Genomic DNA, 41,763 nt, shown 5'->3' on the forward strand with positions numbered 1-41,763 from the left:
GGGATTTATAAGCTAATTTGTTCCCATAAAAACAAAGCAAGGGATTGATTTGAGCTGACACGTAACCCTTAAAAAAACAGAGCACTGGGATTTATAAGCTAATTTGTTCCCATAAAAACAAAGCAAGGGATTGATTTGAGCTGACACGTAACCCTTAAAAAAAACAGAGCACCGGGATTGATAAAGCTAGTTTGTTCCCATAAAAGACAAAGCAAAGTGGTTAATTCCACTAAAATCTTTAAAATGGAACTGATTCTTGGGGAAAGAATTCTCAGGAATCACCATTTTAAAATCTAATTTAAGAATAATGGGGAATTCTTAAATACAAAAAAAGAGTCTACATTTAATTGCAGGCTCTTTTTTGTATTTATAAAAATCTTGAATACTTCTTATCCATTTAAAGCTTCAGCACCACCAACAATCTCTAAGATCTCGTTCGTAATAGCAGCCTGTCTTGCTTTGTTGTATGTCAATTTCAATTGGTTTCTTAATTCAGTTGCGTTGTCAGTTGCTTTGTGCATAGCTGTCATACGTGCTCCGTGCTCTGAAGCAAATGAATCACGAATACCTTTGTATAATTGTGTTTTTAATGATTTAGGAATCAAGGTTAACACAATTTCTTCTTTTGAAGGTTCGAAAATATAATCTCCAGCAGTAACCGGTACCTCTGATTTAATTGGAGCTAACGGTAAAAACTGTTCTGTCTGAACAATTTGAGTAGCAGCATTTTTAAACTGATTGTAGATCAATTCAATTCTGTCATATTCTCCAGATAAGAATTTTTCAGTTAAATTATCAGCAATTCCGGCAACATTTTCAAAAGTCAGATGATCAAAAATTGCATTATGATGACCGTGAACTTTAAAAGTTTTACATAGTACATCATTTCCTTTTTTACCTATTGGAAAAACATCAACTTGTTTTCCAGCATAAAAAGCAGCACGATTCTTAATCTCTTTAATTATGTTAGAATTGAATGCACCACATAACCCTCTGTTAGAAGTTATAGCCACAAGCAATACTTTTTTTACTTCACGTTGTGTGGTGTAATCTCCTCCAACTTCACCATCAAGTGTAGCAGAAAGATTTTGCAGTAACTCCGTTAATTTCTCGGCATAAGGGCGCATTGCAGTGATTGCATCTTGTGCTTTCTTAAGCTTTGCAGCAGAAACCATTTTCATAGCCGATGTAATCTGCATCGTCGATGAAACGGAAGTAATTCTATTACGGATTTCCTTTAAATTTGCCATTTTATTAAAGTTGTTGGTTGTTGGTTGTTGGTTGACCGTTTCCTGGATAATTCCAACAAAAATCAACCAACAACGATCAACTAAATTTAGATATATTTTGCTGAAATTTCTTTTGCTGCCTTTTCGATAACATCAGTAATATTATCATCTAACTTACCAGCTTTCAACGCATTAAGCGTGTCTTTATGTTTGCTGTTCAAGTAAGCTAAGAAATCAGCTTCGAATTCTTTTACTTTATTTACAGGAACATTTCTTAATAAGTTTTTAGAACCAGCGTAAATAATAGCTACTTGATTTTCAACTGTATAAGGATCATTCAAGCCTTGTTTCAAGATTTCAACGTTTCTTTTACCTTTTTCGATTACATTTAAAGTAACTGAATCAAGATCAGAACCAAATTTAGCAAACGCTTCTAATTCACGAAATTGAGCCTGGTCTAATTTTAAAGTTCCGGAAACTTTTTTCATTGATTTAATCTGAGCATTACCTCCAACACGAGAAACAGAGATACCAACGTTGATCGCAGGACGCACTCCAGAGTTGAACAAATCTCCATCAAGGAAAATCTGACCATCTGTAATCGAGATTACGTTTGTTGGGATATATGCAGAAACGTCACCAGCCTGAGTTTCGATAATTGGTAAAGCAGTCAATGAACCGCCACCTTTTACGATAGACTTGATAGAATCTGGTAAATCGTTCATGTTTTTAGCAATTCCATCATCTGCAATTACTTTACAAGCACGCTCTAACAAACGAGAGTGTAAGTAAAAAACGTCTCCAGGGTATGCCTCACGTCCCGGTGGCCTTCTTAATAAAAGAGAAACCTCACGGTAAGCAACAGCTTGTTTAGATAAATCATCATACACAATAAGTGCAGGACGACCTGAATCTCTAAAATATTCTCCAATTGCAGCACCTGCGAAAGGAGCATAAACTTGCATTGGAGCTGGGTCAGAAGCATTTGCAGCAACAATAACCGTATAAGCCATTGCACCTTTTTCTTCTAACATTTTAGCAATTCCTGCCACAGTAGAAGCTTTTTGTCCAATTGCAACATATATACAAAATACAGGCTTTCCTGCATCGTAAAATTCTTTTTGATTTAAGATGGTATCGATACAAACAGTTGATTTACCTGTTTGACGGTCACCAATAACAAGCTCACGTTGTCCACGACCAACCGGGATCATAGCATCAACTGCTTTTACTCCTGTTTGTAATGGCTCAGTAACTGGCTGACGGAAGATAACTCCTGGAGCTTTTCTTTCCAGAGGCATTTCGTATAAGTCTCCACCAATTGGTCCTTTTCCATCAATTGGAAAACCAAGAGTGTTTACTACACGTCCTACCATTTGCTCACCTACTTTAAGAGAAGCGATACGTTGTGTTCTTTTTGCTGTTGAACCTTCTTTGATTCCTGTTGATGGTCCTAAAAGTACCACACCAACATTGTCTTCTTCAAGGTTCAATACAATAGCTTCAAGTCCATTGTCAAATTCAACTAACTCACCATATTGTACATTCGATAACCCGTAAATACGAGCAATACCATCTCCAACCTGAAGTACTGTTCCTACTTCCTCTAGCGTAGCACCAGATTCAAAACCTTCTACTTGCTTTCTTAATATTGCTGAAATTTCAGCAGGTTTGATTTCCGCCATCTTAATTTATAATTTAGACACTTTATGTGTAATAAAACTAATTACTTAACTCTCTTTTTAATACCTGCAATCTGTTTGCTACAGAAGCATTGTATTGTTGATCACCTATTCTTAAAATAAATCCTCCAATGATAGATGGATCTACTATATTTTCTAATGTTATCTTTTTATCTGATAATGTAGCCACTTTTGCCAAAACTTTCGCTTCTAAAGCTGCATCCATCGGAATGGCAGTTGTAACCTTAGCTACCTCAACACCATTACTTTCATCAAATAATTTTTTATATTCTAAAGCTATTGCTTGAAGAATTTCAAATCTTTTGTTTTCGAATAATAAATGAAACAAACCTTTGGTTACGCCATTTACATTTGCAAAAACTTCTAAAAGAGCACTTTCTTTAATCTCAACAGTTGTTGTTGGGTTTTCAATAAAGGTACTCAATTCTGCATTGCTTTCAATAGTTGAAGCAATCAGTTTCATATCGTTGTTTACAGCTTCGGCAACACCTTTAGAGTTTGCTAAGTCTAGAATTGCTTTTGCATAACGAATTGCTGCTCTTGTACTTGCCATAATATTAGTTTAACTTTACGTCACCTAACATTTTCTCAACCAATTTAGTTTGAGAGTCTTTGTTAGATAATTCTTCTTTCAACAATTTTTCAGCGATGCTTAATGATAAAGTTGCAACTTGCGATTTCAATTCAGCCATTGCAGCATTTTTTTCACTTTCGATAGCAGCCTTAGCTTGTTCGATCATTTTTTGACCTTGCTCTTGCGCTTCGTTTTTAGAATCAGCAATCATTTTCTCTTTCATTTCGCGAGCTTCTTTTAGCATCGCATCACGTTCAGCACGAGCTTCATTCAAAACTCTTAAATTGTCAGCTTGTAAATTTTGCATTTCTCTCTTTGCATTCTCAGCAGAAAGTAAAGCATCTTTAATACCTTCTTCTCTTGCTGTGATAGACTCCATAATTGGTTTCCATGCAAATTTTACTAAAAGTAAAATTAAAACCAACAAGATTAAAGCTTGCCAAAAGAATAAACCGAATGAAAAATCGTTAATTAACTTATCCATTTTATAACTATATTAAAATATTTAATTTCTTTTTAAAAGGTAACAACACCTTTAACCAACCGTTAAAGATGTTGTTAGTTTTTTCTTTATTATTTTCCTAAGATCAAAGCAGCAAATGCTAAACCTTCTAATAAAGCCGCGATAATAATCATCGCAGTTTGAATTTTACCTGCAGCTTCTGGCTGACGAGCAATCGCGTCCATAGCAGATCCACCGATTTTACCTAAACCTAAACCTGCACCGATTACTACTAAACCTGCACCTACTAAAGTTGGAATTGTTCCCATAACTATTTATATATATAAAATTAAACTTCTAAATTAAATAATCACATTTTCTTCTTCATGTCCATGACCGTGATCATGATCCTGAACGGCCATACCAATAAACAATGATGATAACATTGTAAAAATAAACGCCTGCAAAAATGCAACTAAAACTTCAATAACAGAAATAAACAATGTTAATCCCATTGAGATCGGTAAATCTGCTGCTAAGTTTTTACCTACGAAAATCATTGCAATCAAACTCATAATTACAACGTGACCTGCTGTAATGTTTGCATATAAACGAATCAACAAAGCAAAAGGTTTTGTGAATATACCTAACACCTCAATTGGTGCTAAAATAATTTTCATTGGAACAGGAACTCCCGGCATCCAGAAAATGTGTCCCCAGTATTCTTTGTTAGCGCTAAATTGTGTAATTATAAAAGTAAAGGCTGCTAAACAAATTGTAATCGCAATATTTCCTGTAACATTAATTCCAAGTGGAGTCATTCCCAAAAGGTTTAACAACCAAACAAAGAAAAACACGGTTAATAAATAACCCATATATTTTCTATATTTTTTCTCGCCAATATTTGGAACAGCGATCTCGTCTCTGATAAAAATAATTAGTGGTTCTAATACTCTTCCAAAACCAGTTGGAATAGGTCCTTTTTTATATGATTTTGCCAGACCTGTAAACATTAATAATAATAGTAATGAAACCAAAAACATGGAAACAACATTTTTAGTAATAGAAAAATCTAATGGTTTTTCGTTTTCCGGATGTCCGTGCTCATTAAAGTTAATGGTACCAGCAGCATCAGTTTTATAAATTTTACCGTGGACTAATTTGTAAAAGTTTCCGTCAACTTCAGCAACTGTTTCTCCGTGGTGCAATTTTGATGATGAGAAGATTTTCAAACCGCCATCAATAAGAATAACAGGTAAAGAAAAACCATAATGTTTATTTTCCTTTTCATCTGAAAAGAAGACAAAATCATGAGAATCTTGTAAGTGATGGTCGATAAATGCATTCACTTTTTCCTTTGGATCCAAAGCCTGATGCTCTTCTGCCATAGCGGAATCATGTGAAATTACTTTCTCTTCGTGAACAACTTCTGATTGCAATTGTAAGGAGTCATTCTCAGAATTTGCAAAACTAATTACTGGAAGACAAGCTACTAAAGCTACAAGAATAAAATGGAGTGGTTTGTTTGAAATCACCATATCTGTTAAAAATCTTATTTTTTTTACGTTTCTAAAATTTGGTGCAAAGGTACATTTTTTATTAATATTCAAAAGGATATGAAAAATTATTTTTGAACCTTGTTTTACAGAATCGTTATTTTAACGCTTTTCATTTAATAATCGGACAGTTAAAAGCGTTTCAAATAACAAAAATAAAATAAATGTTATAAAAAAATTGATTTTTTCAATGACCACCACTTCGGATTTATCTTCCAAAACAGGTCTCAAAATTAAATATCCTAATAACATTTGCGTAAAGGTTCCGAACAGAAAAACCATTCCAACAATTTCAAAATTCTTCTTTTTTACTATTAATAATATAAGGTACAACAATGCGGAAATTCCGAAAAAAATTAAATACAAAAATTCTATACTATAATAAAAGTTATTGGGGTTAACTTCTAAAAGTAAAAATGCTGCTTTATGCAAAATGTAGGATGCCAAAGCTAATAAGAATAATTGTAAAATAGGCCTGTAAATTTTTAAAAACATGTGAAATAATTTTATGCAAATATGCAACATTTATTTAAAGCTGTTTTTTAAACAAAAAATTTACTTTATTTATTGATGTCATTTACTTGCCTGATAACATTATATAAGGCAAGTCCAACACCAAGCATGACGAAAATAGTATTATAATAAAATTTTGGGCTTGGATGATTTTCATCTAACCAGGTTCCAAAATAGGAAAACAAGAAAATAATAATTCCCATTTGAACAGGAATATTAATAAGTGGTAACCATTTATTCCTTCTGTTTTTCTTCGGCTCCTTTTCCATCTTTAATAGTTACTTCGTTGTTTTTTAACATTTTACAAGTAGCTGCAAAATCTGCTCCTGGTTCAATAGACAATTTTCCAACGGCAACTTCTCCATGAATATGTGCCGATGATTTTATATTAAGGACCTCGAGTACTTTTATTTTTCCGTGAAATTCTCCTTCAATGTCGGCATTGTTACAAATAATTTCTCCTTTAATAATACCTGATGGTCCGATAACTAATTTTCCTTGTGAAGTAAAATTTCCTATCAATTCTCCATCGATTCTAAAATCGGCTTTAGAAACAATATCTCCTATAATAGAAGTTCCTTCAACAATTCTGTTGGTTTTACCTAAAAGCTCTGTGCTGCTTTTTTTTGCTTTTTCAAACATGATTATGGGGTTTTTGGCAATAAATAAGTCTGAAGATTTTTCTTCATCTGAACTACTTTATAATTATCACTTGAAATAATAATGGCAGGATGTGAGATTTTGTATTTTGCATCATCCCTTAAAACTCCTGCAACATCATTAGCATATGCTTCTGATTTTATACCGTGAATTACAAAAAAGCTTTCCGTTTTATTATATCTGTCAAAAGAAGTAGTTAGTCTTTCAAAATTTTCAACCAATAAAAAAACCTTAATTGCTTCTTCAATTTTTTTAGCTGTTTTAGTATCGTTTTTACCAACTAAATATAAAATTTTCCAGTTTTTCCCATCTGTAGTAAAATCAAGTTTTTCTAAACTTGGAATTTGTTTTTCTAAAATTTCACGTGCACTTTTTCCTTCTTCACTATTTGGATAATTATCCGCAACTTCTTCCATGCTTTTTTTATAGGAAGCCAAACCATTAACTTTTCCTAAAGTATTGGCTTTTAACAACTCAAATTTAGAAACTATCTCATCTCCTGAAAATTGATTTATCAAATTATCAATATTATCCAGTACAACATCAAACTGTTCTTCCTGAAATAATTTATACCATTTTTCATACTCTTTTTCAGGCGATAAATTTGTGCCGTTTTCGGGATTTGTATTGTTTAAAATCTGGGCATATCTCGAATTTGGGTAATTAGCTGTTATATCAAATTTTATCCTTTCAGCTCTTGCAGGATTTGTAATTTGGTATATTTTATACAGATTATACATCGATGGTAAGATCCATTTTTCTTCCGGATTGTTAAGAAGCAATTGCTCAAATTTACTACTGGCTAAATCGTATTCCTTAAATTTCTCTTTGTAAATTAATCCTAATTGATAGTATGCAAAATTGCGTTCTTTACCAATGCTATCCATAGCAACCTGAGTTGTTGGAAGTTGTTTTTCGTAAAACTCTGTCGTATACTTTTCAATAACAATTAAGTCTTTCAAAGCGTTTAATGAATCCTGTTTCATAGATATCGAATCAGTCAAAGCCGTATTTATATTAGCTTTTGAAGCAGATAACCTCCAGTTTCCACTTAATGCCCTGTTGCCCCACATTTTTCTAAACTGTAATTTTCCGTAAGCAACTGTTGATGGATTATAAAAATAGAAAACACTTGCCACATCATTTCCGGTTGGCGGATTGAAACCTCCTGGCATAACGATAGGTGATTTATTTCCTGTTGACTGAGGATTTACCGCCTCTGACGCATTGCTTGAATTTGTATTTTGTTCAATATTCGCTAATCGTTCTTTCTCTTTTTCTTCTAAGATTCGTTTAGCTTCATCTTTCTTTTTTAATTCTGCAATATAATTTTCAAAATACGTTTTTCTTTCAATTTCAGGTAAAGCTTTTACCATAATAATACTGTCATTGCGTTTTGCAATTCCTTCGTATTTGATAACATTGTCTAAGTTCTTTCGGTTTTTTTCGATAGAAGCAAACTCCCTGCTTTTCGGATCTAATTTAACCAATGTACTATCATAATATTTAGCAGCCATTGTATAATCAGTATTCTTAAAATACATATTCCCAATGTTTCTGTAAGTAGAAGCTATCAGATAAGAATCTTTAGATTTTCTTGCTAAGGATTTATTATAAAATTCAAGTGCATTTTGCTTGTCTTTATATTTATCGAAGAAAACTCCCATTTCGAAAAAGAGAATGTCATAATAAGGTCTGTTTTCGCGATCTTCAACCAATTTATTATAGGTTTCAATAAACAAATCCTGATCTCCATTTTCATAATCAAAAATTTGCGCTTTTTTCGCATAAGCCTGCATCATATATTTTCGATCGGCTTTACGATTCATATCGATTACGCTATTGTAAAAATAAATGGCGCTGTCTCTTTTTTCAGCTTCCTGATACATCTGACCCAAAATAAAACGGTAACGGGCTTTGTCTTCATTTATTCTTGAAAACTTTTCAGCAATCTTAAGTTTGGTAACAGCACTGTCTTTTTCTTCGAGATTTAAAAATGCCTCTGCCAGCAATGCATTTGCATCTGAAAATGTTTGTTTGTCTAAATCCGTGTTTTTTAATAATAGTTTGGTGTTTTTTATCACAATTGCATCATTTCCCAGACGCATGTTGGTTTTTTCACGCCAAATTTTAGCTGTATAAATATTACTGCTGTTTGGGTATTTGTATAAAATATAATTGAATGCTTCGAGCGCAGGAATAAAACGCTGGTCATAATATCGTGCTTTTCCAAGCATTAAATAGGCTTCATCAATTTGAGTGTTTTTCTCTCTGCCGCCTATGTTCATTGAATGCTTCTGAATGGCTTTTGTTGCTTTGGTTTCGGCCAGTTCAAAATCGGGATTTTTGGTTTTCTCCTGTTCCGAAATATTGTCATCTATTTGCATTTTTTCGATTGGCAGCATCTTCCAAAAATTATCCTGATTATTGCCTTTTATGGCAGTTAACCCTTTATCTAAAGCAATTCCGCCATTATACAAAATATTATATTTTGTACTCAAAGCATGTGAATTTCTAGCCAAAAAAGTATCTCTTTTGGTAGAACAGGCTATCAAAAAAAATAAAAAAATAAATGGAAAACTATATTTCAGAGCATTCTTTTTCAATAGAAAAGAGTTTAAATCAATTAACTTCTAAAAAGGATTTTTAGTATAATGACTGGTAAAAATACGCTTCTTTTTGAAATATGGAAATTTATACTGCAAAAAACGATTCCAGCTCCTGCAAGGTCTCTTTTGAGGTTTGAATATCTTTTACAATTTCGCCTTTATTCAAAGCTACAATTCTATCACAAACTTCAACAGTATGCTGCAAATCATGACTGGAAACAAGAACAGTAACATTTGGATTTTCTGCCAATTCTTTAATGATTTTTTTTAATCGGCTTACTGTTGTTGGATCTAAATTGGCAAACGGTTCATCCAATATAATTACTTCAGGATTGCCAATAAGTGTGGCAATTATCCCTACTTTCTTCTGGTTTCCTTTGGATAAATCCCGCAAATATTTCTTGTTTTTCAGAATCTCTCCATTAAAAAACTCTTCGTGCTTCACTAATAAAGCGTCAACATCTGCTTTATTCTGATGGCGTAAATCTCCAATAAAATAAAAATATTCTTCCGGGGTCAAATAGCCAATCAGGAAACTTTCATCCAAAAAGGAACCGGTAAACGATTTCCAGTTTTCGTTTGTATTAACCTGAATAGTATTGCTCGTAATGTTTCCTGTTGAAGGCTGAATTAAATCTAACAGCAAACTAAAAAAAGTAGTTTTACCTGCTCCGTTATTTCCCACTAATCCGAAACTTTGTCCCTTTGGAATTTCAAGATTGTTTATGTTTAAAACTGTTGTTCCGTTATATATTTTTGAAAGTTGATTTACTTGTATCATTTTTTATCGTTTAATTGTTGATTTGGTTAATCGTTAATTTGTTTTTCAATTGGATAAAAATTATCTGATTATCAAATTGGCACATTTTCTAATTACGTTAATTCTTCTGTTTGTAAGCCTGAATCGTACTGTATTTTTCGATTTTGTATCTTTTCTCAATAAGTGAAAACACTTTATTTCTAAAGATAAAACCCAGAACCCCGGCTCCGGCAACAAAAGACAAGGCAAGTAATTTATCCCCTAAATAAAGTCCGAGCCCATACAGTGCCAAAGGCAATAATAATTTTGGCAAAGTCAGCAGCATGGCGCTTACATTAAATGCTTTTTTGTCTCCAAATGCGCCGCTTGATGAGCTTAAATCAATTGGCGTTTTGGTAAAAGCACCGCCAAGAAGTACCAAATGGGAGTTGACTCCGATATTGTAAACAGCACCAACTACGATAGTCAGATAAATTTCTAATCCATAGAAAAGGTAAAACGATGCTAAGATTGTCGAGATAAAAGTGGCAATTACAACAAGCCACCATTTTGAAGTGATATATCCACGATACGGGATATTTTGTGTCATCATTAATTGATAATAGGAACTGTCCCAACTTGGTACAAATTGTCCGAAGACAAATAAAAATCCACCCGAAACAAAAATCCCTGCAAAAATATGCATGATGGCAGGCTGATGTGAGTTTCCAAAAAAGATCAATCCGTAAAACAAAAAGAAAAAACTCATTAGCAGTGTTGTTTTAGATCTTTTATTTCTTCGGATTAGTTTAATGTCATTTTTAAGAAACGTTCCTAAAGTTCCAAATTGATTCAGCCAAACAAGATTTTCAGTCGTTGCGATATCTTCTTTTTTAGAAAGTCCAGCATCTAAAAATAAATTGTTTTTAAAATATTTGAATGTAAAAGCATAAAGACCGATGAGAACCAGTATCGGAATCAAAAACAACCATTTTGTTTCATAAAATCCCTGAAAAAAAGGCGTTGTAAAAACAGTAATGTCAAATAACTTATAATATTGTGCAGCTCCTAAAGCCAAAGCGATTCCAATGAAAACAATAAATAATTTATCAATATTACTCAAAATAATATTTAAAAAATTATTGAGATATATTAAGGAGAAAATCGCCAAAAGCCAAAAAAGGATTCCTAAAATATCATATCCTTCTACTGCCATGATAATAGAAAAAGGAAGAAAGAAAAGAGCATGTACCCAGTTAAAAAAAGATAAGGCTGTTTTACCTAAAGAAAAATGAACAATAGTAGGTTTTTTAAAAGGTAAAACCAATAATGGTTTAATATTTAATACCGGAATTGCCTGCATTAATAAGCGAACAACCAAATCGAATAAAAAATAATAAATCAAAAATTTGTTGATGGTTACCAGCGGTTCAAGGTTCATTTTCTTTAGTATATAAAATGCTCCCACTCCCATTCCGATAAAAATGATGGAAAAATAGACCATCAAAAAACCTATCAAAATTTTCATTGCCAGATTTGCACCAAACGATGCCGATCTGGTAAAAGCTTTCCATTCGAGATAAATAAATTTTTTAATCATGGTTCTTTGGTTTTGAGTTTTATAGTAAGAGACCAAATTTAGGCAAACGTTACAAAAAAAGTTAAAAAAAATACTTTAGTGCCTTTCAATTAGTTGCTGTTTGCTACTTTTGCATAAAATATCATATCATGCCTTCATTCTTAAAACTCATAATTAAAGAGGTAAGACGCGAAACTTCTGATTCGGTTTCGATTCTTTTTAATGTTCCTGAAGAACTAAAACCAGACTATAAATTTATAGCCGGACAATATATTAATTTGAAATTAACTCTTGATAATCAGGAAATTCGCCGTGCTTATTCTATTTGTTCTGCACCCGAAAGCGGTGAATTAAGAATTGCTGTAAAAGCTGTTAAAAATGGTTTGTTTTCGCAATTTGCCAATACCAGACTTAAAGCCGGAGATGTATTAGAAGTAGGTCACCCAGAAGGAAAATTTACTTTTGAACCGGATGCCGAAAGACAAAAAAACTATGCCGCTTTTGTTGCCGGAAGCGGAATTACGCCTGTACTTTCTATTATAAAATCGGTTTTGAAAAGTGAGCCAAAAAGTACTTTTGTATTGGTTTACGGAAACAAAACTCCCGATGAAACTATTTTTCATCAGGAACTGCACGATTTACAATTGCAATATGTAGGACGTCTTTTCGTGCATTATGTCTTTAGTCAGGCTAAAGCCGAAAATGCTTTATTTGGAAGGATTGATAAATCGGCGGTGAATTTTGTTTTGAACAACAAACACAAAGAATTACAGTTTGATAAATTCTATTTGTGTGGTCCTGAAGAAATGATCGATAGAGTTTCCGGAATTTTGAAAGAGAAAAATGTAAAAGACTCGGCTATTAAGTTCGAACTTTTTACCTCTTCTTCTCAGGAAAATCAAATTCAGACTTCATTAGAAGGGCATTCAAAAATTACAGTTTTAGTTGATGATGACGAAGTTTCTTTTGAAATGTCTCAAAAACAGACTATTCTGGACGCTGCTTTAAAACAAGGAATTGATGCACCTTATTCCTGCCAGGGTGGAATTTGCAGCAGCTGTTTAGCCCGTATCACTTCCGGAACTGCAGAGATGACAAAAAATTCTATTTTGACTGATAAAGAAATTGCTTCTGGCTTAGTTTTAACCTGTCAGGCGCACCCAACTTCAGAATCTATTTATGTAGATTATGATGATGTTTAGACATTAAATCTCAAAAGTTAAAATCCCAAATCTCAACTTTAAAATTGAGATTTGGGATTTTTTTTGAACTCATTTTACCAAAAGTTAAACATTTGTAAAATTCAATACAAATTTCTTTCTCTTCAAAAATACAATTTAACTTAAACAGCATAAACAATCACAAAAAACATAATTAATTTTAAGAATTTTTAAAAAAAATACACTTAAAAATTTAGTATATTAAGGTGTAATTATAACTGATATTACTTTTTTATCTTAATTTTAAGTTTAAAAGTTATCTAATTGTCAACACGGTTTAACATTAAATATTATGGCAATGCATCACTACCTTCGTCTGTCTTTTATATTTCTTTTTTAATAACATCTTATTTTGTATCTATTTTATAATGAATTACCCCGAGGCAGAGCCTCGAGGTAATTCCATTGTTCTTTAAATTTACAAAAGTTTCTGGATTTTCCCGATTATTTCATCCGGAGAAATACTTCTCATCACATCCTCATAACCTTCCACAATTTTATTGCCATAAACAGAAGATGGCAATTTTGGATATTGATTTCGATCTGATGTTAAAGCATTTTCTAAACTTTGATTAAAAGGCAAAAATCCTGCGTATGGATGCGTTGCACCCCAAAGCGTAACCACTTTTACTCCCAGCATTGCAGCAATATGTGCGTTACCGGAATCCATAGAAAGTATAACATCAAGATTGCTAATGAGTTGTAATTCCTGCTGAAATTTAATTTTTCCAGCCATATTAATTACATTTTCGAATGGTTTTGAAAGTGAATCTAAAATTTCGATTTCTTTTTTTCCTCCTCCAAAAAGAAGGATTTTATAATTTGGATTTTGTGCCAATGAAGAAATAACTTCAGTCATTAAATCCAAAGGATAAACCTTGGAATCATACTGTGCAAAAGGCGCAATTCCGATTAACTTTTTATTTTGATTGCCAATGATTTCCAAAACAGCTGAGTCCAATTCTGCCTTTTCAGGAAATTCAGGATTCGATAAATCTAATGGAAAACCAAGTTCTTCAAACACTTTGGCATGTCTTTCGAACATGGTTGGCAATTGTTTTAAAATTTTATTTTCCGCACGAGTCAGTTCTTTCTTCCCCTCTCTTCCTTTATCAACTGTGGCTCTTTTTTTTCCGCTTAAAGTGAAAAGCAAACTCACAATTTTGGATCTTAAAACATTATGAAGATCTGCAAAAGCGTCAATTTTAAACTTTTTAACGTCTTTAAATAATCTTACAAGTCCTGGAAAACCTTTGTGTCTTTCTTTCTCATCAAAAGCAAAAAATTCCAAATTCGGAATTCCGTCAAAAAAAGGTTTAAAAAAAGGACGTGAAATCACTGTCAGTTTTACGGTTGGATACTGTTTTACAAAGGCTCTTAAAACAGGAACCGTCATGGCGACATCTCCCATTGCGGATAGTCTCATGACGGCTATATGCTTAATTTTATTTGACAATTTTTTGACTTTTAAAAATTAAATTGTGAACCACTTATGTTATTCCAACTTATTAAAAACACTTTTTTAATCAAATTCTGGTCCTTTTCTTTTTAGCCCAGATTAAAATGAAAATCCCGGAGCAAAAAAAATAAAGTTTCCTGTCTAAAAAAAGCGACCAACGGAAGCTCTTTTTTGAACATTATAAACTCTTTTCTTTTGTGAGGAATTGAAATGGAAAACTGGAAATAGACCCAAAAATTATTTCTTATTTTGATACAAAACCGGATTCAATTCATCGTCATTGTACATTTTCATTTGTTTGTACACTTTCATGAATTTATCTCCATTTTCGATGTCAGTCAATAAATCTTCAATTGCTGTAGATAAATCGCTTCTCTGCTCTAAAAGAATATTTAATTTTTCCTGACATTTATCTCTGTGTTCTTGTGAAGCTTCAGCACGACTAGCTTCTTCCTGCATATGATAAATTTTTAAAGCTAAAATTGACAATCTGTCAAAAGCCCATGCAGGACTTTCTGAGTTGATTTTTGCACCGTCTTTTGCTTTTACATGACTGTATTTTTGCAAAAAATAACTGTCAATATATTCCACCATATCAGTACGTTCCTGATTCGAAGCGTCAATTTTTCTTTTTAAAGTCAAAGCTGCAACTGGGTCAATTTGCGGATCACGAATAATATCTTCATAATGCCATTGAACAGTGTCAATCCAGTTTTTTAAATATAATAAATGTTCGAATTTATCTTTTGGGAAAGGATTATTTATGGGCTGGTCAACATTATCAAACTCATGATAATCTTTGATACTTTGTTCGAAAACTGAATACGCTAATTTTGAAAACATGTATTTATTTTTTAGAGATACAAAGATACTTTTTATACTTTTATAGTACGTAAAAAACCTTTAATTTTTCATTTCGTATCATACGCAACTGATAATTCTAAAAATTCATTATGGAAATTCATTACATCTCTGAAAATAACAGCATACTAAATCATTTTTTAGCACAAATCAGAAACGTAAATATTCAGAACGACAGTATGCGCTTTCGCAGAAATATCGAACGAATTGGCGAAATTATGGCTTATGAGCTGAGCAAGAATTTGACCTACAAAGAAATAGAAATCCAAACACCTCTTGGAATAAAAAAAACGACAGAAATTGAAAGTGATTTAGTTTTATGTCCAATTTTAAGAGCAGGATTACCGCTTCACAACGGATTTTTAAATTATTTTGACCATGCAGAAAATAGTTTTGTATCGGCTTGCAGACATCATCCAAATAATGCTGATGAGTTTGAAATTTTAGTTGAATATCAGGCAATTTCAGACTTAAATAATAAAACGGTTTTACTTCTTGATCCTATGCTAGCAACAGGACAATCGATAGTAGCGGTTTTTAAAAAATTGCTTGAAAATGCCACTCCAAATGAGATTCATATTGTAGTCGTTATCGCTGCCCCAGAAGGAGTTGCGTATCTTGAAAAAAATCTACCGGACAACTGTCATTTATGGGTTGCGGCTTTAGACGAAAAATTAAACGAAAAAAACTACATCGTTCCCGGCCTTGGTGACGCAGGAGATCTTGCTTACGGAAGCAAATTATAGTTGTGAGTAAAATGTAAATAAACCGCAGCAGATTAGTACATATAACACAATTTCCCTATTTAGTTTTTGCTGTGTAAATTCAATATGGCTAGATGCCATAATGGCCAAAGGTGTAATGCTAAACAACAATAAGTCATTGCTTTTGTTTGGTGAAAGAATAAAAACAAAAACTGCAATAAAAAAACTAGCTATTACCTTTTTGTATGAAGTATGAACAATTTGTGGTCTGTTTGATAGGGTTGTTAACATTGAAACTACAAAAAATAAAGCTACCGCAACATAAATTGAAAATGCTCCGTTTTCGTAATTATTTTTAAAATATTCAATTCTTAAATCAATAACTGCCCTATCCTGAATAAATTTTATAGCATCGAAATTGAAAATTAATGATGTTGTTAAAAATAATAATGTTACAGCCAATAGAGCAATAAATGGTAAAATCCAATTTCTATAATCTCTGGATACGTGAAAAATTATAGATATAAAGACTAATATCAGGAAAAGAATACACCAAAATTGAAATAACGTAGCCACTAAAATCCAAAAAGAAGCATCAAATATCTTTTCTTTTGAAGCCTTAAGTGATTGTAAAGAAATTAATCTTCGCAACGCTAATAACAGAAAAAAATTGGCATATATAGCATTTGGATTATTGAATATTGTCGGGAAAAACAATAGAAACAATAAATAAAAAAGTATTGCGTATCCATTGTCTTTACTTAGCCCGTTCTTTTTAACGATGAAATTTATCAGAAAAAAAGAAGCAAAAATAAAGCACAACAAACTTACCTTTTGAAATACCAAAAAATAAGAACTCATCCATGATGGTTCCTGAATTTGAAATAGAAAAAAGAAAACCAGTATTAAAATTACGACCAAAGAATAATTTAATGGTGTAGATTTTTTAAAAACACTTGTTATCATAAGGATATTTTATACTTTTGTGAATGTAAATATAATACTTGTTTAAAAAGGAAAACCAACAAGTTGAAAAAAGATTCTATTACCGGAATAACTTCAATGCGTTACACAACAATAAATAACATATAATTTTATAAATTATGACAGCTTTTTTTGAAGGAATACAATACTTATTTGTTAACATTTTGTTCGCTCCACTTGACTTTTTACGTCATTTAGAACTTATTACGTGGTTTGGTGCAAATACAATTAACTGGATTTTTATGATCATCTGTGCATGCGCAATCGTTTATTGGATTAAACAACTACGCATTTTTGATGACGCCGGAACAGAAAACCAAGATACTACGGCTCATTCATTTTTAAAATAAAAAAACCTAACCCTTTTATGAGGGTTAAAATTATTTTATATTAAATCGAAACCAATATCTTTTCTAAAATACATCTTATCAAAACTTAGTTTATCTATGTTTTGGTAAGATTTTTTTATGGCTTGTTGGAAATCGTCTCCGTAAGATGTTATTGTTAACACACGTCCTCCGTTAGTAACGACATTTTCGTTATCTAATTTTGTTCCTGCATGAAAAACAATAGAATCTGTAATACTTTCTAAACCTGTAATTACTTTTCCTTTTTCAAATTCTTCAGGATATCCACCAGAAACGACCATAATTGTAGTGGCACTTCTTGGATCAACTTGCAATTCGAAAGCGCCTAATTCCTGATCTGCAACAGCTTGAAATAATGCTACCAAATCAGATTTTAATCTTGGAACAACAACCTCAGTTTCCGGATCTCCCATTCTTACATTGTATTCTATAACGATTGGTTCATTTTTTACATTAATCAAACCAATAAATACAAATCCTTTGTATTCGATTCCGTCTTTTTGAAAACCTTCTATGGTTGGTTTAACAATACGTGTTTCAATTTTTTCCATCAAAACAGCATCAACATAAGGAACTGGAGAAACTGCTCCCATTCCGCCTGTATTTAGTCCTGTATCGCCTTCGCCAATACGTTTGTAATCTTTTGCTGTTGGAAGAATTTTATAGCTTTTCCCGTCTGTCAAAACAAAACAGCTTAATTCTATTCCGTCCAAAAATTCCTCGATAACTACTTTTGAACTCGCAGATCCAAATTTTTCGTGAACCAGCATGTTTCTTAATTCTGTTTTGGCTTCTTCAAGATCCTGAATAATCAAAACTCCTTTTCCGGCAGCTAATCCATCTGCTTTTAAAACATATGGTGGTTGTAAAGTTTCTAAGAAAGCACATCCATTTTCAACCGTTTCGGCAGTAAAACTATCGTAAGCTGCAGTAGGGATGTTGTGTTTAATCAGGAATTCTTTAGCAAATTCCTTGCTTCCTTCTAATTGAGCACCTAATTTTGATGGACCAATAACCGGAATATGGTTTAAACTTTCGTCCTTTTTAAAATAATCGTAAATGCCTTTTACCAACGGATCTTCAGGTCCAACGACTACCATTTTTACATTTTCTTTAAGGACAAATGTTTTTATGGCATCAAAATCGGTTGGAGACATGTCAACATTTGTAGCAATTCCAGCCGTTCCTGCATTTCCCGGTGCAACAAAAAGTTTTTCGCAAAGCGGACTCTGAATCATTTTCCACGCAAAAGCATGTTCTCTTCCGCCTGATCCCAATAGTAAAATTGTCATGGTATAGTTGTATTTAGTTGTGGTGCAAAAATAATTGCTTTTGTACGTAAAAAATAATTAAATCTTAAAAAGTTGTTGATTCTTCTCTATTAGTAATTGGAGAATATTATTTTTGATGAAAAATACGGTTCCAAATGATTTCTCTTTTCGATATTTCGCTTCAATTAAATGGTTTTCCAATAGAGAAAGCCAAGGCTGAATTAGACCAAATTGTGAATTTATCCGAAGAAGATTATATTGTTTTTCTTCAAAATAAAAAAGAGGAAATTGTTGCTTTTCATTTGCAAAACAACACTTTTTATCAGGAATTAGTTGGAAGCAAAATTACTCCAAATTGGGAAAATTTACCCATTTTAAATAAACAGAATCTACAGAAACCTCTTGAGGAAAGACTCTCAAAAGGATATACTTTAAAAAATATTTACCTCAACAAAACATCCGGATCGAGTGGAACACCTTTTGTTTTTGCGAAAGATAAATATGCTCACGCCTTAACCTGGGCATCAAACATTATGCGTTTCGGCTGGTTTAACATTGATTTTAATCATTCGTACCAGGCTCGTTTTTATGGCATTCCGATGGATTTTGCTGGATACCAAAAAGAACGTTTTAAGGATTTTTTGAGTCGCCGTTTTCGTTTTCCGGTTTTTGATTTATCAGATGAAGTTTTAGGAAAATTTCTGGGAAAATTCAAATCGAAAAAATTCGATTATGTTAATGGTTACACAAGTTCGATTGTTTTATTTGCTAAATATTTAGAAAAGAAAAATATCATTCTAAAAAAAATCTGTCCAACTTTAAAAGCTTGTTTTGTTACTTCGGAAATGCTTTTTGAATCGGATAAAACATTGTTACAAAAGCAATTCGGCATTCCGATAATCAATGAATACGGAGCTTCAGAATTGGATTTGATTGCTTTTGAAAATCCAAAAGGCGAATGGCAGGTAAATGCTGAAACCCTGTTTGTCGAAATTTTAGATGAAAACAATAATGTTCTGCCTTACGGTCAAGAAGGCCGAATTGTGATTACTTCTTTGTTCAATAAAGCAAATCCTTTTATCAGATATGAAATTGGCGACATCGGAATTTTAGATGAAAAAAGTACGCCGAAAAAACCAATTCTGAAAAAATTAATTGGAAGAACAAACGACATTGCAATTTTGCCAAGCGGAAAAAAATCACCGGGACTAACTTTCTATTATGTAACCAAAAGCATTATTGAAGATGATGGAAATGTCAAAGAATTTATCATCAAACAAACCAAATTAGATACTTTCGAAATTGAATATGTTTCTGAAAAAGAATTGAATGGTGAACAAATTCAAAAAATTGAAGAAGCGATTTCCTTATATCTTGAACCAAATTTAAACTTCACTTTTACCCGAAGAAATGTTTTAGAAAGAACCAATCGAGGAAAATTAAAGCAATTTAAATCTTTTTTATGATATAAATAAAATCTTACAATTTTTTTTGCTAATTAAAAACTTATGAACGATCAATCTTTACTTTCCGAAGAAACAATTTCTAAAAAATATACTTTATTCGCGGACATAAAGTGATGCTGGATAGCGATTTGGCTTCTCTTTATGATGTCGAAACTAAAAGACTAAATGAACAGGTAAAAGAAATTCATCTCGATTTCCTGAAGATTTCATGTTTCAACTAACTGAAAATGAATACAATTCTTCAAGGTCGCAATTTGCGACCTTGAAGAATGGAAGAGGTTCAAATTTAAAATATCTTCCTTATGCCTTTACCGAACATGGAATATTAATGCTTTCAAGTGTATTAAAAAGCGATAAAGCCATTCAAACCAATATACAAATCATGAGAATTTTTACAAAAGTGAGACAAATGCTTTTGGACACAACCGAAATTAAAGTTGACATACTCCAGATTCAAAAGAAGCTTGAGAATCATGATAAAAACATAGAATTGGTCTTTTCTTATCTGGATGAATTGACAGAGAAAAAGGAAAATGAAAAGGAAAGAGTGAAAATTGGATATAAAAAATAATTGGAGGTTATAAATTATGACTTTAAAATCCTAAATTTTCTTTATATATACAGGTTTTATAATCAACTGTGTAAATAAAAATAGGATCATCAAAAAAACAGAAAACACAAAATTAAAGCCATGGAATTGGCTGTAAACACCAAAATTGTGTTTGATTAATTTGAATTTTGATGATGAAATAGAATCTTTTCTGATTCTGTAAAAGGCTAAAGATTCAGGGACTGGTTTTGTAACCTTAATTTGCTTTAAAATAGTAAGCCAGATACGCCAATCTTGTCTTTTTTGAGTAGCTTCTAAAGTAATTTTTCCAAAATAATCAGCGTCATAAATTGCCGTTAAATTGCCAACATAATTGCAAAAAAACAATTTTTCGTACGTTAAATTTGCAGGCGCTTCAACTCGTCTGTTTAGCAAGTTTCCTTCTTCATCAATACAATCATAAAAACTAAAAGTGAAAGATAAATTATTTGCTTTTAAAAACTGTATTTGCTTTTCTAATTTCGAAAGAAACCATATATCATCTGCATCTAGAAAAGCGATATATTTTCCGGCTGCTTTTTCTAAAGCGACATTTCGGGCAAAACCATTTCCGGAATTTTTTGATAATCTAGACAATTTAAACCTAACATCTTTTTCGGCAAATTCATTTATGATTTTTACAGTTTCATCAGTTGAAGCATCATCTACCAAAATCATTTCCCAGTTTTGATAACTTTGATGCAGTACAGACTGCAAGGTGTCCCTAATATATTTTTCGGCATTAAAAGTTGGCGTTATGATAGAAACTAAATCACTCATTAATACGCTTTTTTATCACCCTTAATAATATGGTAAATCGTGATTAAAATAATTTTCAGATCTAACAAAATGGACCAGTTCTCAATATAAAAAATATCATATTTTACCCGGTTTATAATATCATAATCCGATTCAATTTCGCCTCGAAAACCTTTCACCTGTGCTAAACCAGTGATTCCCGGTTTTATAAAATGGCGTACCATGAATTTATCTACTTTCAAGATATATTCCTGATTATAGCTTACCATGTGTGGTCTTGGTCCCACAACCGACATATCTCCAAGTAAAACATTATAAAACTGTGGCAACTCATCAATACTGGTTTTTCGAATAAATTTTCCGATTTTTGTAACTCTCGAATCATTTTTAGAAACCTGGTTTGGATAGGTTTCATTTGTCATTTCCATTGATCTAAACTTATAACAATTGAATTCCTTGTTATTAAGTCCATTCCGTTTTTGCTTCAGTAAGACAGGTCCTTTTGATTCCAATTTTATTAAAATTGCCAAAATTGGAAGAATCCAGGAAAGAACTCCAATAATAATTACTATTGAAAAAATAACATCAAAAGTCTGCTTCATTATTTTATACAAATTTTCATCGAGACGGATACTTCTAAGTGCAATTACAGGAATATAATCATAATATTCTAAGATAAAATTTCTAAAAAACATTTGATTCCCATCCGGTATAAATTTCAAAGTCTTTAGATTACTATCTGCAAAATCAATAATTTCGTCAATTTGATTCTGAGATAATCCTATAGTAGAACAATACATTTCGTCCATTTGTTTATTTAAAACAAACTCAAACATTTCTTCAATATGTTCGTTTTTTACTTCTTCAAATTCAAAAACATGAATCAGTTCATATCCATAGTCCGGATTCTCAGTAAAGAAATGTTTTAAAGGTGAAATACTGGCTTGATTCCCTAACAATACAACTCTTCTGTGATTTCCGCCAAATACTACCCGATACGTCTGAAGAAAATAATAGATTGAAAACTTAATGAATAAAATAAGAATAAATACAAACCATAAATAAAACAGTAACGTTTTAAAACTGGTTTGATTAGCATAAAAAAATGCTAATGCAAAAACTACGAAACCAAATAAACAGGCTTGTTTTAATGCACAGTTTAAAATGGCAATAACTTTAGTATATCGATAAACTTCATAAAAACCTAAATCAGAAGCAATACCAATCCAACCGATATTTAGTACAACTAAAAATAAAATTTGATCTACAGGAAAATGCGCGATATAAACCGCAAAAAAATTGATAATAAGCAAATCAATCAAATAGGAGAATGGGCGGATGTAGCCTGAGTATTTTCCTGTTTTTGTCCGCATTTATTTTATATAATTTGAAAAATCCTTATGTTCTTCTTTTGAAAGTTCTTCTTTTGAAAGTGATTTAAAATAATCATAGGTGATTTTCATTCCTTCGGCACGGTTTACTGTAGCTTCCCAACCTAATAGTTCTTTTGCTTTTGTAGTATCGGGCTGGCGTTGCAAAGGATCGTTTACCGGTAATGGATGGTACACTACTTTTTGATTAGTTCCGGTAAGTTTTATAATTTCTTCAGCAAAATCCTTAATCGTGATTTCATCCGGATTTCCAATATTTACCGGATACACATAATCTGAATGTAACAATCTGAAGATTCCCTCTACCTGATCATCAACATAACAAAACGAACGGGTTTGCATACCGTCTCCAAAAATAGTCAGATCTTCACCACGAAGAGCTTGTCCAATAAAAGCCGGAATTACACGGCCATCGTTAAGTCGCATTCTTGGTCCGTAGGTATTAAAAATACGTACAATTCGGGTTTCAACACCATGAAAAGTATGGTATGCCATTGTTATTGATTCCTGAAAACGTTTTGCTTCATCATAAACCCCGCGTGGTCCAATGGTGTTTACATTTCCATAATATTCTTCTGTTTGCGGATGAACTAAAGGATCTCCATATACTTCTGAAGTTGAAGCAATTAAAATTCTTGCTTTTTTTACTCGGGCTAAACCTAATAAATTGTGGGTTCCTAATGATCCTACTTTTAAGGTTTGAATTGGAATTTTTAAATAATCAATTGGACTTGCCGGTGAAGCGAAATGCAAAATATAATCTAACTCTCCTGGCACATGAACAAATTTCGTGATGTCATGATGATAGAATTCAAAGTGCTCTAGTTTGAATAAATGTTCAATGTTTTTAAGATCTCCCGTAATCAGATTATCCATTCCAATAACATAATAACCTTCTTTGATAAATCGGTCACATAAATGTGATCCTAAAAATCCTGCAGCACCTGTAATAAGTATTCTTTTCATATTAATTTGTTTCCTGCAGCAAATTTACTTTTTTCAACTTTATAAAATAAATTTAACATTTATCTTTTTTCTATTATTGACTAAACTTGTGATGAGCTGACTATTTAAGATTTAAAATTTGTTCCAGAATTTTTATCGTAATTAAATACGTAGGCTTTACTCCTGTAGTTCCTAAGCCCCCCGAAGCCAATGTGCTTCCTGTTTCTAAAGGATTATCTGAAGCGTAATAGGCATATCTGACCTTGATGTCATGAGGTACACTTTTTCTGATTTTTGAAGCAGATTGTATTGCTTTCTGATAATAAGATCCTTCCATTTCAAGACCGATTACTCCCCAGGTCGATTCATGAAAGAATTTTAATAACTCCCTGTTTTGTAAAGAAGTTCCTAAAACGGTAACCATGGCGCCTTCAAAAACAGCAATGTCGTTTCCTTCAAACATAGCACCTGTCAATTCATTTTCGAAGAAATAATTATCTGCTGTTCCTTCGTTTATATGTGCTGACGGAATCATGATATCTCCTTTCCCGCCTTCCAGAATTCCGGCCTTTCCCATTATCGAAACTGATTTAACATCTAATAATGTATCTTTTTTGTACGGTTTTAAAAGTTCATCTATGGTTTCATAAGCCTGTTCGCCAAAAGCATAATCCATTACTATTATTACCGGTTTAGTTTCGTCAGACTTGGTTTTAGGAAATGCTGTTTTTGTCCAGTCAATTTTGGCAGTATCAAAAATCTGAACATCTATATTGGTTCCTGATGTATCCGGCAATGAAATCATTCCGTTTTTCAAAGCCAATTCTTCCACTATAGCTCTGGTTTCTTTGGCTGCAGATTTGCTTAATTCTTCGTAAATAAAGAAATCTGATTTGTCTTTAAACTTGGTTTTCAACAAAGGTGTTGCAAAAATAGAATTCATTACACTGTGCATGTTTGCACTAATGACATGAATGGGTCTTTTTAAAAGACTGTTTGCTTTTAAAACTTCTTTAATATTGGTTGCCCAGATTTCACCATGAATGTGATGTCCTAAACGTTCTCTTAAAACAGGACTAAAAGTGATCGTTCTTTTATTATTATCGATCATTTCCTCGATCGCTAATTTTCCTAACCAATATATTACATGGAGAAAACGATCCGGGGCATTTTCAGAACCAAAAGCTTCATAAATATTCAAAACTTCTTCAAAAGTTCTTCCTAAAATATTGGAAACATGCGAAATTGCTTTTTCTTTTTCGACCAAAGGCAGCTTTTTGGTCTGCATCACTGCTTGTTCCAATTTTAACCAATCGCGCGAAACTTCTCCGCCATCATCTAATAAAACCCTGTTTCTGATTTTATGCGATTCGATGAAAATAAAAGTCAGATGTGTCAGAATATCATAAATATCCGATCTTCCACGAGTGATTTCAACATTCATTTGCTCCTCATCAATTCGGTAACAATTTCGTCGCCTTTTTGGAGGAACAATTGCCTGGAAATGCGATTTAGAATATCCTTCGTCTGAAGTTAAATTGATAAAACGACATTGTTCAATTCCTATTGGAAGACGTTCAATAACATACAAAAGCCCATTCAGTTCTACTTTTTCCTCGCCTATATTTCCATAAATTTCTGGACGCAAGGCCAATAATGATTCACGCAGACTATCGCCTGAAACTCCCATTGGCTTATAAAAACCACGGTTGAATAGGTGGCGCATTGTTATGTACATTTTTTCAATTGCCGCAGATGATTCCTGTGCTCTTGATCTTGATATATGTTTGGTTTCTTTCATGTGCTTTTATTTAAATTTCTACCAGAGAAAAAAAATGAGTAAGTTGGTTAAACGAAAATAGTAATAATAACGGTAATTTTGTAAACCCTTAATTTTACTAAAATGTTATGACCTCTACTCATTAGAATAGTTTTCAATATACATCATTTGATGTAAGATTCTGATAATTTCTAATTCTCGTACTTTGTGAGTTAAGTAAGTGTTTTTATAAAAATCCTACTTTATTTTAATAATTAATTAGAATATTTTTCGTGAAGATTACTCATAAAGGAATGATCAATATTCTTAACGAATCCTGATTTCTCCCCTTTTTTTTTAAATTCTTTTTTGTCTATTTGTTTTAAGTAGTATCGCAATTTTATTCTGTCATAATTAGCAACTTTAATCAAATATAGCAATAATTAGTTTTTTGTAGGATTTGTGATAAAAGTAATGAATTTAAAATTTTATTTATTTCAAATTATCCGCAATCTTTCTATCATTCGATAATCTAGGAATTTTATTTTGTCCGCCTAATTTTCCCTGCGATTTCATGTATTCCTGAAAACCGTTTTTAGACACTTTGGTAACCACTATTTTTCTCAAAACATTGCCAGTGATTAAATCATCATAATAAATGTTTTGTTTTCGCATCGAATTGTCAATCGCTTCCGCAAAAGAGTCTATGTTTTCAGGTTCACTTTCAAATTCTACAAACCATTCGTGATAAGGTAATCCGCCTGATGGATTAATTTGTGGTGCTACAGTAAATTCGTTTATTACAATTTTAGTTCCTAGCGTCGCTTCTTTCATGGCATTTTCGACTTCATTGGCAATCACGTGTTCACCAAAAGCAGAAATATAATGTTTAATTCGGCCCGAAACTATCACGCGATGTGGAAATAATGAAGTAAACTGAACCGTATCGCCAATATTATAACGCCAAAGTCCAGCATTGGTCGAAACAATCAAAGCATAATTTACACCTGTTTCTACTTCCCCAATTGTGTAACTTTTAGGATTTGGTTCAAAAAATTCATCCACTTTAATAAACTCGTAGAAAATTCCGGAATTCAGTAACAACAACATTCCTTTTGCTTTTTGAGAATCCTGATAGGCAAAAAACCCTTCAGAAGCAGGAAACAATTCAATGCTGTCTACTTTTCGTCCAATCATCTTTTCAAATTTTGCACGATATGGTTCGTAATTTACTCCTCCGTAAATAAAAAGGTTGAAATTTTTAAACAAGTCACCAATTTTCTTACCACTGCTTTTCTCCTGTAAGCGCTCAAAGTACATTTGAACCCACGATGGAATTCCAGATATAATAGTCATGTCCTGTTCAATAGTTTCTTCTACAATTGCATTTACTTTGGTATCCCAATCCTCAATACAATTGATTTCCCAAGACGGCATTCTGTTTTTCTGCAAATATTTCGGAACAAAATGTGCCACAATTCCGGAAAGTCTGCCAAACTTAATTCCGTAATTCTCCGTCAAAATTGGGCTTCCCTGCAAAAAAATCATTTTACCATTTACAAAATTGGCATTTCCTGTTTCGTGTATATAATGAAGGATAGCATTGCGTGCTGCAGTTACATGCGTTGGTATCGATTCTTTTGTCAACGGAATATATTTTGCTCCGGAAGTAGTTCCTGAAGTTTTAGCAAAATACAATGGTTTCCCTTTCCAGAGAATATTTTTTTCACCCATTCGTACCTTGTCGATATAGGGTTTTAAATCTTCATAGTCACGAATCGGGACATGTTTTTTAAAATCATGAACCGTTTTTATTTTATCAAAATGATGTTCAACACCAAATTGGGTTTGTTTTGCGCTATTTATTAAACTCTTAAATATTGCTTGTTGCGTTTCAACTGGTCTATTGGACCAAGCTAAAGTCTTATAGTATATTTTACTGGCAAATAATTTTGCTGCTACTGATTTAATAGACATTTGTAATGATATTATTTCTTGTCAATTTTATTCTTATTTTGAGTCTTTTTACGTGTCTCTTTTTCTATCTCTTCGACCTTTTCTCTTAATTTTAATTCCTCTTCAGACGGTTTCATATCCACTTTCTGAATTTCCTCTGTTTCTGCCAAAATGGAGTCTTTATTGAATTTGGCATAATCTAATTCGCCATTTAGTACCTTCTGAATTGATTTAATGTAGGCTTCATTTTTCTTTAATGAATTTGTTAGGGAATCCGATTTTATGGCCAATTGCATTGCATTTCGTTTCAACTGTGAAGAAGAATATCCGGGAATAAGTTCTCTCAAAGGTGTAAAAGCAATTATATAAGTAGTGATTAGAATTAAAAATATGCCGCCTAAAGAAAAAACTACAAAAACATTCATTAAGGTAAGCCTAAATGAAAAAATTTCTTCAAAAGTATCTTCATTCAAAATTACTAAGCGGTTTTTAATAAATAATTTTTTTCCGAAGTTCTTTTTCTTATTCATTTGTGGTATTTATACTCGCAAATATAACAATTAATGAACTTGTTGCTACGGGTGAAATTTGGACAAATCTACTTAATTCATTATTTTATAAAATATTTAACGTTGCCCAAAACAAATATTTTAATCCAAAAACTATTCTTCTTCATATATTTCTATATACCTTTGCTCAAAATTAGAAACAATTTGCTTCGGCATTAAATATACGATCATGGGAAGATTAGGTCTTACAGAAATCCTTGTAATAGTAGGTATTGTGATTTTACTTTTTGGAGGTAAAAAAATTCCAGAATTAATGAAAGGCTTAGGAAGCGGAATTAAGGAATTTAAAAACGCTGCCAAAGACGATCAGCCTGCTGTGAAAAAAGAAGAAGAAGAAGTTAAATAAGCCTCTTCGAAATAAATGCTGAAATCCCAACTGAAATCCCGATGATTTTAGTTGGGATTTTTTGTGCTAAATTTTAAGCTTTAGAAAATTCATATTTTAAAACCCAAAAATGAAATTTCATTTTTAGGTTTTTTATTTATATAAAAAATCTTACTTTTAGAGTCCCTAAATTTATATAAATATGAAAAACCTATTTCTACTGGTGAGTATTTTACTATGTATTGAAAATTATTCACAAACCAAACCCTTCCCCGCCAATATTGTCTTTAATAATGGCTTAATGGCAACTTCTAAAAATAGTCAGGATGCTAAAACCAATTATGATGTTTGGAAAACTAATTTTGTTGAAACCTGTACTAATGGCAGATACAGAGTAAAATTTGACAACTCCTGGCAAACTGTTTCTGAAGGAATCGGTTACGGGATGCTTTTAAGTGCTTATGCTGGTGATAAAACACTTTTTGACGGACTTTGGCTGTATTATAAAGATAACGTTAACAGCAATGGTGTCATGAACTGGAGAATTAACGGCTGTTCCGGAACTGATGGAGCAAACGGAGCTACAGATGCCGAATTAGACGCAGCATTTGCATTAATCATTGCCGATTATCAATGGGGTAGCACCGGAACAATTAATTATAAAAATGACGCTACAGCATTAATTTCTGCTATTAAAACTCATGAAATTGAGGCCAATACTTATGTACTAAAACCAGGAGATGCTTTTGGAGGAAGTCAGCTAACTAATCCGTCTTACTTCTCCCCAGCTTATTACAGAGCTTTTGGAGCTTTTACAAATGATGTTGCTTTTTGGAATTCTGTTGCCACACAATCATATACAATTATCAACAACAATTTAACTCAAAATAATGCTGTTGGCGGATTGGTTTCTGACTGGTGCGAAGCTTCTGGTAATTATTCTTCACAAGCCAGCGGATATGCCAATCAGGGTAAATTGTATACATATGATGCAGCCAGAACACCCTGGAGAATTGCTGTAGATTATCTATGGTACGGAAATAGCGAAGCCAAAAACTATTCAAAAAAAACATCAGATTTTGTTCGTGTTAACTTAGGAGGATCTGCCAATATTAAAGACGGCTATAACCAAAATGGTACGGCTAGCGGACAATGGCACAATGCTACTTTTGTTGGGGCTTTTGCCTGTGCCGCAATGGCAGGAGAAAATCAGGCACATTTGGATGCCTCCTATGCCGATTTAAAAAACCTAAACGAACCAAACAGTTATTTTAACCACACATTAAAAACATTATATTCATTTTTACTGACCGGTAATTTCTATCTTCCGCCAACTGCAACTTTATCAAATGATGATTTTGATATTGAAAAATCTACTGTTACACTTTATCCAAATCCGAGTGCTGATAAATTTACGGTTTTGGCTCCTGAAAATTCAATCGTTACGGTTTTCTCTCCACGGGGAAATCTTATTTCAGAACAAAAAACAACTTCTGAAACTACCGAAATTAATCTCGCCAGTGAATCATCTGGCTTGTATCTGATAAAAATTACAAACGGTACTAAAAGTGTTACCAAAAAAGTGATTTTAAAATAATCCTAAAACTGAAAACTCCAAAATTACAAGTTATAATTTGGGAGTTTTTTTATATCGTTTGTGAACCTTATTTACATTTATTTCTTTCGAAAAGAGAGATTAACTGTTCTAATGCTGTTTTCGTTTTAAAATCTTCTTTTTCAATAGCAGCAACAAGTTTTGGACATCCTGCAAAAGCTTCTTTAGACATTTTTTTGATATTGGTACCTGTTTGCGTATGAACCACAATACCCGCACTGGATTTTAAAAAACCAAAATACAGTTCATCACTTTTTTTCTTTCCAAAAAAATACGTGGTATCGCCAAACTGTCCTGAGTTGATCCTTTTGAAGCATTGTATTTCATTGTTCCTGCAAAATCGACACAGCCTACTTTTATATCTCTGTCATAAATAATGTAAAACCATTTTTTCTCTTTTGATTTCGAGAACTTTCCAGTAAAAGCATTGGCAGAAGTTAAATACAATCTTTCGGCTAAAAACTCATTTTTGTCATCATCTGTGAACTCTATTTTTTTGATATCAGCACTTACAATTTTTTCTTTTTTGGCTTTTTCATCTGTTTTGAAAACTACTTTAGAATCGCTGTTTTCAACCAATTCGGCTAAACCTGTTTTTTTGGTTCCGTCTTCCATATACAAAACGGCTTTAATAAATTTAGCATGACCAATAGTCGAAAATAGAACTGCAATTGCAATTAAAATTGTTTTTTTCATGATTTGGGGGATTTAATGATTTCTTACAAATATATGGTATTGATAAGAATTATTTTAAAAGAAATAAACAGAAACTCCCAAACCACTATGCAGCAATTTGGGAGTTTAAAATTTATATTAAAATGTCTTTATTTGCAATTTTGAATGTTATCAAAAATTCCAATTATTTGATTTAATGCGTTATCTGTAGTAAACGTTTCCTTTTCAATTGCTTCACTAATCTTGGGACAATCTCCAAATACTTCTTTAGACATTTTTTTCATTCTTGCATCTGTACCTTGTGATTTCAAGACATTTCCCATAGAATTATAGCCAAATACTAAATCATCACTCCCTTTCTTCTCAAAAAAATAAGAGGAATTGGCTGATCTGAAATTATTAGTTTTACTACTTCCCTTGTCATATCTTTTACCAATTTTGAATTCCTTATCATAAACAATATTAAACCAGTATTTGTTTTTAGATTTAGAAAAATTTCCGGAAAAAACATTTAAGCCGGTCAGATACAAATATTCCATTGTAATTATTTGTCCCGATTCATAAGTATAAACGATTTTACTGATTTCAGCACTGGAAATTTTTTCAGTTTTTGCGTTTTCATCTGTTCTAAAATAAACTTTAGATTCATTATCTTCAACAAGTTCTGCCAAACCTGTTTTTGGACTTCCATCTACCAGATATAAAATAGCTTTATAGTATTTTGCATGCCCAATAGTTGAAAATAGAACTGCAATTGTAATTAAAATACTTTTTTTCATGATTTGGAAATTTATGATTTCACGATATGATTGATAAGAAATATTTTAAAAGAAATAAACAAATAGAAACTCCCAAACCACAATTGTAATTTGGGAGTTTTTATCTTTTTACAAAAATATTAATATTCTTTGAATCCATTTTTAACAGCACATCTTATCATAGATGACCATTCTGAATCCACTTCCTGTGCGTTATCAATTATAGTTTTAAGTCCATTCAAAATTTGAATTCCTTCTAAATCTAACTCTTTTGCTTCTAATAATCTTATTGTTTTATAAATTTGAGCTTTCTCTCTATAAAATATTTCTCTTTGTTCAAAAAGTCTATTTATTCTAATTTCATGTTTTTTTGAATACTCTATTCCAAATTCTTTTCCATGTTCCAGTGAACCAAAACCAAGATAAGCTATAGTTTTTTTCCCTTTTTCGGTTTTTCCAAATGGTAAACTTTCTCTATATTCTATTTCATCTTTCGGTTCATCTTTAGAAGGATGGACAAATAAGGAAACTTCATTATCAATTTTAAAATCATTTAATTGAGCTCTTGTATGCTCTATTTCAATTGGGAAAAAATCATTTTTAAAAATCTGATTACATACCTGACAAGCTAAAAACAGATTATCCCAATCATAAGCCAGCCAAAAATAACCAGGATACATACTTTTTCCTTTAAAATCTGAAGAATAAGCTGCTTTTGGTCTAAAATGTTCTACATCGCTATTACTTCTGGTGCTTTTTGTTTCACAGTAACAACATTTATTTTTCTGAACACTTTCTAAAGCTTCCCGAACAATATCAGAATTATATATTGTACTTAATGCTTCAAATTTTAATTCTCCAGAATTATATTTTTCTTTATTATTTGAATACTTTTCTATATCAATTATAGTTTGAGCAGAACCTTTATTTAATAATTTTTCTGGAGCAGCATCCTTAACTATCTTTATCATATGGAAACTATTTTTTTAATAGTTCAGCAGCTTTTTTAATCAATTCTTCTGCATTGATTGCTTCTTTAGATGAAAAAACGGGAATATCGTTAAGTTTTTGATTTATAAAATCTAATCTTTCTTTATCAGAATCTGTCAACTCGTTTTTTAAAAGAATACTCGTTTTTTCATTTCTTATTTCTTCAAAAGCAATTGATTTTGAACTACTTAATTCAAACAAATCAGAGGTCAAAATTTGATCTATTCTCCAGCCTTTTACTTCATCTAGATTACTATCAATAACAACTTTATCCCCTTCTCTTCTACAAACTACGATATTAGCTTTTTTATCTAACGCAGCTTGTACAATCAATGGACTATGCGAGGTAGCTATAAATTGTGCTTTAGGAAAATGTTGAGATAATTTATCAATTACAGTTCGTTGCCACTTAGGATGTAAATGCAAATCAATTTCATCTATTAAGATTACAACTGGTTCAGATAAGGCATTAAGACTTTTAGGGTATTTCTCCATCATTTTGGAGGCAATGTCAACAACTAAAGCTATTAATGTTTGATATCCAAAACTTAAGTTTCTTAAATTTATCCAACCAAAAGAAGTATTTACTTCTAATATCGGTTTTGAATTACTTTCATTGATTGGTTTTGAACGAATATCCTTTACATCAGGCAGCATATCTATCAATACTGATTTTACTACTTCAAACTCTCTATAAAATTTTTCTTTAGTTTCTTCTTCTGATTTTATTGATGCCCATTCCTTTTGTAAAAACCATTCTTCTGAATTTACTAACTCTATCGATTCATCAAAAAGAGAAGTAATTCTCATATTTCCTTTTTCATTACCTGTTAAACTCTCGCTTTTACTCATTCTTCGAGAAGCTCCATATGATAATAATAAAGGAAAAGATATATCTCCTTTTGTTCTAAAAGATCCTGTAATTATATCATTACCTGTTAAATAAAATCCTTTAATATCATTATTTACTTTTAATTCAACTATGGTATTTTTTGAAGTTAATAAAGGATTAAAAGACCAAATAACTGGGAAATAATTTATTATATCTATCGAACTCGGTTGCATCCTGTCCAAAACTCTTAGCAAAGTAGTTTTCCCTGTACCATTATCACCCAAAATAATTGTCCAAGGAGAATAATTACCATTTCCATCAGATAAATCTAACGTTTGCTTATCCTTGAAACAATTAATTCCTTCCAATTCTAAAGAATAGAAATAATAATGATTTATATTTTCTCCTACCACATCTTTTATATTTTCCATTTGAATTTCAATTATTAACAAAAATACGAAGATTTTCTTTTACAAAACCATCGTCAACTGAATCCTCTTTCTATCTTCATCAACCTCTGTAACTTTCACATCAACGTGCTGGTGTAATTTCACCACTTCATTTACATCGCTTACAAAACCGGCTTTCAATTGGGAAATATGAACCAATCCACTTTCCTTGATTCCAATATCAACAAAACAGCCAAAGTTGGTAATGTTATTGACAATTCCGGGAAGAATCATTCCCGCTCTTAAATCCTTAATTGATTTTACGTTGGCATCGAATTCAAAAACCTTAGCCGACTTTCTTGGGTCTAATCCTGGCTTTTCAAGCTCTTTTATGATGTCTTTTAAGGAAAGCAAACCTATTTCAGGTGTAATATAGTTTTCCGCCTTGATAAGCGCTGTTTTCTCTTTGTTCGCAATTAAATCGTTTACCGAAAGTTTCAAATCTTTTGCCATTTTCTCTACAACGGGATACGCTTCCGGATGGACTGCCGAATTATCCAACGGGTTTTTAGCATTCGAAATTCTGATAAAAGCCGCACCTTGTTGATATGCTTTATCGCCTAAACGAGGTACTTTTTTGAGTTGTTTTCTATCTTCAAAAGGGCCGTTTTCAGAACGATATTGTACAATGTTTTCTGCCAGCTTTTCTCCTATTCCACTTACATAACTCAGTAAATGTTTACTTGCTGTATTAATGTTAATTCCAACTGAGTTTACGCAGCGAATTACAGTATTATCAAGTTCTTCTTTCAGTTTGGTTTGGTCAACATCGTGCTGGTACTGTCCTACTCCAATGGCTTTCGGATCGATTTTTACCAACTCTGCCAAAGGATCTGAAAGTCGTCTTCCGATAGAAACCGAACCACGAACGGTGACATCATAATTTGGAAATTCTTCCCTGGCAATTTTTGAAGCCGAATAAACCGAAGCTCCGGCCTCAGAAACTATAAAAACCTGTATGGGTTTATCGAACGCAATTTTTTTGATCAACAATTCCGTTTCTCTCGAAGCGGTTCCATTTCCTATAGAAATCGCATCAATCTGATACGCATTGACCATTGAACGGATTTTTTTAATCGCCATACCTTCCTCGTTTTGAGGTGCGTGTGGATAAATGGTTTCATTGTATAATAAATCGCCTTTTTCATCCAGACAAACTACTTTACAACCGCTTCTAAATCCCGGATCTATTGCGAGAATTCGTTTTTCGCCCAAAGGCGGCGCCAATAACAATTGCCCTAAATTATTCGCAAAAACCTGAATCGAATTGGCATCAGCTTTTGCTTTGGCTTCCTGCAACGTTTCGTTTCCAATCGCCGGATTCAATAAACGTTTGTAACTGTCTTCAATCGCCAATTGCAAATGTGCTGTTGTGCTATTTTGTTTTTTGATGATGATTTCGTCAATAATATCGTAAGCTTCATCCAAATCAACATCTACTTTCATCTTTACAAAACCTTCATTTTCTGCACGAAGCATTGCTAATAAACGATGTGACGGCGCTTTTGTCAAAGGCTCTTCCCAATCAAAATACTGACTGAATTTTTGGGCTCCCTCCTCTTCTGCTTTCTTTTTTACAACTTTAGTGGCTATCGTAGCTTTTCGTTGAAATAATCTTCGCAGTTGCTTACGGACATAAATGTTTTCGTTGATCCATTCGGCAACAATATCTCTGGCGCCTTGCATGGCCGCTTCTTCATTAATCACATTTTCATTAATATATTGCGTCGAAATAAAATCGACATCAACATTACTTTCCGACATGATAATTTTAGCTAGTGGTTCTAAACCAAATTCACGGGCAACGTCTGCTTTCGTTTTTTTCTTCTTTTTGTACGGAAGGTAAAAATCTTCGATCTCCTGTAAATCAAAACTTTGTTCAATTTTTTGCTTCAGTTCCGGTGTAAGCGCTTTTTGCTCTTCTATTGATTTTAAAATGGCTTCTTTACGTTTTACAATCGTTTCATATTCTTTTTGAAGTTTGGCAATCTGTTCAATTAAAACCTCATCCAGGTTTCCGGTTGTGTCTTTTCTGTAACGTGAAATAAACGGAATTGTACAATCTTCTTCTAATAATTGTACTGTTTTTTGAATGTTAATCGCAGCTGTTTGTACAGTCTTGGCAATGAATTGTATGTTTGTCATTGTATGAATGAGATAATGTGTCAATTTGAAAATTAGATAATTAATTCCATTTTTAACATCTTTATAAATAGAATTAATTATATCGCTAAAATAATATCTTTGTTTTTAATTCTAAGCCTATGGAAGTTTTATTCGCGTATTTTTTTATTGTAAATGGTTTATCGTTTTTATTAGCTGGTTATGATAAATATTTAGCTAGAAATAATAAACGAAGAATTTCTGAAAATACGCTCTTTTTAATGGCTCTTTTGGGAGGTTCAATTGGTTTGTTGTTGGCAATGTTAATGTTCAGACATAAAACGAGTAAAACTTCTTTTATTATAAAATTTGCACTGATTTTTTTAGTTCAGATTATAATACTTTGTCTTCAATTAAGTAATAAGCTTTAGATATTAACAATGTTAATAACTTAAGATAATCATTATAATTAACTGAATTTTAAATATTTAAATAAAAAACCGAGTGAATTTTAAAAATCCGCCCGGTGTGTTTATATTTTATTTGGTGCGAAGCACCCGATTTTTTTGCCTTTTTACTGACAGGCAATTTTATTAACTCTGTTTTGGTGTCTTCCGCCTTCAAATTCTGTATTTAGAAAAGCTTCAACCATTTCTACTGCTTGTGGAATTGATGTAAAACGTGCCGGAATACTAATAATGTTAGCGTCATTATGTAAACGAACTAAAACAGCAATTTCTTTAGTCCAGCATAAACCAGCTCTTACTTTTGGGTGTTTATTCACTGTCATGGCAATTCCGTTTCCGCTTCCGCAGATTACGATTCCAAAATCAGCTTTTCCTTCAGATACATCATTCGCAACCGGATGACCAAAATCAGGATAATCAACAGAATCTTCAGAATCTGTTCCATAGTTTGTTACTTCATATCCTTTTGCTTTTAGCATGGCAACAATTGCTTTTTTATACTCCGGTCCTGCGTGATCGTTTCCTATCGAAATTTTCATTTTAAATACTATTAAAGTTGTGTTTTGCAAATTTACTCAATTAATAAATGTTTGTTAGGAATTACATTAATTTTCACAAATTTTATTCTGTACAACTTAAATTTGCATTTTAAGTATTGAATAATGCTTATAGCATATTTAGTGGAATTCCTATTGAAACAACATATGATACAATGAGCTTACTATCAAATATTTATCACTTATTAACAATCCTAAAATATCTATAAGGATCTGATAATCAATTAGAAATAAATATTTTTTTTGTTAAAATTTTAGAGTGTTAATACTAAAACCTAATTCGTTGATATTCAGTTAACTTTAAGTTAACATTATTTGTTAATAAGTTGAGATAGAAAATTAGAACTATTTTTTGGTTGTGTCGAAAAAAAACTTAATCCAAAACAGAGATTAAAAATCCTAATAAAGTTTAAGGAATTTTTATAAAAGTTATTAATATCAAAAATGCAATTTTCAACAATTAGCAACATGTAAAGTTATTTACAAAATGAATTAATTTTTGGTTGTCAACCGTTGTTAATTAAAATAGAAAAAGTCTTATAAATTAATCATTTAACAAAATATAAGTATGTTGATAACTCTATATAACTAAGAAAAACTTCATTTCAATACTTTTAAAAATAAATTTATTCGACATATTAACACACTATAATAACCATCAAAAATTAATTAAATTTAAAATTTTCTTTTTGTTGTATTTAATATATGTTGACAACTTTGAAATTTGAAAAGAGAAAAAAAATAGGTTTAAACAATTTTGAGAGGATTATTGAGATTATCCAGAATTTGCTGAACTTCGTCGAAATCGTCCGGATGAACTTTAAGTTTAATACCGCCTATTGCGTTTGAGTAAATTGGCATAAGGGAAAGTAGTATTTCGTTTTCAAAAAAATACGGAATTTCTTCTTGCTCTAATAAGTGTTTGAGAACCACTGTTTCGTGCTGATAATTGAATACGGCGATGGTCTTAAAGCTTTCCATATAAGGTCTTTTTGTAAATGTACGAAAAGTTATATTTTTAATAATTCTATTTGTTAAAAAGTATTATCTAATATCTTATTTGTAATTTTAAGCCTTATAAGAAAAGATATATGAGTAAGAAAATTAGAAAGCCGATAAAAAATGAGAAAGATTTCTCAAGTAAAATAATTAAAATTTTATCGCAAAGTCCTAATAAATCATTCAATTATAAACAGATAGGAGCAAAACTTGAGCTTGATGATACAAAAAGCAGAAATCAGATTATAAAAGATTTAAAAATTCTGGCTGCTTCAAAAAAGATTATAGAAACTGAACCTGGTAAATATTTAGTAAAAGCTGAAAGCCAGGATTATTATGAAGGAACAATTGATATGACAAGTCGTAAAACGGCTTATTTCATTTGTCCTGATTTCACAGAAGATGTTTTTATTCCGACCAATAATTTGAATCGTGCGTTAGATAAAGACAAAGTAAAAGTTTATGTTTATAACAGAAGAAAAGGAAAAAGACCTGAAGGTGAAGTAATTGAAGTTATAGAAAGAAATAAGACAGATTTTGTTGGAGTTATTGATATTCAGGCCAATTTTGCTTTTGTATCAACTGCAAATCCTAAAATGTATACTGATATTTTTATTCCAAAGGATAAAATTGGAGAATCTGAAAACGGAGATGTTGTTTTGGTTACGATTGAAGACTGGCCAAAAAGAGCAGATAGTCCGTTTGGATCTGTGATTAAAGTTTTAGGAAAACCAGGAGAACACAATACAGAGATTCACGCTATTTTGGCTGAATACGGTTTACCATCAGATTTTCCGGTAGAAGTAGAGGTTTTTGCACAAAAAATAGATACTTCGATACAGGAATCTGAGATTGCAAAACGTCGTGATATGCGTGATACTCTTACATATACGATAGATCCAAAAGATGCAAAAGATTTTGATGATGCCTTGTCTTTCAAAAAGTTAGAAAATGGAAACTATGAAATAGGAGTTCATATTGCCGATGTTTCGTATTATTTGGAGGAAGGAACAATCTTAGATGATGAAGCCTATCAACGTGCCACTTCTGTTTATTTAGTAGATAGGGTAGTACCTATGCTTCCGGAAGTTTTATCTAATTTTGCGTGTTCATTACGTTCAAATGAAGAAAAATATACGTTTTCTGCCGTTTTTGAAGTCTCTCCAACTGCACAAGTTATTAACCAATGGTTTGGAAGAACGGTAATTTATTCAGATCAGCGATTTGCTTATGAAGAAGCGCAGTATATCATTGAAACAAAAGACAATACGATTCCAGTTGATATTTCAATTACAGGGGATTCTTATGTCGTTTCAGATGAAATTGTTGAAGCTACTTTAAAATTAAATGAATTAGCGAAGATTTTGAGAAAGAAAAGAATGGCCAATGGCGCAATTTCATTTGATAAAGTAGAAGTAAAATTCAACTTAGATGCTGAAGGTGAACCGGAAGGAGTTTACTTTAAAGTATCCAAAGATGCCAATCACCTAATTGAAGAATTCATGCTTTTAGCCAACAGAAAAGTAGCCGAATACATTGGAAAACAAAAGAAAACCTTCATTTACAGAATTCACGATGAGCCAAACGAAGACAAGTTAATTGCAATGCAAGGTGTAATTGCTAAATTTGGTTATAAAATAGATTTCAGAAATAAAGGAGATATTTCTAAATCACTGAATGCTTTAATGGAAGAAGTAAACGGTAAAAAAGAGCAAAATCTAATTGATACGCTTGCCATCAGAAGTATGAGTAAAGCCAAATATTCTACAGAAAATATTGGTCATTACGGTTTAGCTTTTGATTATTACAGTCATTTTACTTCACCTATTCGACGTTATCCGGATGTTATGGTGCACAGATTATTACAGTTTTATCTGGATGCAGGAAAATCTGTAGATGAAGAAATTTACGAAACCAAATGTTTACATTGTTCGAATATGGAAAGTTTAGCAACAAATGCTGAACGTGACAGTATCAAATACATGCAGGTGAAATACATGCAGGATCATCAGGATGAAGAATTTCTGGGTGTTATTTCAGGAGTTACCGAATGGGGCATTTATGTTGAAATTGTTTCAAATAAATGTGAAGGAATGGTAAGAATAAGAGAAATAAAAGATGATTATTATACTTTCGATGAAAAACAATATGCCTTAGTTGGAGCAACTTCAAACAGTATATTGCAATTAGGGGATGAAATTTACGTTAAAGTAAAAAATGCTGATTTAGTAAAAAAACAATTGGATTTTCATTTTTTACGAAGAGCAGAATAGTATTTAAATTTAAAAAATTAGAAAATGAAAAAATTAATTATAGGTGCTGCAATATTACTTGCACAATTGTCTTTTGGTCAGGTAACCAAAGCATTAGGAGATTTTGATTCGGTTAAAGTATTTGATAAATTAACTGTAAAATTAGTTGAATCAGCTGAAAATAAAATTGTTATTAAAGGAGCAAGAGAATCAGAAGTTGAAGTTGTTAATAAGTCTGGTTTATTAAAATTAAGAATGCCTTTTCCAAAATTATTATCAGGAGATGATTTAGATATTACGTTGTATTATAAACATATAGAACTTATTGATGTAAATGAAGGTGCAACTGTTACAAGTTCTGAAGCTATAAAAGCAACAAGTTTTAAAGTAAGCGCTCAGGAAGGTGGTAAAATTAATGTAGATTTGGATGTTGATAAATTAAAAGTAAGTTCGGTTTCGGGAGGTGAAATTACTTTAACCGGAAACGCTGACAACCAGGATGCAAGTTTAGGAGCCGGAGGATATCTATTAGCAAGTAAATTAAGTACTTCTCAAACTACAGTAAGCGTTTCTGCGGGAGGAAAAGCAGATGTGAATGCTTCTACACTTGTTGAAGCAAAAGTAAACGCAGGAGGCTCTATTTACATTTATGGTAAGCCAAAACAAATTAATCAAAAAACGGTTTTTGGAGGTAAAATTGAAGAAGTAAAATAACAAAGTGAATTTGAATGATAAATGATATTTTAGCTGGACTGCCATGGGGACTTTTTTTAAGTTTTATGGTAGGTCCGGTATTTTTTATATTATTAGAAACCAGTATTACAAAAGGATTCAGAGCGGCAATTGTCTTTGATTTTGGTGTAGTATTAGGTGATATTTTTTTTATAGCCATTGCCTATTTAGGAAGTTACAGACTCATTCAGAGTTTAAAAGATAAACCGGCACTCTTTATTTTTGGAGGCATTATTATGTTGGCCTATGGTATTATTTCTTTTGTAAAACTAAAGAAAGAAGAAAAAATTAATGATGAAGAAATTGATCGTGATATTATTAAAAGAAACTACGGAAGCTTATTTATAAAAGGCTTTTTATTGAATGTTATTAATATTGGAGTATTAGGTTTTTGGCTTGCTGTAATCATTTCTGTAGGTCCAAAATTAGAAATGCAAAACTCCAGAATGTTTACCTTTTTTGCTTCCGTTATCATTACTTATTTATTGATTGACTGTATTAAAATTTTATTAGCCAAGCAGTTAAAATCAAAAATGACGCCAACTAATATTCTTAAAATCAAAAAAGCGATCAGTATTGTTTTAATGATTTTCGGATTTGTTTTAATTATTCAGGGATGGTTTCCAAAAGAAAAAGAAATGGTTAAAAATGCTTTTGAGAAGATAGAAAAGTAATAAGATTAATTTTTATGAAAACACTTTTACTTATTTTAATTATGATTTTTTTCAGTTGTAATAACTCGAATAAAAATGAAATTAAAAAGAAAGAAATCATAAAAAAGAATCTAGAACCTTTTTTTATCTCAGATAAAATTGATCATTATTATTTAAATATTTCTGATTTTTCGGTTTATGATATTCTGAGAAAAAAAGTAATTGTTGATGATCAAATTAAGTTAAGTGGTTTATTGAGTGGTAATTATCCTAAAAGTATTTTAGAGCCAAATTTTGAATCTGATTTATTAAAATTTCATTTTATAAAAACAGAATTGACTAAAGAAAAGAAGATTGAAATAGAAGAGGTTTTTACGGATCACAACATATTGTTGTGGGGAAATATTAAAATCTAGATATTTGTATTTTAAAATTCCCCCTAATGCAAGAT

40 protein-coding genes and 1 pseudogene are annotated in these 41,763 nt (G+C 31.8%); 12 read left to right on the forward strand and 29 right to left on the reverse strand.

What is annotated here, in order from left to right:
* Positions 1 to 389: 389 nt before the first annotated feature.
* The 11 genes from atpG to ACEN2I_RS18330 all read right to left on the reverse strand — a co-directional run bounded on the left by atpG (position 390) and on the right by ACEN2I_RS18330 (position 11,625).
* Complete coding sequence (atpG, locus tag ACEN2I_RS18280; protein ID WP_441767540.1) at positions 390 to 1,250, reverse strand: ATP synthase F1 subunit gamma; 861 nt, start codon at positions 1,248 to 1,250, stop codon at positions 390 to 392.
* Positions 1,251 to 1,336: 86 nt separating this feature from the next.
* Entirely contained in the window at positions 1,337 to 2,914 is a 1,578-nt protein-coding gene (gene atpA, locus ACEN2I_RS18285) for a F0F1 ATP synthase subunit alpha (RefSeq protein WP_065451758.1), read from the reverse strand.
* Between the two features lie 37 nt (positions 2,915 to 2,951).
* Positions 2,952 to 3,485 (reverse strand): ATP synthase F1 subunit delta, encoded by a 534-nt coding sequence (gene atpH, locus ACEN2I_RS18290; protein WP_441767541.1) that lies wholly within the window; start codon positions 3,483 to 3,485, stop codon positions 2,952 to 2,954.
* 4 nt (positions 3,486 to 3,489) lie between these two features.
* A complete protein-coding gene (locus ACEN2I_RS18295; protein ID WP_441767542.1) occupies positions 3,490 to 3,990 on the reverse strand; it encodes a F0F1 ATP synthase subunit B in 501 nt (166 codons plus the stop codon).
* A gap of 89 nt (positions 3,991 to 4,079) precedes the next feature.
* Positions 4,080 to 4,277: an ATP synthase F0 subunit C gene (gene atpE / locus ACEN2I_RS18300; protein WP_008465835.1), complete on the reverse strand. Its 198-nt coding sequence runs from the start codon at positions 4,275 to 4,277 to the stop codon at positions 4,080 to 4,082.
* Positions 4,278 to 4,310: 33 nt separating this feature from the next.
* Positions 4,311 to 5,486, reverse strand: coding sequence for a F0F1 ATP synthase subunit A (atpB, locus tag ACEN2I_RS18305; protein WP_441767543.1), 1,176 nt, complete (start codon positions 5,484 to 5,486; stop codon positions 4,311 to 4,313).
* A 578-nt stretch (positions 5,487 to 6,064) separates the two neighbouring features.
* The gene (locus ACEN2I_RS18310; RefSeq protein ID WP_441767544.1) at positions 6,065 to 6,286 is read right to left on the reverse strand and encodes an AtpZ/AtpI family protein; all 222 of its coding nucleotides are present in this window, start codon (positions 6,284 to 6,286) and stop codon (positions 6,065 to 6,067) included.
* A complete protein-coding gene (locus tag ACEN2I_RS18315) occupies positions 6,252 to 6,659 on the reverse strand; it encodes a bactofilin family protein (protein WP_441767545.1) in 408 nt (135 codons plus the stop codon). The genes ACEN2I_RS18310 and ACEN2I_RS18315 overlap by 35 nt, the downstream gene beginning before the upstream one ends.
* A gap of 2 nt (positions 6,660 to 6,661) precedes the next feature.
* On the reverse strand, positions 6,662 to 9,283 hold the full coding sequence (gene porW / locus ACEN2I_RS18320; protein ID WP_441767546.1) for a type IX secretion system periplasmic lipoprotein PorW/SprE: 2,622 nt from the start codon (positions 9,281 to 9,283) through the stop codon (positions 6,662 to 6,664).
* An 88-nt stretch (positions 9,284 to 9,371) separates the two neighbouring features.
* A complete protein-coding gene (locus ACEN2I_RS18325; protein ID WP_441767547.1) occupies positions 9,372 to 10,067 on the reverse strand; it encodes an ABC transporter ATP-binding protein in 696 nt (231 codons plus the stop codon).
* Between the two features lie 97 nt (positions 10,068 to 10,164).
* Complete coding sequence (locus ACEN2I_RS18330; protein ID WP_441767548.1) at positions 10,165 to 11,625, reverse strand: DUF5687 family protein; 1,461 nt, start codon at positions 11,623 to 11,625, stop codon at positions 10,165 to 10,167.
* A gap of 128 nt (positions 11,626 to 11,753) precedes the next feature.
* Between ACEN2I_RS18330 and ACEN2I_RS18335 the strand changes: the two genes are divergently transcribed.
* Complete coding sequence (locus ACEN2I_RS18335) at positions 11,754 to 12,806, forward strand: 2Fe-2S iron-sulfur cluster-binding protein (protein WP_441767549.1); 1,053 nt, start codon at positions 11,754 to 11,756, stop codon at positions 12,804 to 12,806.
* A gap of 436 nt (positions 12,807 to 13,242) precedes the next feature.
* Here the strand turns inward: ACEN2I_RS18335 and ACEN2I_RS18340 are convergent, their stop codons facing one another.
* Both ACEN2I_RS18340 and ACEN2I_RS18345 read right to left on the reverse strand, forming a co-directional pair.
* Positions 13,243 to 14,250 carry a glycosyltransferase family 9 protein gene (locus tag ACEN2I_RS18340; protein WP_441767575.1) on the reverse strand — a complete coding sequence of 336 codons (1,008 nt, stop codon included), beginning with the start codon at positions 14,248 to 14,250 and terminating at the stop codon, positions 13,243 to 13,245.
* A gap of 270 nt (positions 14,251 to 14,520) precedes the next feature.
* Positions 14,521 to 15,126 carry a DUF4254 domain-containing protein gene (locus tag ACEN2I_RS18345; RefSeq protein ID WP_441767550.1) on the reverse strand — a complete coding sequence of 202 codons (606 nt, stop codon included), beginning with the start codon at positions 15,124 to 15,126 and terminating at the stop codon, positions 14,521 to 14,523.
* A gap of 110 nt (positions 15,127 to 15,236) precedes the next feature.
* Between ACEN2I_RS18345 and upp the strand changes: the two genes are divergently transcribed.
* Positions 15,237 to 15,890 carry a uracil phosphoribosyltransferase gene (gene upp, locus ACEN2I_RS18350; RefSeq protein ID WP_441767551.1) on the forward strand — a complete coding sequence of 218 codons (654 nt, stop codon included), beginning with the start codon at positions 15,237 to 15,239 and terminating at the stop codon, positions 15,888 to 15,890.
* Here upp and ACEN2I_RS18355 read toward each other — a convergent pair.
* Entirely contained in the window at positions 15,885 to 16,814 is a 930-nt protein-coding gene (locus ACEN2I_RS18355) for a DUF6427 family protein (RefSeq protein WP_441767552.1), read from the reverse strand. The genes upp and ACEN2I_RS18355 overlap by 6 nt on opposite strands.
* Positions 16,815 to 16,951: 137 nt before the next feature.
* Between ACEN2I_RS18355 and ACEN2I_RS18360 the strand changes: the two genes are divergently transcribed.
* Complete coding sequence (locus ACEN2I_RS18360; protein ID WP_041519835.1) at positions 16,952 to 17,182, forward strand: DUF6341 family protein; 231 nt, start codon at positions 16,952 to 16,954, stop codon at positions 17,180 to 17,182.
* A gap of 35 nt (positions 17,183 to 17,217) precedes the next feature.
* On the opposite strand, the gene purD is transcribed toward ACEN2I_RS18360, so the two are convergent.
* On the reverse strand, positions 17,218 to 18,492 hold the full coding sequence (purD, locus tag ACEN2I_RS18365; protein ID WP_441767553.1) for a phosphoribosylamine--glycine ligase: 1,275 nt from the start codon (positions 18,490 to 18,492) through the stop codon (positions 17,218 to 17,220).
* Positions 18,493 to 18,626: 134 nt separating this feature from the next.
* Here purD and ACEN2I_RS18370 point away from each other — a divergent pair, with 134 nt between their 5' ends.
* Positions 18,627 to 19,937: a phenylacetate--CoA ligase family protein gene (locus tag ACEN2I_RS18370; protein ID WP_441767554.1), complete on the forward strand. Its 1,311-nt coding sequence runs from the start codon at positions 18,627 to 18,629 to the stop codon at positions 19,935 to 19,937.
* A 113-nt stretch (positions 19,938 to 20,050) separates the two neighbouring features.
* Positions 20,051 to 20,508 (forward strand): annotated as a pseudogene (locus ACEN2I_RS18375) (ORF6N domain-containing protein).
* Between the two features lie 30 nt (positions 20,509 to 20,538).
* On the opposite strand, the gene ACEN2I_RS18380 reads toward ACEN2I_RS18375, so the two are convergent.
* The 6 genes from ACEN2I_RS18380 to ACEN2I_RS18405 all read right to left on the reverse strand — a co-directional run bounded on the left by ACEN2I_RS18380 (position 20,539) and on the right by ACEN2I_RS18405 (position 27,866).
* The gene (locus tag ACEN2I_RS18380) at positions 20,539 to 21,306 is read right to left on the reverse strand and encodes a glycosyltransferase family 2 protein (protein ID WP_441767555.1); all 768 of its coding nucleotides are present in this window, start codon (positions 21,304 to 21,306) and stop codon (positions 20,539 to 20,541) included.
* Positions 21,306 to 22,658 carry an exopolysaccharide biosynthesis polyprenyl glycosylphosphotransferase gene (locus ACEN2I_RS18385; protein ID WP_441767556.1) on the reverse strand — a complete coding sequence of 451 codons (1,353 nt, stop codon included), beginning with the start codon at positions 22,656 to 22,658 and terminating at the stop codon, positions 21,306 to 21,308. Before ACEN2I_RS18385 ends, ACEN2I_RS18380 begins: the two co-directional genes overlap by 1 nt.
* Positions 22,659 to 23,642: a UDP-glucuronic acid decarboxylase family protein gene (locus tag ACEN2I_RS18390; RefSeq protein ID WP_441767557.1), complete on the reverse strand. Its 984-nt coding sequence runs from the start codon at positions 23,640 to 23,642 to the stop codon at positions 22,659 to 22,661.
* 100 nt (positions 23,643 to 23,742) lie between these two features.
* On the reverse strand, positions 23,743 to 25,422 hold the full coding sequence (locus ACEN2I_RS18395; protein ID WP_441767558.1) for a DUF6909 family protein: 1,680 nt from the start codon (positions 25,420 to 25,422) through the stop codon (positions 23,743 to 23,745).
* A gap of 450 nt (positions 25,423 to 25,872) precedes the next feature.
* Positions 25,873 to 27,357, reverse strand: coding sequence for a GH3 auxin-responsive promoter family protein (locus ACEN2I_RS18400; RefSeq protein WP_441767559.1), 1,485 nt, complete (start codon positions 27,355 to 27,357; stop codon positions 25,873 to 25,875).
* Positions 27,358 to 27,368: 11 nt separating this feature from the next.
* A complete protein-coding gene (locus ACEN2I_RS18405; protein WP_441767560.1) occupies positions 27,369 to 27,866 on the reverse strand; it encodes a peptidase in 498 nt (165 codons plus the stop codon).
* Between the two features lie 208 nt (positions 27,867 to 28,074).
* Between ACEN2I_RS18405 and ACEN2I_RS18410 the strand changes: the two genes are divergently transcribed.
* The gene (locus ACEN2I_RS18410; protein ID WP_074660119.1) at positions 28,075 to 28,251 is read left to right on the forward strand and encodes a Sec-independent protein translocase subunit TatA/TatB; all 177 of its coding nucleotides are present in this window, start codon (positions 28,075 to 28,077) and stop codon (positions 28,249 to 28,251) included.
* A 181-nt stretch (positions 28,252 to 28,432) separates the two neighbouring features.
* Positions 28,433 to 29,827 (forward strand): glycosyl hydrolase family 8, encoded by a 1,395-nt coding sequence (locus tag ACEN2I_RS18415; protein WP_441767561.1) that lies wholly within the window; start codon positions 28,433 to 28,435, stop codon positions 29,825 to 29,827.
* A gap of 67 nt (positions 29,828 to 29,894) precedes the next feature.
* On the opposite strand, the gene ACEN2I_RS18420 is transcribed toward ACEN2I_RS18415, so the two are convergent.
* The 6 genes from ACEN2I_RS18420 to ACEN2I_RS18445 all read right to left on the reverse strand — a co-directional run bounded on the left by ACEN2I_RS18420 (position 29,895) and on the right by ACEN2I_RS18445 (position 35,694).
* Positions 29,895 to 30,017: a hypothetical protein gene (locus tag ACEN2I_RS18420; protein WP_441767562.1), complete on the reverse strand. Its 123-nt coding sequence runs from the start codon at positions 30,015 to 30,017 to the stop codon at positions 29,895 to 29,897.
* Between the two features lie 53 nt (positions 30,018 to 30,070).
* Positions 30,071 to 30,541, reverse strand: a complete 471-nt coding sequence (locus tag ACEN2I_RS18425) for a hypothetical protein (RefSeq protein WP_441767563.1) — start codon at positions 30,539 to 30,541, stop codon at positions 30,071 to 30,073.
* Positions 30,542 to 30,669: 128 nt separating this feature from the next.
* The gene (locus ACEN2I_RS18430; RefSeq protein WP_441767564.1) at positions 30,670 to 31,299 is read right to left on the reverse strand and encodes a hypothetical protein; all 630 of its coding nucleotides are present in this window, start codon (positions 31,297 to 31,299) and stop codon (positions 30,670 to 30,672) included.
* Between the two features lie 119 nt (positions 31,300 to 31,418).
* Positions 31,419 to 32,249 carry a hypothetical protein gene (locus ACEN2I_RS18435; protein ID WP_441767565.1) on the reverse strand — a complete coding sequence of 277 codons (831 nt, stop codon included), beginning with the start codon at positions 32,247 to 32,249 and terminating at the stop codon, positions 31,419 to 31,421.
* A gap of 7 nt (positions 32,250 to 32,256) precedes the next feature.
* Positions 32,257 to 33,531 carry an AAA family ATPase gene (locus ACEN2I_RS18440; RefSeq protein WP_441767566.1) on the reverse strand — a complete coding sequence of 425 codons (1,275 nt, stop codon included), beginning with the start codon at positions 33,529 to 33,531 and terminating at the stop codon, positions 32,257 to 32,259.
* A 39-nt stretch (positions 33,532 to 33,570) separates the two neighbouring features.
* A complete protein-coding gene (locus ACEN2I_RS18445; protein ID WP_441767567.1) occupies positions 33,571 to 35,694 on the reverse strand; it encodes a Tex family protein in 2,124 nt (707 codons plus the stop codon).
* A 119-nt stretch (positions 35,695 to 35,813) separates the two neighbouring features.
* Between ACEN2I_RS18445 and ACEN2I_RS18450 the strand changes: the two genes are divergently transcribed.
* Positions 35,814 to 36,083, forward strand: a complete 270-nt coding sequence (locus tag ACEN2I_RS18450) for a DUF1294 domain-containing protein (RefSeq protein ID WP_441767568.1) — start codon at positions 35,814 to 35,816, stop codon at positions 36,081 to 36,083.
* A gap of 143 nt (positions 36,084 to 36,226) precedes the next feature.
* Here the strand turns inward: ACEN2I_RS18450 and rpiB are convergent, their stop codons facing one another.
* Positions 36,227 to 36,658, reverse strand: coding sequence for a ribose 5-phosphate isomerase B (gene rpiB / locus ACEN2I_RS18455; protein WP_441767569.1), 432 nt, complete (start codon positions 36,656 to 36,658; stop codon positions 36,227 to 36,229).
* Positions 36,659 to 37,423: 765 nt separating this feature from the next.
* The gene (locus ACEN2I_RS18460; protein WP_441767570.1) at positions 37,424 to 37,657 is read right to left on the reverse strand and encodes a putative signal transducing protein; all 234 of its coding nucleotides are present in this window, start codon (positions 37,655 to 37,657) and stop codon (positions 37,424 to 37,426) included.
* A gap of 110 nt (positions 37,658 to 37,767) precedes the next feature.
* On the opposite strand from ACEN2I_RS18460, the gene rnr reads away from it, so the two are divergent.
* The 4 genes from rnr to ACEN2I_RS18480 are packed head-to-tail and all read left to right on the forward strand — an operon-like array spanning position 37,768 to position 41,728.
* A complete protein-coding gene (rnr, locus tag ACEN2I_RS18465; protein WP_441767571.1) occupies positions 37,768 to 39,948 on the forward strand; it encodes a ribonuclease R in 2,181 nt (726 codons plus the stop codon).
* Between the two features lie 24 nt (positions 39,949 to 39,972).
* Complete coding sequence (locus tag ACEN2I_RS18470; protein ID WP_441767572.1) at positions 39,973 to 40,641, forward strand: head GIN domain-containing protein; 669 nt, start codon at positions 39,973 to 39,975, stop codon at positions 40,639 to 40,641.
* Positions 40,642 to 40,655: 14 nt separating this feature from the next.
* Positions 40,656 to 41,333, forward strand: coding sequence for a LysE family translocator (locus tag ACEN2I_RS18475; RefSeq protein ID WP_441767573.1), 678 nt, complete (start codon positions 40,656 to 40,658; stop codon positions 41,331 to 41,333).
* A gap of 14 nt (positions 41,334 to 41,347) precedes the next feature.
* Positions 41,348 to 41,728, forward strand: a complete 381-nt coding sequence (locus ACEN2I_RS18480; protein ID WP_441767574.1) for a hypothetical protein — start codon at positions 41,348 to 41,350, stop codon at positions 41,726 to 41,728.
* The last annotated feature ends 35 nt before the right edge of the window (positions 41,729 to 41,763 follow it).

The organism is Flavobacterium sp. W22_SRS_FK3 (genome assembly GCF_052113665.1).
In the GTDB taxonomy this organism is placed as follows: domain Bacteria; phylum Bacteroidota; class Bacteroidia; order Flavobacteriales; family Flavobacteriaceae; genus Flavobacterium.

Bases quoted from the DNA above. Each gene is read 5' to 3' on its own strand.
- atpG (WP_441767540.1), bottom strand. From the start codon at position 1,250: ATGGCAAATTTAAAGGAAATCCGTAATAGAATTACTTCCGTTTCATCG.
- atpA (WP_065451758.1), bottom strand. From the start codon at position 2,914: ATGGCGGAAATCAAACCTGCTGAAATTTCAGCAATATTAAGAAAGCAA.
- atpH (WP_441767541.1), bottom strand. From the start codon at position 3,485: ATGGCAAGTACAAGAGCAGCAATTCGTTATGCAAAAGCAATTCTAGAC.
- ACEN2I_RS18295 (WP_441767542.1), bottom strand. From the start codon at position 3,990: ATGGATAAGTTAATTAACGATTTTTCATTCGGTTTATTCTTTTGGCAA.
- atpE (WP_008465835.1), bottom strand. From the start codon at position 4,277: ATGGGAACAATTCCAACTTTAGTAGGTGCAGGTTTAGTAGTAATCGGT.
- atpB (WP_441767543.1), bottom strand. From the start codon at position 5,486: ATGGTGATTTCAAACAAACCACTCCATTTTATTCTTGTAGCTTTAGTA.
- ACEN2I_RS18310 (WP_441767544.1), bottom strand. From the start codon at position 6,286: ATGGAAAAGGAGCCGAAGAAAAACAGAAGGAATAAATGGTTACCACTT.
- ACEN2I_RS18315 (WP_441767545.1), bottom strand. From the start codon at position 6,659: ATGTTTGAAAAAGCAAAAAAAAGCAGCACAGAGCTTTTAGGTAAAACC.
- ACEN2I_RS18325 (WP_441767547.1), bottom strand. From the start codon at position 10,067: ATGATACAAGTAAATCAACTTTCAAAAATATATAACGGAACAACAGTT.
- ACEN2I_RS18330 (WP_441767548.1), bottom strand. From the start codon at position 11,625: ATGATTAAAAAATTTATTTATCTCGAATGGAAAGCTTTTACCAGATCG.
- ACEN2I_RS18335 (WP_441767549.1), top strand. From the start codon at position 11,754: ATGCCTTCATTCTTAAAACTCATAATTAAAGAGGTAAGACGCGAAACT.
- ACEN2I_RS18340 (WP_441767575.1), bottom strand. From the start codon at position 14,250: ATGAGACTATCCGCAATGGGAGATGTCGCCATGACGGTTCCTGTTTTA.
- ACEN2I_RS18345 (WP_441767550.1), bottom strand. From the start codon at position 15,126: ATGTTTTCAAAATTAGCGTATTCAGTTTTCGAACAAAGTATCAAAGAT.
- upp (WP_441767551.1), top strand. From the start codon at position 15,237: ATGGAAATTCATTACATCTCTGAAAATAACAGCATACTAAATCATTTT.
- ACEN2I_RS18355 (WP_441767552.1), bottom strand. From the start codon at position 16,814: ATGATAACAAGTGTTTTTAAAAAATCTACACCATTAAATTATTCTTTG.
- ACEN2I_RS18360 (WP_041519835.1), top strand. From the start codon at position 16,952: ATGACAGCTTTTTTTGAAGGAATACAATACTTATTTGTTAACATTTTG.
- purD (WP_441767553.1), bottom strand. From the start codon at position 18,492: ATGACAATTTTACTATTGGGATCAGGCGGAAGAGAACATGCTTTTGCG.
- ACEN2I_RS18370 (WP_441767554.1), top strand. From the start codon at position 18,627: ATGATTTCTCTTTTCGATATTTCGCTTCAATTAAATGGTTTTCCAATA.
- ACEN2I_RS18380 (WP_441767555.1), bottom strand. From the start codon at position 21,306: ATGAGTGATTTAGTTTCTATCATAACGCCAACTTTTAATGCCGAAAAA.
- ACEN2I_RS18385 (WP_441767556.1), bottom strand. From the start codon at position 22,658: ATGCGGACAAAAACAGGAAAATACTCAGGCTACATCCGCCCATTCTCC.
- ACEN2I_RS18390 (WP_441767557.1), bottom strand. From the start codon at position 23,642: ATGAAAAGAATACTTATTACAGGTGCTGCAGGATTTTTAGGATCACAT.
- ACEN2I_RS18395 (WP_441767558.1), bottom strand. From the start codon at position 25,422: ATGAAAGAAACCAAACATATATCAAGATCAAGAGCACAGGAATCATCT.
- ACEN2I_RS18400 (WP_441767559.1), bottom strand. From the start codon at position 27,357: ATGTCTATTAAATCAGTAGCAGCAAAATTATTTGCCAGTAAAATATAC.
- ACEN2I_RS18405 (WP_441767560.1), bottom strand. From the start codon at position 27,866: ATGAATAAGAAAAAGAACTTCGGAAAAAAATTATTTATTAAAAACCGC.
- ACEN2I_RS18410 (WP_074660119.1), top strand. From the start codon at position 28,075: ATGGGAAGATTAGGTCTTACAGAAATCCTTGTAATAGTAGGTATTGTG.
- ACEN2I_RS18415 (WP_441767561.1), top strand. From the start codon at position 28,433: ATGAAAAACCTATTTCTACTGGTGAGTATTTTACTATGTATTGAAAAT.
- ACEN2I_RS18420 (WP_441767562.1), bottom strand. From the start codon at position 30,017: ATGTCTAAAGAAGCTTTTGCAGGATGTCCAAAACTTGTTGCTGCTATT.
- ACEN2I_RS18425 (WP_441767563.1), bottom strand. From the start codon at position 30,541: ATGAAAAAAACAATTTTAATTGCAATTGCAGTTCTATTTTCGACTATT.
- ACEN2I_RS18430 (WP_441767564.1), bottom strand. From the start codon at position 31,299: ATGAAAAAAAGTATTTTAATTACAATTGCAGTTCTATTTTCAACTATT.
- ACEN2I_RS18435 (WP_441767565.1), bottom strand. From the start codon at position 32,249: ATGATAAAGATAGTTAAGGATGCTGCTCCAGAAAAATTATTAAATAAA.
- ACEN2I_RS18440 (WP_441767566.1), bottom strand. From the start codon at position 33,531: ATGGAAAATATAAAAGATGTGGTAGGAGAAAATATAAATCATTATTAT.
- ACEN2I_RS18445 (WP_441767567.1), bottom strand. From the start codon at position 35,694: ATGACAAACATACAATTCATTGCCAAGACTGTACAAACAGCTGCGATT.
- ACEN2I_RS18450 (WP_441767568.1), top strand. From the start codon at position 35,814: ATGGAAGTTTTATTCGCGTATTTTTTTATTGTAAATGGTTTATCGTTT.
- rpiB (WP_441767569.1), bottom strand. From the start codon at position 36,658: ATGAAAATTTCGATAGGAAACGATCACGCAGGACCGGAGTATAAAAAA.
- ACEN2I_RS18460 (WP_441767570.1), bottom strand. From the start codon at position 37,657: ATGGAAAGCTTTAAGACCATCGCCGTATTCAATTATCAGCACGAAACA.
- rnr (WP_441767571.1), top strand. From the start codon at position 37,768: ATGAGTAAGAAAATTAGAAAGCCGATAAAAAATGAGAAAGATTTCTCA.
- ACEN2I_RS18470 (WP_441767572.1), top strand. From the start codon at position 39,973: ATGAAAAAATTAATTATAGGTGCTGCAATATTACTTGCACAATTGTCT.
- ACEN2I_RS18475 (WP_441767573.1), top strand. From the start codon at position 40,656: ATGATAAATGATATTTTAGCTGGACTGCCATGGGGACTTTTTTTAAGT.
- ACEN2I_RS18480 (WP_441767574.1), top strand. From the start codon at position 41,348: ATGAAAACACTTTTACTTATTTTAATTATGATTTTTTTCAGTTGTAAT.